Source organism: Craurococcus roseus, from assembly GCF_039523795.1.
Lineage (GTDB): Bacteria > Pseudomonadota > Alphaproteobacteria > Acetobacterales > Acetobacteraceae > Craurococcus > Craurococcus roseus.
The window spans coordinates 54,570-109,584 of the sequence record NZ_BAAAFZ010000002.1 but is presented as its reverse complement, the minus strand read 5'-3'; the positions used below and the strand labels follow the sequence as shown (position 1 = coordinate 109,584).

Annotated in this window: 51 protein-coding genes and 2 tRNA genes (1 of these 53 running past the window's edge); 14 read left to right on the top strand and 39 right to left on the bottom strand. The window is 73.6% G+C overall.

Annotated features, from left to right (window positions below):
* Positions 1–46: 46 nt before the first annotated feature.
* Entirely contained in the window at positions 47–628 is a 582-nt protein-coding gene (locus ABD067_RS00745) for a tyrosine phosphatase family protein (RefSeq protein WP_343893213.1), read from the bottom strand.
* A gap of 141 nt (positions 629–769) precedes the next feature.
* A complete protein-coding gene (locus tag ABD067_RS00740; RefSeq protein WP_343893212.1) occupies positions 770–1,537 on the bottom strand; it encodes a TylF/MycF/NovP-related O-methyltransferase in 768 nt (255 codons plus the stop codon).
* Between the two features lie 1,269 nt (positions 1,538–2,806).
* On the opposite strand from ABD067_RS00740, the gene ABD067_RS00735 reads away from it, so the two are divergent.
* Positions 2,807–3,655, top strand: coding sequence for a hypothetical protein (locus tag ABD067_RS00735; protein ID WP_343893211.1), 849 nt, complete (start codon positions 2,807–2,809; stop codon positions 3,653–3,655).
* Positions 3,656–4,516: 861 nt separating this feature from the next.
* Here the strand turns inward: ABD067_RS00735 and ABD067_RS00730 are convergent.
* From ABD067_RS00730 to hemC, 5 genes are all read right to left on the bottom strand, one after another.
* Positions 4,517–4,591, bottom strand: a tRNA-Thr gene (locus ABD067_RS00730).
* Between the two features lie 68 nt (positions 4,592–4,659).
* On the bottom strand, positions 4,660–5,973 hold the full coding sequence (locus ABD067_RS00725; RefSeq protein WP_343893210.1) for a heme biosynthesis HemY N-terminal domain-containing protein: 1,314 nt from the start codon (positions 5,971–5,973) through the stop codon (positions 4,660–4,662).
* A gap of 7 nt (positions 5,974–5,980) precedes the next feature.
* Positions 5,981–7,312 (bottom strand): hypothetical protein, encoded by a 1,332-nt coding sequence (locus tag ABD067_RS00720; RefSeq protein WP_343893209.1) that lies wholly within the window; start codon positions 7,310–7,312, stop codon positions 5,981–5,983.
* A gap of 19 nt (positions 7,313–7,331) precedes the next feature.
* Complete coding sequence (locus tag ABD067_RS00715; RefSeq protein WP_343893208.1) at positions 7,332–8,072, bottom strand: uroporphyrinogen-III synthase; 741 nt, start codon at positions 8,070–8,072, stop codon at positions 7,332–7,334.
* Complete coding sequence (gene hemC, locus ABD067_RS00710; protein WP_343893207.1) at positions 8,065–9,099, bottom strand: hydroxymethylbilane synthase; 1,035 nt, start codon at positions 9,097–9,099, stop codon at positions 8,065–8,067. The genes ABD067_RS00715 and hemC overlap by 8 nt, the downstream gene beginning before the upstream one ends.
* A 27-nt stretch (positions 9,100–9,126) precedes the next feature.
* On the opposite strand from hemC, the gene tsaD reads away from it, so the two are divergent.
* Positions 9,127–10,206 (top strand): tRNA (adenosine(37)-N6)-threonylcarbamoyltransferase complex transferase subunit TsaD, encoded by a 1,080-nt coding sequence (gene tsaD, locus ABD067_RS00705; RefSeq protein WP_343893206.1) that lies wholly within the window; start codon positions 9,127–9,129, stop codon positions 10,204–10,206.
* Positions 10,207–10,221: 15 nt separating this feature from the next.
* Here the strand turns inward: tsaD and ABD067_RS00700 are convergent, their stop codons facing one another.
* Entirely contained in the window at positions 10,222–11,610 is a 1,389-nt protein-coding gene (locus tag ABD067_RS00700; protein ID WP_343893205.1) for a dihydroorotase, read from the bottom strand.
* Between the two features lie 150 nt (positions 11,611–11,760).
* Here ABD067_RS00700 and ABD067_RS00695 point away from each other — a divergent pair, with 150 nt between their 5' ends.
* The 3 genes from ABD067_RS00695 (at position 11,761) to ABD067_RS00685 (ending at position 15,648) form a co-directional block, all read left to right on the top strand.
* Entirely contained in the window at positions 11,761–13,299 is a 1,539-nt protein-coding gene (locus ABD067_RS00695; protein ID WP_343893204.1) for an MmgE/PrpD family protein, read from the top strand.
* 46 nt (positions 13,300–13,345) lie between these two features.
* On the top strand, positions 13,346–14,491 hold the full coding sequence (locus ABD067_RS00690; RefSeq protein ID WP_343893203.1) for a bifunctional 2-methylcitrate synthase/citrate synthase: 1,146 nt from the start codon (positions 13,346–13,348) through the stop codon (positions 14,489–14,491).
* A 545-nt stretch (positions 14,492–15,036) separates the two neighbouring features.
* The gene (locus ABD067_RS00685) at positions 15,037–15,648 is read left to right on the top strand and encodes a hypothetical protein (RefSeq protein WP_343893202.1); all 612 of its coding nucleotides are present in this window, start codon (positions 15,037–15,039) and stop codon (positions 15,646–15,648) included.
* Between the two features lie 76 nt (positions 15,649–15,724).
* Here the strand turns inward: ABD067_RS00685 and otnC are convergent, their stop codons facing one another.
* The 3 genes from otnC to ABD067_RS00670 are packed head-to-tail and all read right to left on the bottom strand — an operon-like array spanning position 15,725 to position 18,124.
* Positions 15,725–16,369, bottom strand: a complete 645-nt coding sequence (gene otnC, locus ABD067_RS00680; protein ID WP_343893201.1) for a 3-oxo-tetronate 4-phosphate decarboxylase — start codon at positions 16,367–16,369, stop codon at positions 15,725–15,727.
* The gene (gene otnK, locus ABD067_RS00675; RefSeq protein WP_343893200.1) at positions 16,366–17,622 is read right to left on the bottom strand and encodes a 3-oxo-tetronate kinase; all 1,257 of its coding nucleotides are present in this window, start codon (positions 17,620–17,622) and stop codon (positions 16,366–16,368) included. Before otnK ends, otnC begins: the two co-directional genes overlap by 4 nt.
* Before the next feature lies 1 nt (position 17,623).
* Positions 17,624–18,124 carry a cupin domain-containing protein gene (locus ABD067_RS00670; protein ID WP_343893199.1) on the bottom strand — a complete coding sequence of 167 codons (501 nt, stop codon included), beginning with the start codon at positions 18,122–18,124 and terminating at the stop codon, positions 17,624–17,626.
* A gap of 59 nt (positions 18,125–18,183) precedes the next feature.
* On the opposite strand from ABD067_RS00670, the gene ABD067_RS00665 reads away from it, so the two are divergent.
* A complete protein-coding gene (locus ABD067_RS00665) occupies positions 18,184–18,639 on the top strand; it encodes a RidA family protein (RefSeq protein ID WP_343893198.1) in 456 nt (151 codons plus the stop codon).
* Here ABD067_RS00665 and ABD067_RS00660 read toward each other — a convergent pair.
* Genes ABD067_RS00660 through ABD067_RS00650 form a run of 3 tightly spaced genes read right to left on the bottom strand, consistent with a single transcriptional unit; the run spans position 18,623 to position 21,410 of the window.
* Positions 18,623–20,017: an ATP-binding protein gene (locus ABD067_RS00660; RefSeq protein ID WP_343893197.1), complete on the bottom strand. Its 1,395-nt coding sequence runs from the start codon at positions 20,015–20,017 to the stop codon at positions 18,623–18,625. The two genes, ABD067_RS00665 and ABD067_RS00660, sit on opposite strands and share 17 nt — an antisense overlap.
* Positions 20,017–20,769, bottom strand: coding sequence for a response regulator (locus ABD067_RS00655; protein WP_343893196.1), 753 nt, complete (start codon positions 20,767–20,769; stop codon positions 20,017–20,019). The genes ABD067_RS00660 and ABD067_RS00655 overlap by 1 nt, the downstream gene beginning before the upstream one ends.
* 20 nt (positions 20,770–20,789) lie before the next feature.
* The gene (locus ABD067_RS00650) at positions 20,790–21,410 is read right to left on the bottom strand and encodes a MarR family winged helix-turn-helix transcriptional regulator (RefSeq protein ID WP_343893195.1); all 621 of its coding nucleotides are present in this window, start codon (positions 21,408–21,410) and stop codon (positions 20,790–20,792) included.
* Positions 21,411–21,553: 143 nt separating this feature from the next.
* Between ABD067_RS00650 and ABD067_RS00645 the strand changes: the two genes are divergently transcribed.
* Together ABD067_RS00645 and ABD067_RS00640 are read left to right on the top strand one after the other, a co-directional pair.
* Positions 21,554–22,456 (top strand): branched-chain amino acid aminotransferase, encoded by a 903-nt coding sequence (locus ABD067_RS00645; protein WP_343893194.1) that lies wholly within the window; start codon positions 21,554–21,556, stop codon positions 22,454–22,456.
* Positions 22,457–22,559: 103 nt separating this feature from the next.
* On the top strand, positions 22,560–22,757 hold the full coding sequence (locus tag ABD067_RS00640) for a hypothetical protein (RefSeq protein ID WP_343893193.1): 198 nt from the start codon (positions 22,560–22,562) through the stop codon (positions 22,755–22,757).
* A gap of 183 nt (positions 22,758–22,940) precedes the next feature.
* On the opposite strand, the gene ABD067_RS00635 is transcribed toward ABD067_RS00640, so the two are convergent.
* From ABD067_RS00635 to ABD067_RS00590, 10 genes are all read right to left on the bottom strand, one after another.
* Positions 22,941–23,699, bottom strand: a complete 759-nt coding sequence (locus ABD067_RS00635; protein WP_343893192.1) for a sulfite exporter TauE/SafE family protein — start codon at positions 23,697–23,699, stop codon at positions 22,941–22,943.
* A complete protein-coding gene (locus ABD067_RS00630) occupies positions 23,696–25,078 on the bottom strand; it encodes a hypothetical protein (RefSeq protein ID WP_343893191.1) in 1,383 nt (460 codons plus the stop codon). The genes ABD067_RS00635 and ABD067_RS00630 overlap by 4 nt, the downstream gene beginning before the upstream one ends.
* Positions 25,078–25,467, bottom strand: coding sequence for a VOC family protein (locus tag ABD067_RS00625; RefSeq protein ID WP_343893190.1), 390 nt, complete (start codon positions 25,465–25,467; stop codon positions 25,078–25,080). Before ABD067_RS00625 ends, ABD067_RS00630 begins: the two co-directional genes overlap by 1 nt.
* Complete coding sequence (locus tag ABD067_RS00620; RefSeq protein WP_343893189.1) at positions 25,464–25,958, bottom strand: molybdenum cofactor biosynthesis protein MoaE; 495 nt, start codon at positions 25,956–25,958, stop codon at positions 25,464–25,466. The genes ABD067_RS00625 and ABD067_RS00620 overlap by 4 nt, the downstream gene beginning before the upstream one ends.
* Complete coding sequence (moaD, locus tag ABD067_RS00615) at positions 25,955–26,206, bottom strand: molybdopterin converting factor subunit 1 (RefSeq protein WP_343893188.1); 252 nt, start codon at positions 26,204–26,206, stop codon at positions 25,955–25,957. The genes ABD067_RS00620 and moaD overlap by 4 nt, the downstream gene beginning before the upstream one ends.
* 7 nt (positions 26,207–26,213) lie before the next feature.
* Complete coding sequence (locus tag ABD067_RS00610) at positions 26,214–26,924, bottom strand: hypothetical protein (RefSeq protein ID WP_343893187.1); 711 nt, start codon at positions 26,922–26,924, stop codon at positions 26,214–26,216.
* A gap of 66 nt (positions 26,925–26,990) precedes the next feature.
* On the bottom strand, positions 26,991–27,623 hold the full coding sequence (pgsA, locus tag ABD067_RS00605) for a CDP-diacylglycerol--glycerol-3-phosphate 3-phosphatidyltransferase (protein ID WP_343893186.1): 633 nt from the start codon (positions 27,621–27,623) through the stop codon (positions 26,991–26,993).
* A 77-nt stretch (positions 27,624–27,700) separates the two neighbouring features.
* Positions 27,701–29,698: an excinuclease ABC subunit UvrC gene (uvrC, locus tag ABD067_RS00600; protein WP_343893185.1), complete on the bottom strand. Its 1,998-nt coding sequence runs from the start codon at positions 29,696–29,698 to the stop codon at positions 27,701–27,703.
* A 284-nt stretch (positions 29,699–29,982) separates the two neighbouring features.
* Entirely contained in the window at positions 29,983–30,369 is a 387-nt protein-coding gene (gene folB, locus ABD067_RS00595; protein ID WP_343893184.1) for a dihydroneopterin aldolase, read from the bottom strand.
* A gap of 2 nt (positions 30,370–30,371) precedes the next feature.
* On the bottom strand, positions 30,372–31,184 hold the full coding sequence (locus ABD067_RS00590; protein WP_343893183.1) for an SDR family oxidoreductase: 813 nt from the start codon (positions 31,182–31,184) through the stop codon (positions 30,372–30,374).
* Positions 31,185–31,328: 144 nt separating this feature from the next.
* Here ABD067_RS00590 and ABD067_RS00585 point away from each other — a divergent pair, with 144 nt between their 5' ends.
* Positions 31,329–32,186, top strand: coding sequence for an FkbM family methyltransferase (locus ABD067_RS00585; RefSeq protein WP_343893182.1), 858 nt, complete (start codon positions 31,329–31,331; stop codon positions 32,184–32,186).
* Between the two features lie 22 nt (positions 32,187–32,208).
* Here ABD067_RS00585 and ABD067_RS00580 read toward each other — a convergent pair whose 3' ends face one another.
* The 3 genes from ABD067_RS00580 to ABD067_RS00570 all read right to left on the bottom strand — a co-directional run bounded on the left by ABD067_RS00580 (position 32,209) and on the right by ABD067_RS00570 (position 36,698).
* Positions 32,209–33,768 carry a hypothetical protein gene (locus ABD067_RS00580; protein WP_343893181.1) on the bottom strand — a complete coding sequence of 520 codons (1,560 nt, stop codon included), beginning with the start codon at positions 33,766–33,768 and terminating at the stop codon, positions 32,209–32,211.
* Positions 33,769–33,969: 201 nt separating this feature from the next.
* Positions 33,970–36,174 (bottom strand): excinuclease ABC subunit UvrB, encoded by a 2,205-nt coding sequence (uvrB, locus tag ABD067_RS00575; protein ID WP_343893180.1) that lies wholly within the window; start codon positions 36,172–36,174, stop codon positions 33,970–33,972.
* A gap of 89 nt (positions 36,175–36,263) precedes the next feature.
* Positions 36,264–36,698, bottom strand: a complete 435-nt coding sequence (locus ABD067_RS00570) for a hypothetical protein (RefSeq protein WP_343893179.1) — start codon at positions 36,696–36,698, stop codon at positions 36,264–36,266.
* On the opposite strand from ABD067_RS00570, the gene ABD067_RS00565 reads away from it, so the two are divergent.
* Positions 36,697–38,028: a BaiN/RdsA family NAD(P)/FAD-dependent oxidoreductase gene (locus tag ABD067_RS00565; protein WP_343893178.1), complete on the top strand. Its 1,332-nt coding sequence runs from the start codon at positions 36,697–36,699 to the stop codon at positions 38,026–38,028. The genes ABD067_RS00570 and ABD067_RS00565 overlap by 2 nt on opposite strands.
* Before the next feature lie 145 nt (positions 38,029–38,173).
* On the opposite strand, the gene ABD067_RS00560 is transcribed toward ABD067_RS00565, so the two are convergent.
* The 4 genes from ABD067_RS00560 to ABD067_RS00545 form a co-directional block, all read right to left on the bottom strand.
* On the bottom strand, positions 38,174–38,638 hold the full coding sequence (locus ABD067_RS00560; RefSeq protein ID WP_343893177.1) for a hypothetical protein: 465 nt from the start codon (positions 38,636–38,638) through the stop codon (positions 38,174–38,176).
* Positions 38,639–38,940: 302 nt separating this feature from the next.
* Positions 38,941–39,732, bottom strand: a complete 792-nt coding sequence (locus ABD067_RS00555) for an SDR family NAD(P)-dependent oxidoreductase (RefSeq protein ID WP_343893176.1) — start codon at positions 39,730–39,732, stop codon at positions 38,941–38,943.
* A gap of 43 nt (positions 39,733–39,775) precedes the next feature.
* Positions 39,776–40,450: a trimeric intracellular cation channel family protein gene (locus ABD067_RS00550; protein WP_343893175.1), complete on the bottom strand. Its 675-nt coding sequence runs from the start codon at positions 40,448–40,450 to the stop codon at positions 39,776–39,778.
* Between the two features lie 2 nt (positions 40,451–40,452).
* A complete protein-coding gene (locus ABD067_RS00545) occupies positions 40,453–41,706 on the bottom strand; it encodes an MFS transporter (protein ID WP_343893174.1) in 1,254 nt (417 codons plus the stop codon).
* A 388-nt stretch (positions 41,707–42,094) separates the two neighbouring features.
* Here ABD067_RS00545 and ABD067_RS00540 point away from each other — a divergent pair, with 388 nt between their 5' ends.
* Positions 42,095–44,260: a PAS domain-containing sensor histidine kinase gene (locus ABD067_RS00540; RefSeq protein ID WP_343893173.1), complete on the top strand. Its 2,166-nt coding sequence runs from the start codon at positions 42,095–42,097 to the stop codon at positions 44,258–44,260.
* Between the two features lie 34 nt (positions 44,261–44,294).
* Here ABD067_RS00540 and ABD067_RS00535 read toward each other — a convergent pair whose 3' ends face one another.
* The 4 genes from ABD067_RS00535 to ABD067_RS00520 form a co-directional block, all read right to left on the bottom strand.
* Positions 44,295–45,338, bottom strand: a complete 1,044-nt coding sequence (locus ABD067_RS00535; RefSeq protein WP_343893172.1) for an amino acid ABC transporter substrate-binding protein — start codon at positions 45,336–45,338, stop codon at positions 44,295–44,297.
* Between the two features lie 35 nt (positions 45,339–45,373).
* Positions 45,374–46,705, bottom strand: coding sequence for an NAD(P)/FAD-dependent oxidoreductase (locus ABD067_RS00530; RefSeq protein WP_343893171.1), 1,332 nt, complete (start codon positions 46,703–46,705; stop codon positions 45,374–45,376).
* 114 nt (positions 46,706–46,819) lie between these two features.
* On the bottom strand, positions 46,820–47,659 hold the full coding sequence (locus ABD067_RS00525; RefSeq protein ID WP_343893170.1) for a DUF2076 domain-containing protein: 840 nt from the start codon (positions 47,657–47,659) through the stop codon (positions 46,820–46,822).
* Positions 47,660–47,777: 118 nt separating this feature from the next.
* A complete protein-coding gene (locus tag ABD067_RS00520) occupies positions 47,778–48,215 on the bottom strand; it encodes a CoA-binding protein (RefSeq protein ID WP_343893169.1) in 438 nt (145 codons plus the stop codon).
* Between the two features lie 82 nt (positions 48,216–48,297).
* Here ABD067_RS00520 and ABD067_RS00515 point away from each other — a divergent pair.
* Positions 48,298–48,373, top strand: a tRNA-Ile gene (locus ABD067_RS00515).
* A gap of 84 nt (positions 48,374–48,457) precedes the next feature.
* Complete coding sequence (locus ABD067_RS00510) at positions 48,458–48,829, top strand: HNH endonuclease family protein (protein WP_343893168.1); 372 nt, start codon at positions 48,458–48,460, stop codon at positions 48,827–48,829.
* 20 nt (positions 48,830–48,849) lie between these two features.
* Here the strand turns inward: ABD067_RS00510 and ABD067_RS00505 are convergent, their stop codons facing one another.
* The gene (locus tag ABD067_RS00505; RefSeq protein WP_343893167.1) at positions 48,850–50,634 is read right to left on the bottom strand and encodes an acyl-CoA dehydrogenase C-terminal domain-containing protein; all 1,785 of its coding nucleotides are present in this window, start codon (positions 50,632–50,634) and stop codon (positions 48,850–48,852) included.
* An 83-nt stretch (positions 50,635–50,717) separates the two neighbouring features.
* On the opposite strand from ABD067_RS00505, the gene ABD067_RS00500 reads away from it, so the two are divergent.
* Positions 50,718–51,086, top strand: coding sequence for a hypothetical protein (locus ABD067_RS00500; RefSeq protein WP_343893166.1), 369 nt, complete (start codon positions 50,718–50,720; stop codon positions 51,084–51,086).
* A gap of 16 nt (positions 51,087–51,102) precedes the next feature.
* Here ABD067_RS00500 and ABD067_RS00495 read toward each other — a convergent pair whose 3' ends face one another.
* The 3 genes in view from ABD067_RS00495 to ABD067_RS00485 are tightly spaced (at most 55 nt apart) and all read right to left on the bottom strand, a layout consistent with a single transcriptional unit that may run on beyond the window.
* On the bottom strand, positions 51,103–53,469 hold the full coding sequence (locus tag ABD067_RS00495; RefSeq protein WP_343893165.1) for a 3-hydroxyacyl-CoA dehydrogenase/enoyl-CoA hydratase family protein: 2,367 nt from the start codon (positions 53,467–53,469) through the stop codon (positions 51,103–51,105).
* Complete coding sequence (locus tag ABD067_RS00490) at positions 53,466–54,608, bottom strand: thiolase family protein (RefSeq protein WP_343893164.1); 1,143 nt, start codon at positions 54,606–54,608, stop codon at positions 53,466–53,468. Before ABD067_RS00490 ends, ABD067_RS00495 begins: the two co-directional genes overlap by 4 nt.
* Positions 54,609–54,663: 55 nt before the next feature.
* Positions 54,664–55,015, bottom strand: the 3' portion of a protein-coding gene (locus ABD067_RS00485; RefSeq protein WP_343893163.1) for a MerR family transcriptional regulator. The gene runs 71 nt beyond the window's last position; only the last 352 of its 423 coding nucleotides appear in the window; its start codon lies beyond the right edge, outside the window; the stop codon is at positions 54,664–54,666.

Below are 55,015 nucleotides of genomic sequence, written 5' to 3'. Positions count from 1 at the left end.
GGCCGTGTGAAGGGGGCGTTAAACGCGCGCGGGGCGGTCGGCCGCTTCAGCCGCCCAGCGCCGCCTCCACCTCCCGGCCCCGGCCGTGGCGCCGGAACTCGTCGGCGAGGTGCGGCCGCGCTTCGAGCTGCCGCCGGTACACGCCGCGCGCCGCGGCGACCAGCGCGCCGCGCCGCCCGAGCAGCGCGTCGCCCATCTCCAGGATGCGGAGGTTGGGCCAGGCTTGCGGGCGGATGCGCAGCACCTCGGCGAAGACCCGGTCGGGATCGGCACCGGGCGAGCCCTGCGCCAGCATGAGCGCCATGGAGGCGGTGGAGCGCGAAACGCCGGCGTGGCAATGCACCAGGAGGTGCGCCTCGGGCGACGGCTCGGCCATCAGGTCCCGCCCGAAGGTGAGCAGTTCCGCGACATGCTCCTCGCGCGGGGGCAGCGTGCCGGGCATGCCTTCCTCGATCACGTCGTGGAAGCGGAGTTCCAGCTTCGCGTGCTCCCCGAAGGCGCCGAACGCTTCCGGCACGGGCCAGTCCGGGTCGAGGATGGACAGCGTGTGGCTCACGCCCGTTTCGCAGTGCCCGGCCAACTCCTCGATGCCGCAGACGGAGATCCTGAACGGCGCGATCGTCTCCATGTTCGGTGCTCCTCTGGCATCGGCTCCGGCCGCGGCCGGCGGCATGGCGCGGCGTGGGCGGACACGGCGGCCCCATCCCTAGCGGCCCCGCCGCGTCGCGTCGTCTTCCTTCCTTCCTTCCTTCCTTCCTTCCGCGACAGGTCAATCCGAACCGGCGGGCGGGCGGCGGCTCAGCATGAACACGCGCGCTTGGGGGGCGTAAGCCGGGAGGGACTCCGCGTGGATGTCGGGGTTGTCGGCCAGGAACTCCTCGAACGCTTCTTTTTGGCCGATGTTCCTCATCCTGGTTTCCAGCCCCCAGTCGTCGAAGACGACTACGGCGCGGTCGCGGATGTGGGGCTCGCTGAACGCCAGCGCCTCTTTGGACGCCGTGTAGATGTCGCAATCGATCAGGATCAGGCTCGCCTTGCCGATGGAGAGCCGGCTCCGGGTTTCGGGCGTCAGTGTGTCCTTGAACCATCCTTTGACCAGCGTCACCCGCTCGAGGTCGACCTCGCGCGCTGCGAGGTAGCGGCGGGTGGCGTCGAGCGTCGAGCGGAACTCGCCCGGCCTCCAGCCCTGCCCGGAGGCTTCGGCCGGCATGCCCTCGAACGAGTCGAAGCCGATGAGGCGGACATGGGACAGCGCCCTTTCCTGGAGCACGCGATGGACGCAGGCCATCGAGGTGCCCCGGCTGACGCCGAACTCCAAGTAGTCGCCCATCGCCTCCGCCGGTTCGCGGCGCCGGAGCTCCCGCAGCGCGTGCCGCAGGCATCCGGTGAACGCGACCTCCGGGACGAGCGGCTTCCAGGGGAGGACGCCGAGGTCGCGGAGGCGCGACGCGACGTGCGGGATGCGGGACGCGACTTGGCGAGCCGGCGCGCCCAGACCGACAACGTCGAGCGCGCGAACGGCGGCGGTTTTGATCATGGTGTTTCCTTGTTGTGGAATTCTGTCGTGGCTCGGCCTCGGGACACGGCCGGCGGCGGGGCACCCGCTCCGCGAAGCCGGCGGGGCCGCCCGTCGGGGCGCGGCCGCCGCCACCGGCGGCGCGCGCGTGGGCGCGCTCGCTGGACGCGCCCCGCCCGACAGCCCGGACGCGGTGGCGATCGGCGACGGCCACACCCCGGCATGTGGAGGCCGGACGCCCACGGTGCGCGGTCGACCATCCTTCAAGGCAAAGCGCGAAGGCGGTCGCCCGCCGTTCGGCCAAGGCGGCCCGTCCGCGGGCTTCGCAGACGCACGTATGGACGATGGGAAAGCTTCCCCGCAGGACGCGGCGCGAACGCCATCGACGCGGCTGCCCGGTTGAGGGCAGGCTGCGCCATGTGTGGAGCCGACCGTCGTCGGCTCGGTTCAGCGGTGCTTCAAGGCGGCGTCATGCTGCGCTGGGGATAGCGACGGCGCCGGGTCGCGGGAAGGCGGAATCGGCATTCGCGGATGCGCAAGGGCGTGAGGCTTGCTTTGCAACGCGTCGGTTGCCGGTGTCGCGCCGGGGACGGGCCACGTGCACCGCCGCCGCAAGCCTGCCCGCGCGATGCGCGAGCGATGGAAGGTCGAGCGCGTGCTGCGCCCGACAGGCGGCGCGCCGCGCTGACAAAATCGGGAAAGCACATTTCCCGGTTGACGGGGCAAGTGCAGCGCCAAATGATCCACCGCTCAAAACCCGCGGATTGCTTCGGCAGCGATGGGCACCAACACGCCACCTTGATGCATAGCTGCCCCATCGGGGCTGCGGAATCGTCCTGAAGGACCTTCAAGGCCGTCTGGCCGTGCGTCCCGCGGCCTGACCCGATCCGTGTGCGGTGCAGGCGCGTGGCCCGCGCTCCTTCGACGAGTCGATGTGCACCGACGACCGCGTGCTCACGCGCGGCGGTCGTGTCGCCCACATTTCCAATGGACCACCGATGTCATCCGTGTGTGGTGCTCGACAGAGCCGTCGGCGGTTCCGCGAGGCTCGCCTGACGCATCCCTCGGCGCCGGTGGTGCCTCGCCGCACCGCCGGCCGCGCGGCGCCCCTGCGATGCGGCAACCGGCGCGACGGTCTCTGGCGGACGCTCCACCGGGTCCGGCGGTCATCGGAACCGGCGCCTGGGAGGCAGGAACGCATGCCGCGTCCTACTGGGCCTCCGACGCTCCGGCCCGAGCGGTGATGGCCGGCCGCGATCCGCCACGATCGAAATCGGGAGCGAACGCACGATGCTCAAAGAACTCGTAGGGGCCCTCGCCGAACCCGTTCCGATCCGCTTCCTGGTGCTGCGGTTGCTGGACAAGGGCTTCGGCTTCCTCAGCTACAAGGACAAGATCCGCTACGGTTCCGTCGACCGGCCGCACTACGGCTACGGCGTGCACCAAGCGGCCCTGCTGGCGCGCAAGCTCGGCGTGCCGCGGATCTCGGCCATCGAGTTGGGCGTCGCGGGCGGCGAAGGGCTGCTCGCGCTGGAGCGGCACGCCGAACTCGCCCGCAGGGACACCGGCGTCGAGGTCGCCACCTACGGGTTCGACACGGGAGCGGGGCTGCCTCCGCCGGAGGACGTCCGCGACGTGCCCTACCTGTTCCAGGCCGGCGACTACGCGATGGACGTCGATAGGCTGCAGCGGCGGTTGAAGAAGGGCTCCAAGCTTGTCCTCGGGAACGTCGCGCAGACGGTGGAGGGGTTTTGCGAGCGGGAGCGCCCGCCGCCCATCGGCTTCGTCTCGCTCGACCTGGATCTCCGCTCCTCCACCGTCGCGGCGCTCCGCGTCTTCGAGGCGGACCACCGCTTCTTCCTGCCGCGCGTCGTCTGCTATGTCGACGACATGGTCGGCGGCGCCGACGCGGCTTACAACGAGTTCACCGGGGCGCTGCGGGCCATCCACGACTTCAACGAGGAACACGCGCGCATGAAGATCGCGCCCGTGACGGGCTTGCGCCACATCAGCAAGCACCTGCCGCAAGTCTGGCACGAGCAGATCTTCGTCGCGCACCGGTTCGACCACCCCGATTACGGGCGGCCGACAGAGGACCCCGCCAACACGCAACTTCCGCTCCGCGATGACGGGAGTTGAAGGGGGCTATGCCTGTCCGCGGCGCTGCAAGCGCGGGCTGACCCCACGCGAGGGCCGGGGAACTCACTTGGGTTTGGAACGGTCGGAAAGGGCAGGAACCGCCAGTCGGCGTCGGTGATCGCTACGCCGATGCTCTCGATGATTTCATCCCGTGTACGACGAAGCGTCTCGCAGGAAACGCCCTCCCGTCGTCCTTCGAGTTCCAGCTTGCGCCCGGCGGCACGCGACAGGAAGCGCGTTCCGCCGGGAACCGCCGCTTCGATCGTACTCGAAGCCGATGACAGCCGGCACCGCCGCCGATGCCGGGTGCTTTGGTTTGAACGGCGCTGGAGCAATGACATAATGTCCGTCGAAACGGAGAAGGATGGCGCCGTTGTCGAGCAAAGCACGTCGCGCACGGGATCTTCCCGTTGTGTACCGCCTCGGGATCGACGGGCTTGAGGGGGCCGTTGCGACCCGCATCGGCGTGTTACCCGCGGCCTGCAAGGAACCGCAGGGGGGCGCTGAGACCGGGAGCGGTCGAAAATCGAACGACGCCCGGCCGAAGGATTGGCCGGCAAAGGACGCGGCGCGCGCGCGGGCCAAGGCGCAAGGTTTCAAGGCACGGGCGCAGGCCGGAGCCATGTTGAGGCTGTCCAGGGTTATGAAGAACAGGTGAGGCTACGCGGCGGGCCGCACGCCCGCCGAACACCCGTGGATCACGGAACCGGGCTTCGGTCGGCGGTAAAGTGGTCGCCTTGTGTCTCAGGGTGCCGTTGCTGCGGATGCGTTTTCGCGGGGGGCGGACGCGTCGCGCCGGCCACGACGTCCTCCGTCCGTCCCGGTGCTTCGGGTGACCATGAGAAGAACGCGGCCGAAAGCTGGTGCCGACGCCCGGGATTGAACCGGGGACCTACTGATTACGAATCAGTTGCTCTACCGCTGAGCTACGTCGGCGATCCGGCGGGTTCCATACTCCGCGCTTGCATCGGGTGCAACGCCGCAAGCGGCTTCCTGCCCGGCCTTCACGCCGCATCGGCCGCCGCCGCCGTTGCTGCTCCTGTTGGTGCCGCCACGGGCATCGCCGTGCGTGGCGTCGCCGTCCAGGCGATCTGCCCCACCGTGCCGCAGGCGGAGCAGACCGGCCCCCAGGCGGCGTGGTCCGTGCCGCAGTTGGCGCAGCGCCAGCGCGGTTCCGGCGCCGCGTTGGCGGCGTCGCGCAGCCAATGCGCCTGCGCGGCGCGCGCGTCCGGCGTGTCGCCCTTTTCCGCCTCCTCCAACTCGGACAGCAACAGGAAGGCGCGGCGGTCGGCCCGGCCGGACTGCACGAAGGCTTCGAGGACGCCCCGCGCGCGGCCGGTCAGGCCCGCGTCCAACGCGGTGCGGGCCAGGAGGATCTGGCTTTCCGGATGGCCGGGGTTGCGGCGGATCAGAGCCTCCACGGCTTTGACGCGCATCAGCGGGTCCGGCTCGTCCTCCAGGTAAGGGGGGGCGAGATCGGGGTGGGGCGACGCCGCCCAGGCCGCTTCCAGCACGGCGCGGGCGCGGCGCGGGCTGCCGGCGTCGCGCAAGCGCCGGGCGTGGGCCAGCGCCGCCGGGGCGAAGCCGGGATCGGCCTGGAAGGCTTCGCGCTCCAGCTCCGAGGCGCGGTTCGGGTCGGGTTCCTGCTCGGCCGCGGCGAGCGCCAGGCCGGCCCGCGGCGCTTCGGGCGGCGCCAACGCCAGCGCCTCGCGCCAGTCGCGGGTGCGCAGCGCGAGCTGCGCCCGCTCCTCCCGCACCCAGGCGGCGCCGGGCTGCACCGACTCCGCCTCGCGGGCGAGCGCCAGGGCGGCGTCCCAGTCCCCGCGCGCCATCGCCTGCCGCAGGAGGCCGCGCAGTCCGAGGAAGCGCGAGTCCTCGCGCGAGGCGAGGGCGCGGAACGCCTCTTCCGCGGCCTCCTCGCGGCCGGACAGGCGCTCGGCCTCGGCGGTGAGCAGCAGCACCTGCGGCGTGTCGCCGAGCGCGGCGCGCGCCTTGCGCACCTCCAGCCGCGCCGTTTCCGCGGTGCCGGCGCCGAGCGCGACCAGCGCCCGCGTCACCGCGGCGTCGCCTTCGGCCCGGTTTCGCTCGGCGCGGCGCGTGCGCACGCGGCCGGGCAGCCGCCGCATCCACCCGATGAAGGAGAGGATGCCGTGCAACAGCAGGAAGCCGAGCGCCAGGATGAGCAGCGCGATCGGCATGGGCGTGTCGATGCCGTACTCGCCGACACGGACCTCGACGGAGCCGCCGACGGAGGCCAGCCAAAGGGCGAGGGCGACGCCGGCCGCGAGGACGGCGAGGATCAGGATGGCGCGGCGCATCGCGGCGTCAGCCCCCCGTCGCCGCGATCTGTCGGAGCGCGTTGCGCGCCGCGATCAGCCCGCGCGCCTGCTCGGTCCAGGTGTCCATCGCTTGGCGCGCGGCGGGCGGGAGCTTGCCGATGTACTCCAGGCTCCCCTCCAGGTCCCCGGCGTCCAGCGCGCGGCGGGCGCGCTCCAGTTCCGCTTCCGCCGCGTCGCCCCACACCACCTGCTCGCCGCGGCGCACGGTGACGAGGCCGCTCAGGCGCGCGAGGGCGGAGTCCACCACGCCGGGGCGGGTGCCGTCCGGCTGCGGCGACAAGGAGGCCGCCGCGTCCGACGCGGCGCGGGCCGCGCGGGCGGCTTCCTCGAAGGACAGCCGGAGCGAGGCCTCGGTCGGCGGCGCGGTTTGCGCGTAGCGGGCCAGGGCCTGCGGCGGGTCGTCGACTCGCCCCAAGGCTTGGCCGAGCGGCTGCCCGGCCGTCAGCGCGCGCTGCAGCGCGTCCACGGTGGCCAGGCGCGCGGTGCGGCCCTCCAGGGCGTTGAGGCGTTGCAGCGACCGCTCCGCCGCTTCGAGGCGTTGGCCGAGCGTGGATTCGATGGAAGCCAAGCGCTGGCCGATCTGCGCTTCCAGCGCCGCCGCGCGCTGCGCCGCTTGCGTTTCCGAGGCGGCGACGCGCTGCCCGAGTTGCTGCTCCACCGCGGAAACGCGCTGGCTGGCGGCCTCCCCGGCGGCCCGGAGCCGCTCCTCCTGGGTGCGCGCGGCCTCCTGCAAGCGCCGGGTCAGGTCGCCCTCGATGTTCCCGAAGCGCGCCGTGTTCGCCTCCAGGCGCTCCGACAGCCGCTCGACGCGGGCGGCCAGCGCGTCGAAGGCGGCGCGCTCCGGCACCGCGGCCGGGTCGAACACCGGGCGCCCCTCCAGCGCGGTGAGGCGCCGTTCGTTGGCGATGGCGCGCTCGGTCGTCTGGGCGGCGTTGCGCTCGATCGCCGTCGCCCGCTCGGTGACGGCGGCGATCTGGGCTTCGAGCGGCCGGATGTCGGGCGGGCCGGGCCGCTCCTCGACCGCGCGGAGGCGGTTCTCCAGCGGGCCGAGCTGCTCGACCTTGGCCGTCAGCGCGGCCGTCTGCTCCCGCAGGTTGTCCAGCGCGTCGAAGCGCCGCTCGATCTGCCCGATGCGCGCGGCGTCCACGTCCGCCCGCGTCACGCGCGGGGTCGACAGCAGCCAGTACAACGCCGCGAGGAGGACGATGCCGCCGATGGCGAGCACCACCACCCACGGATCGACACGGAATTGGGCCGCCGAGGAGGTGGGCGGCCGCTGGGGCGCGGGGGCGGGAGTCTCGGGGGGCGCGTCGCTCATCGTGTGCCTGCCTGAAGCCTCAGTTCTTGGTGCCCGGCCCGGGGCCGAGGAGCCGCAACAAGGAATCCTGGTCGGGACGCGCCGCCACGCGCAACCCGCGCCACCGCGGCTCGGGCGCCGCGGCCTCCAACACGGCCGCGACCCGCGGGCTGATCGCCAGCGCTTCGGCGCGCGCCAGGGTTCCGGCCAGCCCCGCGGCGCGGAGGAGCGAGATGGCACAGCCGGCGGAGCGCGGCGAGAAGAACAGGGCGGCAACGACCGCTTCCGAGGCCAGCGCCGCCCGCGCCGGCTCCGGCAAGGCCGCCGCCGGCCCGGCCGAATACACCACGCGGAGCAGCACGCGGAAGCCGTGTCCGCGCAGCGCCGCGGCCAGTTCCGCGCCGTATCCCGCGCCCACCGCCAACAGCAACGGCCCCGCCGCCGGATCGAGTCGGGACGCGGCCAGTGCGGCCAGGGCCGCTGCGTCACCGTCCGCTGCCGTCACATTCACGAAGCCGTGCGCGCGGGCTTCGGCCGCTGTCGCCTCGCCCACCGCCAGCACCGGCACCGCGGGCGAGGCGGGCTGGACCGCCCGCGCGGCTGCGCGGCTCGGCAGCAACAGCGCCTGCGCGGGCGGGAGCGGCGCGCGCTCCGCCGAGCGCGGCGCCAGCACCAGCGCCGGCGCCAGCACCGGCTCCCAACCGAGCGCGGCGACCCGGCGCGCGGTTTCCGCAGCGCCGGGTTCCGGCCGCGTCACCAGGACGCCCGCCGCGTCAGGCAAAGATGTCGCCTGGCGAATCGCGCCGCAACTCGCGGCCGAGTTCCGCGCCCAGCCGCGCCGCGTCGCCCGCGGACCCGACGACAGACCGTTTCAGAAGGAAGGAGCCGTCGGCGCGCGCCACGAGGCCGGTGAGGTGCAAGGCCGGCCCTTGCCGGGCGCCGGTCGGCGGCGGCAGCAGCCGCGCGTGGCCGCCGATGGGTGTGCGGCAGGAGCCGTCGAGCGCCGCCAGCAGCGCCCGCTCGGCGGTGGAGACCGCGGCGGCCTCGCGGTCCTCGATGGCGGCGAGCAACTCGCGCAGTTCTGCGTCGTCCTCGCGCACGGTGACGCCCACGATGCCCTGGCCCGCCGACGGCACCATGGCCTCCGGGTCGAGCACCGCCGCCGCCTCGCTTTCCAGCCCGAGGCGGCGCAGCCCGGCCAGCGCCAGCATGCTCGCCGCCACCTCGCCCTCCGCCACCCGCGACAGCCGCGTTTGCACGTTGCCGCGGATCGCGGTGACGGAAAGGTCCGGCCGCGCCGCCAGCAATTGCGCCTGCCGCCGCACCGACGCGGTGCCGACCACCGCCCCCGCCGGCAGCACGCCCCAAGGGTCGGCCGGGTCCTCCACCCGCGCGCCGGGCGGCAGGATCAGCGCGTCCCGCGCGTCCTCCCGCCTCAGGGTGCAGGCGAGCACGATGCCGGCCGGCAATTGCGTTTCCAGGTCCTTGAGGCTGTGGACGGCGAAGTCGACGCGGCGGTCCAGCAGCGCCTCGTGGATCTCCTTGGCGAAGAGGCCCTTGCCGCCGATCTCCGCCAACGGCCGGTCCTGCACGCGGTCGCCGGTGGTGCGGATCGGGTGCTCCTGGAAAGCCCCCGCGTCGCGCAGCACGGGGCAGAAGCGGGTGACGATCGACAGGAAGTGCCGCGTCTGCCAGAGGGCGAGCGGCGACGCCCGGGTGCCCACGCGGAGCGGCAGCGCGCGGCGGTCGTGGACCGGAACGACGGCCGCCGCGGGACGTTCGGGTGTTTGGCTGGTGGTGGCCGGCATGGCGCGGGGGTCATAGGACCGGCGCCGGTGGGAAGAAAGGGCACGGGGCGCGTGGACCGCTCGGACGGCGCGGCGGCGGTGCTGGGTTTGGAGTCGAGCTGCGACGAGACGGCGGCGGCGGTGGTGCGCGCGGGCGACGGCGCCGTGCTCGCCGAAGCGGTGCTCGGCCAGGAAAAGGAACACGCGCCCTTCGGCGGCGTGGTGCCGGAGATCGCCGCCCGCGCGCACCTGGAACACCTGCCCCGCCTCGCCGAGAGGGTGCTGCGCGAAGCGGGCCTCGTCCCGGCCGACCTCGCCGGCGTGGCAGCCACCTCCGGGCCGGGGCTGATCGGCGGCTTGGTCGTCGGCGCTTCCGTCGGCAAAGGCATCGCCCTGGCGAACGGCCTGCCCTTCGTGGCGGTGAACCACCTCGAAGCTCACGCCCTGACCGCGACCCTGCCGGGCATCGCCTCGCCGCCGGTGGCCTTCCCCTACCTGCTGCTGCTGCTCTCGGGCGGGCATTGCCAGTGCGTGGCGGTGGAGGGCGTGGGCCGCTACCGGCGCCTCGGCACCACGCTGGACGACGCGGTGGGCGAGGCCTTCGACAAATCGGCCAAGCTGCTCGGCCTGCCCTGGCCCGGCGGGCCGGCGTTGGAGCGGCTCGCGTCGCGCGGCGAACCGGGACGGGTGCCGCTGCCCCGGCCGCTGCTGGGCCGCCCGGGTTGCGACTTCTCGTGGAGCGGCCTCAAGACCGCGGTGGCGCAGGCCGTGGCGCGGCTGCCCGGAGCCTCCCCGGAGGGCGCCAAGGCCGACATAGCCGCCGCGTTCCAAGCGGCGGTGGCGGAGGTGCTGGCCGACCGGGCGGCGCACGCGCTGGCCATGCTCCCCGCGGCGACCGCGCTGGTGATCGCGGGCGGCGTCGCGGCCAACGCCGCGGTCCGGGGGGCGCTGTCCGGGGTGGCGGCGGAACGCGGCCTGCCGCTGGTGGCGCCGCCGCCGCGCCTCTGCACCGACAATGCGGTGATGGTGGCCTGGGCCGGCGCGCAGCGGCTGCGCCTCGGCCTGTCCGACCCGCTGGGCCACGCGCCGCGGCCGCGCTGGCCGTTGGAGGAGATGGCCGCGGCCTAGCGATCGGCTGCGCCGCTACGCCTCGCCCAAATAGGTTTCCCGGTGCTGCCGCGGCACGAACCGGCCGGTGCCCGGCTTCGCCAGCACCTCGCGCCCGTCCCACACGCGCCGCCCGCGCAGCCAGGTCGCCGCCACCCGCGCCCGCATCGCCCGGCCGTCGTAGGGCGACCACCGGGCGTCCTCCCGGTCGCGGATGTCGCGCGCGTCGAGGCGGAAGTCGCCCCGTTCCAGCACGCAGAGGTCGGCGTCCGCGCCCACGCGGATGGCGCCCTTCTTCGGGTGGAGGCCGTGGAACCGCGCCGGCCGCTCGGCGCAGAAGCGCGCCATCAGCGTCACCGGCAGGCCGCGCTCTTCCAGCAAGGTGAACATCAGCGGCGCGAAGCTCTGCATCCCGGTCAGCCCTGCGCCCGGGGCGAAGATGTCGCCCGTGTACGCCTTGCGCTCCCGCGGCCAGGGCGCGTGGTCGGTGGAGACGTAGGCCACCTCGCCCCGGAGCAGCGCCGCCCAGACCCGCTCCACCTCGTCGGCTGTCCGGAAGGGCGGGTTGCATTTGCCGAAGCCCTCCAGCCGGACGAGGTCCTCTTCCGTCATGCAGAGGTATTGTATGCAGGCCTCGCCGGTCGCCTTGCCGCCCATGCCGCGGAACAGCCGCGCCGCCTCGAACCCCCGCGCGAGGGAGGAGTGCGCGAGGTGGACGTGCGCCCCGGCCTCCAATCCCAGCTCGAAGATCGCCAGGTTGGCCATGCTCTCCGCCAAGGGCGGGCGCGTCCGGCAGTGCATGATCGGGTCCGTCCGCCCCGCCGCCTTGGCGGCTTCGGTCAGCCGCGCCACCAGCTCCTGATCCTCGTTGTGGACAGCGCACATCAGCCCGGTGCGGGCGATCTCCCGGAAAGCTTCGAGCATGGTCGGGTGGTCGATGCGCGGGAAGCGCACCGGGTCGTACTCATATGTAGAGAGCTTGAAGGAGCAGGCCCCCGCCTCCGCCAATCCGGCGATGGCCTCCACCCCGCCCTCTTTCCGGATGGTGCCGTAGAGCGCCACGTCCACGTGGGCGAGGCGCTCCACCCACCCGACCTTCTCGCGGAGGATCGCCGCGTCGGTGACCGGCCGGGGCACGTCGTAGGGCATGTCCACGCAGGTCGTGACGCCGCCCGCCGCGGCCGACATGGTGGCGCCCTCGATGCCCGGCCAGCCGGTGGAGCTGCTGGTGTGCATGTGCCCGTCCACCAGCCCCGGCAGCACCAGCATCCCCGAATGGTCCGCGACGGCGGCGGCCGGCGGGGGCGCGCCCTGGCCGATGGCGGCGACCGCCTCGCCCCGCACGGCGACGTAACCGCCCGGCAGCACCGCGTCCGGCAGCACCAGGTCGCCCAGGATCACGAGGTCAAAGGGTGCCTGCTCCATCGCCCTGCCGCTCCGCTCCGAACGAGGCGGAGCCTATGGGCCCTGAAGGGCGCGGCCAATCCGGGGGCGCCGACCGGCATGGACGAAACCGCGCCGGAGGGACAGAAAGCCCCCGTCGAAGACCGCAGCAGCAGAGGAACGCCGGCCGCGATGCAGAAGCACCCCGTGAAGGTCTACCCGTCCAAGGCGCTCTTGCCCCGGGAAGAGCAACTCGCCTGGAAGATCGCCGGCGTCGCCGCCGATCGGGTGCCGGTCCAGAAGGACGTGGCTGAGATGATCATCAACCGGATCATCGACAACGCCTCGGTGGCCATCGCCGCCGTCAACCGCCGCCCCGTCGTCTCCGCCCGCGCCATGGCGCTCGGCCACCCCCGCAAGGGCGGCGCGACCGTGTTCGGCGTGCCGGCCGCCAAGCGCTTCTCCCCCGAGTGGGCGGCCTGGGCCAACGGGACGGCGGTGCGCGAGCTGGACATGCACGACACCTTCCTCGCCGCCGACTACTCCCACCCCGGCGACAACATCCCGCCGATCCTGGCCGTGGCGCAGACCATGGAGCGGTCGGGGAGGGACCTGCTCCGGGCGCTCGCCACCGGCTACGAGATCCAGATCGACCTGGTCCGCGCCATCTGCCTGCACGAGCACAAGGTGGACCACATCGCCCACCTCTGCCCCTCCGCCGCCGCCGGCATCGGCACGCTGCTCGGGCTGAAGCAGGAGACGATCTTCCAGGCGGTGCAGCAGGCGCTGCACGTCTCCGTCTCCTTCCGCCAGTCCCGCAAGGGCGAGATCTCCTCCTGGAAGGCCTACGCCCCCGCCCACGCCGGCAAGCTGGCGGTGGAGGCCGTGGACCGGGCCATGCGCGGGGAGGGCGCGCCGTCGCCCATCTACGAAGGCGAGGACTCGGTGGTCGCCTGGGTGCTCTCCGGACGCACCCAGGCCGACAGCAAAGGGCGGAACACCGTATACGATCCCGTGTACTACGAGGTGCCGCTGCCCGCGCCCGGCGAGCCCAAGCGCGCCATCATGGACAGCTACACCAAGGAGCACTCGGCCGAGTACCAAAGCCAAGCCCTGATCGACCTAGCCTTCCGGATGCGCGAGCGGGTGCCCGACACGGACGACATCGAGCGGGTCGTGATACACACCTCCCACCACACCCACTACGTCATCGGCACCGGCGCCAACGACCCGCAGAAGATGGACCCGAAGGCCAGCCGGGAGACGCTGGACCACTCCATCATGTACATCTTCGCCGTCGCCCTCCAGGACGGGCGCTGGCACCACGTGGACAGCTACGCGCCCAAGCGCGCCGGCCGGGCGGACACCGTCAGGCTCTGGCACAAGATCGAGACCCGCGAAGACCCGGAGTGGACCCGGCGCTACCACTCGCGCGACCCGGACGAGCTGGCCTTCGGCGCCCGGATCGAGATCTTCCTCAAGGACGGCGCCACCATCACCGACGAGATGGCCGTCGCCAACGCCCACCCGCTCGGCGCCAAGCCGTTCGGCCGCGAGGACTACATCAGGAAATTCCGCGTCCTGACGGACGGACTTCTCTCGGCGCGCGAAGCGAACCGCTTCCTGGAGGTGGCGCAGGACCTGCCGCGCCTCGCCGCCGGAGAGCTGGGCGAGCTGAACGTCGCGCTGCCCAACGGCGCGTTGCTGGAAGGCAAGCCGGGCATCTTCTGACGGCGTCGGGGGCTGGGCGCCCCGCAAAGGAAAAGGGAAAGGGACGATGAGCCAGACGACGACCGACCAGCCCGAGGTCCGCAAGGGCCTCGTCGGCGTATACGCGGACACCTCCGCGGTCTCCAAGGTGATGCCGGAGACCAACAGCCTCACGTACCGCGGCTACGCCGTGCAGGAGCTGTGCGAGGAGTGCTCCTTCGAGGAGGTCGCCTACCTCCTCTGGCACGGCGAGCTGCCGAACCAAGCGCAGCTCGCCGCGTTCAAGGAGGCCGAGGCGAAGGAGCGGCCGATCAGCGAGACCTTGCACAAGGTCATCGCCGCCTTCCCGCGCGACGCCCACCCGATGGACGCCATCCGGACGGCGGTGTCCTTCCTCGGCATGGAGGACCCGGAGGCCGGAGACGTCTCCGACGCGGCGCAGCGGCGCAAGGCCATGCGCCTCTTCGCCAAGATCCCGACCTGCATCGCCGCCGCCCACCGCGCCTCCAAAGGGCAGGAGGTCGTGGCGCCCGACCCGAGGCACTCCTTCGCCGAGAACCTGTTCCACCTGGTCCAGGGCAAGGTGCCGGCGCCGGAGGTGGTGAAGAGCTTCGACGTCAGCCTGATCCTCTATGCCGAGCACACCTTCAACGCCTCCACCTTCACCGCCCGCACCGTCAGCTCGACCGGCGCGGACATCCACGGCGCCATCACCGCCGCCATCGCCGCCCTCAAGGGCCCGCTCCACGGCGGGGCCAACGAGGCGGTGATGCACATGCTGAAGGAGATCGGGGAGCCTTCGAAGGCGGCCGAGTGGCTCAAAGGAAAGTTCGACCACCACGCGCTGGTGATGGGCTTCGGCCACCGCGTCTACAAGCACGGCGACAGCCGCGTCCCCACCATGACCAAGTACGCCGAGAAGATGGCGGAGGTGGTGGGCGACCGCCGGTGGATGGAGACGAGCCGCATCCTCGCCGCCGAGATGCTGAAGGCGAAGAACATTCACCCCAACCTCGATTTCCCGACCGGCCCCGCCTACTACCTCATGGGCTGGGAGATCCCGCTCTTCACGCCGATCTTCGTCGCTTCGCGCATCACCGGCTGGGCCGCGCACGTCTTCGAGCAGGGCGCGGACAACCGGCTGATCCGCCCGCTCTCCGCCTATACCGGACTCGAGCAGCGCCCCGTGCCGCCGATGTCGCAGCGCGGCTGACCGACGACCGCGGCGCCCGCCGCAGCGGNNNNCGTTCGCGCATCCGGCGCGGCACCAGTCGCGTGCCCACGGCGGCGCATCGCGGCGCGCGCGCCGAATTCGCGCGCGCGTTCACGGTTTTTGTTGACACGCACCATGCGTGTGCAGATAGCGTGAGTCGCGCGCACGACTCTAAAACGATTCGCACGATGCGCGGGTCGGACGGAGTGCAAACCATGTGCGCGGCAGGAGAGGACGGTCCATGGACCGCAGACGGGGCGGGACGGCGGCGGCAACCTTCGCCGCGGTTCTCGCGCCGGTGCAGGGCGAAGCGATTGCCCCGCGCCAGGACGCGCGGCTGAGGGACGAGCGACGCGGCGGGCAGCCGCCGGTCGCCCGCCGCCGGCGTCTTTTCTGCAGGACTGGACAGCGGGCGGTCCGGCGACGCGCGACACGGGATCCGCGCGCCGCTTCCGTCGCACGACCGAGCCTGCCCCACCACGGCCCGCCGGCGCACGCCGCCGCCACGGCCGGTTCCTCGAAGCATCCACGGAGATCCTGACACGATGACCGACACCACCGAGACCCCGAAGGCCCAGGCGATGGCCATGTCGACGAGCCGCCGCTCCGCCTCCAAGGGCACGGCGCGCAGCCGCGCCACCGCCGCGAAGAAGGCCACCGCGGCCCGCAAGCCCGCCGCCAAGAAGGCGACCGCCGCCCGCAAGCCGGCGGCGAAGAAGGCGACGGCGGCCCGCAAGCCCGCCGCCAAGAAGGCGACGGCCGCCCGCAAGGCGACCACGGCGCGCAAGCCCGCCGCCCGCAAGGCGACCACCGCCCGCAAGGCGACCACCGCCCGCAAGGCGACCACGGCGCGCAAGCCCGCCGCCCGCAAGGCGACCGCCGCCCGCAAGCCCGCTGCGCGGAAGGCGACCTCCACGGCGCGCAAGGCGCCCGCCGCCCGCAAAGCCACGACGGCCCGCAAGGCCCCGGCCGCGCGCAAGGCGACGACCACCGCCCGCAAGGCCGCGCCGCGCCGGGCCGCCGCCGTCAGCGCCGCCACCTCTTCCCGCTCCGAAGCGGCGAAGAAGGCGGCCGCCACCCGCGCCGCCAAGAAGCGCGCCGCGTCCTCCGCCCCGGCTTCGACATCCGAGAGCGGCAGCGGCTCCGCTTCCGAGTAATCCCTTAGCCGATCCCGGCGTAGAGGGGCGCCGTCCCGGCAGGGGCGGCGCCCTTTTCGCGACCGGCGCCCCGACGCTACCCGAAGGTGGCGAGCAGGTCGTCCACTTGGGCGGCGTCCAGCACCCGCAGGCCCGGCCGCCCACGCAGCATGAGCGCGAGGCGCGCCGCCTCCTCCAGTTCCTCCGCCGCCCACACCGCGTCGTCGAGCGTCTTCCCGCTCACCACCGGCCCGTGGTTGCCGAGCAGCATGGCGCGCGCGCCCTTCGCCGCATCGGCGATGGCCGGCTCCATCGCCGGGTCGCCCGGCCGCGAGTAGGGCAGCACCGGCAGGCGCCGGCCGACGCGCATGACGAAGTAGGGCGTCAGCGGCGGGATCGGCGGCGCCGGGTCGCCCGGCACGGCGAGGCAGGAGATGGCCGTGGCGTGGGTCGAGTGCAGGTGGACCACCGCCCCCGCCTCCGGCCGCGACCCGAGCACGGCGCGGTGCATGAACACCTCCTTGGACGGAGGGTCGCCGGAGACGTGCCGCCAGGAGGCGTCGAGCTTGCTGATCCGCCCCGGGTCGAGCCGGCCGAGGCAGGAGTTGGTCGGCGTCATCAGCACGGCGCCATCGGGCAGGCGGACGCTGATGTTGCCGGCGCTGCCGACGCAGTAGCCGCGGCCGTAGAGCAGGCGGCCGTGGGCGCAGATCGCATCCCGCAGTTCGGATTCGGCGCTCATGCTTCGAAAGCCTTCAGGAAGAAGTCGCGGGCGCCGAAGTTGCCGGACTTCAGCGCCAGGTGCAGGCCGGCCGGCTCGGCGTAGGTCCACGGCACGCCGGGGTCGATCTCCGGCCCGATGCGCAAGGAGCGCACGCCGAGCCGCGCCACCACGGCGCCCGAGGTCTCGCCCCCCGCCGCCACCATGCGCCGCACCCCGCGCGCCACCAGCCCCTCCGCGATCCCCGCCATCGCCTCTTCCACGAGGGCGCCCGCCGCCTCGCGCCCGAGCTTGGCTTGCAGCTCCGCCACGCGGTCGGGCGGCGCGGACGCGGCGATGACGATGGGCTCCGCGCCCAGCCTGTCCGCCGCCCAGTCCAGCGCCTGCCGGACAAGCTCCGCCGCGTCCGGCGTGGCCAGCGCGTCCAGCTCCAAGGTCGGCGCGTGGTCCCGCGCCAGCCCGATCTGGCCGAGCGTCGCGCGCGAGCAGGATCCCGCCAGCACCGCCGCGTGCCCTTCCATCGGCGGCAGCGCCGCGGCGGAGTCGCCGCGCTCCGGCAGCGAGCCGTCGCGCCGGAAGTTGGCCGGCAGTCCCATCGCCACGCCGGAGCCGCCCGTGATCAGCGCCTGCCCCGCGGCGGCCTCGCCGATCGCCAGGAGGTGGGCGTCGGTCAGCGCGTCCACGACCGCGTAGCGCCGCCCGCCCTCCTTCAGCCCGGTCATGGCGCGGCGGATGGCGGCGGCGCCGGCCTCCACCGTGGCGAAGGGCACCAGCCCCACCGCCCCGTCCGTCTGCCGCCCGAGCACGCGCACCAGGTTGGCGTCGCGCATGGGCGTCAGCGGGTGGTTCTCCATGCCGCTTTCGCTGAGCAGGGCGGGACCGACGAAGAGGTGTCCCTGGTACACGGTGCGGCCGTTGGTCGGGAAGGCGGGGTTCGCCAGGGCGAAGCCGCATCCCAGCCGCCGCACCAGCGCGTCCGCCACCGGGCCGATGTTGCCCGCCTCCGTGCTGTCGAAGGTCGAGCAGTACTTGAAGAAGATCTGACGGGCGCCCGCCGCCAGCAACGCTTCGCAGGCGGCGAGGCTCTCCGCCACCGCGACCGCCGGCGGCGCGGTGCGCGACTTCAGCGCCACCACCACCGCGTCCGCCTCAGGCAAGGGGCCTCCGGGCACGCCGATCACCTGCACCGCGGTCATGCCGCCTTTGACCAGGGTGCTGGCGAGGTCGGTCGCGCCGGTGAAGTCGTCGGCGATGCAGCCGAGCAGGAGCGGCATGTCAGGGGTTCTCCAAAATAGGGGTGCCGTTCTTGCGCAGGTAGCGCGCCCGCCCGTCAGGCCCCGGCTCCACCTTCAGGTCGTCCTCCGGGTAGGCGACGGAGTCCCCCGGCGTGCGGTCCCCGATTTCGAGGTACACGGCGTCGCCCTGGCCGCGGTTGACGAGGTGGTGCGCGTCGCCGGTGCCGGCCGGGAAGCCGGCGCACATGCCAGGGGCGAGCGGCGTCTCGCCGGCGTCCGTCACCAGCACCGGATGGCCTTCCAGCACGAAGACGAACTCGTCCTGCAGGGCGTGGGCGTGGCGGAGCGAGGAAGCGGCGCCGGGCGGGAGCCGCGTCAGGTTCACGCCGAAGTTCTCCAGGCCGAACAGGTCGTCGAGCGGGCGCTTCTCCCGCGCGCCGATCTTGGCGACGAGGTCCGCCGGGTATCGGCTCGGGCGGGCGCGCTCCGACGCTTCGGCGGCGCGGACGGCGATCGGGCGGCGGCGTTCGGGCGGGTGCATCGTGCGCTCCTCCGCGGCCGGTCTAGCATCGCTCCGGCACCGAAGGGGAGGGACGCGCCGTGGAGAAGCGGATCATTAAGGCCGGGGTTCCGGAAACGGGCGGGCCGTTCAACCTCTGCGTCCGGCACGGCGACATGCTCTACGTGTCCGGCCTGCCGCCTTTCGAGGAGGACTACTGCGCGCAACTCCGCGCCGCCCGCGCCCGCGGCGAACCGCCGCCGCCTTTCCCGGACCTGCCCTTCGAGCGGCAGGTCCGCATCGTCATGGACCACCTCAAGGCGCTGGTGGAGGCGGCCGGCTCCAACATGGACTGCCTGCTCAAGGTGATCGTCTGGCTGAAGGACCAGCGGCAGCAGGAGGCGTTCGACCGCATCTACCGCGGCTACTTCTCCTCCGCCGAGGCACTGCCGACGCGCACCCGGATGCAGGCCGGCCGCACGCCCATGGACTGCGCGCTGGAGGTGGAGGCGATCGGCTACGTGCCGCAGCCCCCGGCCGCTACACCGGCAGCCTGAGCCGCGCGCGGAGCCCCCCCAGCGGGCTCTGCTCCAGCATGATGTCGCCGCCGTGCGCCCGGACGATGTCGCGCGCGATGGCGAGGCCGAGGCCGGTGCCGCCCGGGGCACCGCTCTGGAAGGGTCGGAACGCGTCCTCGCGCTCCGCTGCCGGGATGCCCGGCCCGTCGTCGTCCACCGTCACCTGCGCCCAGTACGCCCCTTCGCCGTTGCCGCCCGGGCCGCCCGCCATCGCCGCCCGCGGCACCGCGTCGACGGCGACCGTGATCAGCCGCGCGTGCCGCCGGGCGTTGTCCAGCAGGTTGCCGAGGCACCGCCGCACCGCGTCCGGGCGGAGCGGCATCACCAACGGCCCGTCCGGCGCGCGCACCTCCACCACGGCCCCGGCGCGGCGGGCGTTGGCGGCCGCGTCCTGCACCAGTTCCACCAGATCGGCTGGGCGCGCCTGCTCCGTGCCCTCGCCGCGCGCGAAGGCGAGGTAGGCGGCGACCATCCGCTCCATCTCCTCCACGTCCTGGACCAGCGCCGCGACGTCCTCCTCCGTGTCCGGGTGGCGCGGCAGCATGTCCAACCCCAAACGCATCCGGGTGAGCGGGGTGCGGAGGTCGTGGCTGATGCCGGCCAGCATGTCCGTCCGCTGAGAAACGAAGCGGCGGATGCGCTCGCGCATCAGGTTGAAGGCGGCGGCGGCTTGCCGCGCCTCCGTGGCGCCCTCCGGCTTTATCGCCCCGATGTCGCGGCCCAGGCCGAAGGCCTCGGCCGCGTCGGCCAGCCGCCGAACGGCGCGCACCTGGTTCTTCATGAACAGCACCGCCACCGCCGAAAGCAGCAGCGCCGAGCCCACCAGCCAGATCACGAACAGGTACAGCGTCGCCGTGAACAGCCGCTTGCGCGGCGCTTCCACGTGCAGCACGCCATCGGGCAATTGCACCCGGACGATGACGGAGCGCGGGTCCGTCTGCCAGTCGGTGTCGAAGGGCGCTCGGACGCGCTCGGCCAACGCCCGGTCCAGGTCCTCCTCCAGCGGCAGCAGGGGCAGGCTCGCGGGGCGCGGGCCGCCTTGGATGCGTGCCCCCTCCTCGAAAGCGAGATTGAGGTCCAGCCGCCACGACGCCTCGCGGAAGATCCAGCCGCGGTTCTCCGGCGGCTCCCGCCGGAGCAGCTCCGCCACCATGGCGACGTCGCCGGCCACGCCGCCCGCCAGCCGGCGGGAGATCACGTCGAGGTGCCCGCCGTAGAAGAGCAACAGGGCCACCACCTGCAGCACCAGGATCGGCGCTAGGATGATGAGGATGGAGCGGCCGAGCAGTCCGCGCGGCACCACGGAGCGCGCCGCGCGCGAGACCGTCTTGCCGGGGGCGGAAGCCGCGGCGCTCATCAAGACCCCGGCCGCAGCACGTAGCCGCGGTGGCGGACGGTGTGGAGGAAGCGCGGCTCCCGCGGGTCCGGCTCGATCTTGCGCCGGAGCCGCGTCACTTGGACGTCTATGGCGCGCTCGCCCGCTTCCGGCATCCCGAGCGCGGCCGCGATCTCCTCCCGGCTGAGCACGTCGCCTGGGCGCCGCGCCAGCGCCGCCAGCAGCGCTGCCTCGCCGCCGGTGAGCCGCACCGTGCCCTCCGGCCCGCGCAGTTCCGATCGCTCTGCGTCGAACCAGCGGGCGCCGAGCTGCACCGGCGCCTGCGCCAGCAACGCCGCCGGCGCGGGCGGCGCGGCGCGGCGGAGGATGGTGCGGATGCGCAGCGCCAGCTCGCGCGGGTCGAAGGGCTTGGGCAGGTAGTCGTCGGCGCCGTGCTCGAAGCCGGCGACGCGGTCGTCCGGCGCGCCGCGGGCGGTCAGCATCAGGATCGGCACCTCCTGGCCCTCGCGGCGCAGCGCCTCCGCCAGTTCCAGCCCGCTCTCGCCCGGCATCATCACGTCGAGCACCAAGAGGTCGAAGGACATGGCGGCCAGCGCGGCCCGCGCCGCGGCGGCGTCGGCGGCGGCGGACACGCGGAAGCCCTGCTCGGCCAGGAAGCGTTGCAGCAGGGCGCGCAGCCGCGCGTCGTCGTCCACCACCAGGAGGTGGGCGGCGTCGCCCGCCGGCGGCGGGGTGTGCGGCGGCGATGACGGTGGTGGTCGCGATGCCTCCATGCCCGCCTCCGACCCTGCCTTCAGCCGGCCGCGCGGCCGCCGACCGCCGGGCCGCTGGCGGCCTGGCCGGCGGACGACGCCCTTTCCAGCCGGTCCACTTGCGCCCGCGCGTCCGGTCCCATCAGCCCGCGCATCACGCGGCGGAAGCCATCCACCGCGGCCGGCCCGGCTTCGCGGTAGGCGTGCACAACCCGCTCGCGCTGGCGTTCGAACAGCATCCGCTCCAGCGCCACTCCCTTGGGGGTGAGGGACAGCAGGCGCTGCCGCCGGTCGTTGCGCCCCTCCGACGCCTGCACGAGCCCCCCCTCGACCAAGGGCGTCAGCACCCGGCCCAGGGATTGTTTGGTGACGCCGAGGATGCCGAGCAGGTCGCCCACCGAGATGCCGGGGCTCCGCCCGACGAAGTGCAGCACGCGGTGGTGCGCCCGGCCAAGGCCGAGTTCGGCCAGGATGGCGTCGGCGCCGGCGGTGAAGTCGCGGTAGCCGAAGAACAGCAGGTCCTGCGCCAGCCGCAGCTCTTCCTCGCGGAGGAACAGGAGGGAGCGCCCCGCAGCGGCGCCGGACGCCCCCGCCCGCGCGTCGCCCGCCGCCGGTTCGGCGGACGCGGGCCTCGGGTCCATACGGTCCGGCACGGCTGCCATGGTCGGTCCCTGGATCGGTCAGCATCATTGACACATCCGCGGCTCCGCTTCTAGCGTGCGGCGTCCGCGGGCGGCCGAATTAGCCGCGTCTGGTTCCGGACCACAATTTGGACTCGCCACTCTCGACCGGGAGGTCACGCCCCATGGCCCTGGTGCCCTTCGACGACCGCGACGGCTGGATCTGGTGGGACGGCGAGTTCGTCCCCTGGCGGGAAGCCAAGCTGCACGTCCTGAGCCACGGCCTGCACTACGCCTCGGCGGTGTTCGAGGGCGAGCGGTGCTACTCGGGCAACATCTTCAAGCTCCGCGAGCACACGGAGCGCCTCCTCAACTCCGGCCGCATCCTCGGCTTCGAGATCCCTTGGGCCGCCGAGGAGATCGATGCCGCCTGCGTCGAGACGGTGCGGCGCAATGGGTTGACGGACGCCTACGTGCGCCCGATCGCCTGGCGCGGCTCGGAGGAGATCGGCGTCGCGGCGCAGCTCACCTCCGTCCACCTGGCGATCGCCGTGTGGGAGTGGGGCGCCTACTTCGGCGTGGAGCAGCGGATGAAGGGCGTGCGCCTGTGCATGGCGCCCTGGCGTCGGCCTCACCCCTCCACGGCGCCCACCGCCAGCAAGGCGACCGGACTCTACATGATCGGCACCATGTCCAAGCACGCGGCCATGGACGGGGGCTACGACGACGCTTTGATGCTCGATTGGAAAGGCGACGTGGCCGAGTCCACCGGCGCCAACATCTTCTTCAACATGGGCGGCGAGCTGCACACCCCGACGCCGGTGAACTTCCTCGACGGCATCACCCGCCGCACGGTCATGGGGCTGGCCAAGCAGCACCAGATCAAGGTGGTGGAGCGCACGATCGCCGAGGCCGAGATGAAGGACGCGAGCGAGGTGTTCCTGGCCGGCACCGCCGCGGAGGTTACGCCGGTGCGCGAGATCGCCGGCCACTCCTTCACGCCGGGCAAGGTCACCGAGACCCTGATGCGCGACTACGAGGCGCTGGTCCGCCTGTCGCCGGAGGAGGTCGCCAAGCGCGGCGCCTGACGGCATCCCGCCGCGCGCGAGCGCGTGCAACCGCCCGGAGGCGCGGCGCGTTCCGGCGGCGCGGCGCTTTCGAGCTCGCGCCGCAAGCGAGGGCGATCCGGGCATGGCGGCCATTTCCGATCTGGTGGGTGCTGTCATCAACAAGCCCGTGGCTGCGGCCGCCCGCCTCGCCCGCCGTGCGCTGGAACGCATCCCCTCCCCGGACACGGGAGGGAAGGCGGACGAGCGGCCCCGGAAATCCAAGGGCTGGCGCAAGCATGTCCGCAGGGCGAAGGCCCGCCAAAGGGGCGCCCAGGGCTGAGGTCCGTCGGCGCTCGGTCCGCCCCGGGACCGTGGTCCTTCTCAGGAGCGAAGCGCCGTCCACCGGGCGCCGATGCGCTGCGAACAAGCGGCCCTTAGGGCGCGCTTGGCACCGCGACCACGCGGGCTTCGGTGTCGTCATGCGGGGAACTGCACGGCGCGGCGACTGGGGACGGCTCGCCGCTCAGCCCAGGTTCCGCGCCACGAGGTAGGCGCCGAGCGCCAGCAGGCAGCACTGCACCACCTGCCGGAACCGCGTTTCCGGCAAGCGCCGCCGCAGCCCCCGCCCGGTCGCCATGCCGAGGAAAGTCGGCGCCACCACTGCCACGGAGGCGAGGCCGAGCCCCGGCGGCAACAGGCCCTGCCCGGCCAAGGCCACGGCGAGGCAGGCCGTCGCCACCACCGCGCCGAGGCCGAATCCCTGCACGAACACGTCCGGGGGCAGGCGCAGCGCCGCGAGCCAGGGCGCGGCCGGGGTGATGAAGCTGCCGGTGAGCCCGGCCAGCGCGCCGGAGATTCCGCCCATCACCGGCGATAGCCAGAGCTCGCGCCTGGGCGAAGGCACCGGCCAGCGCGGCCCGAGCAGCGCCGACGACGAGGACACCACCAGCAAGGCCCCGAGCAGCGCGCTCAGCACCTCCGCGTCCGCCTTGGAGATGTTGCCCGCGGCCACCAGCGTCCCGGCCGCCGCCGCCAGCAGGAACCAGCGCAGCCGGCGGAGCGCCGCCCGCAAGGCGCCGCCGGCCAACGCCTGCCAGACGTTGGTGGCGACCGTTGGCAGCAGCATCAGCGCCATCGCCTCCGGCAAGGGCCGGCTCAACGCGAGCAGGCCGAGGCCGACCGTGGGCAAGCCGAACCCCGCCACGCCCTTCACCAGCCCGCCGAGCGCGAAGATCGCGGACACCAGCAAGGCGTCCGCAAGGTCGAAGGCCGCTGGGATCACGGCGCGGCGGTCCCGGCGGGCACAGCCGCCGGCCCGACCCCGGCGCTCGGCCGCCGCAGCCGCTGCCACGCCAGCAGCCCGGCCAGCGGCAGCAGCCAAGCGACGCGCGCGCCGTAGCGGTCGTGCGGCCCGCTGAGCGCGCCCAGCACCGCCGCGTTGGCCAGCACGCCCGCGGCGACGCAGGCCAGGAAGCCGAGCAGCCGCACGTCGCCCCCGGCCCACGCCCGCCACACCGCGAAGGGCAGCGCGACGGCCCCGGCCAGCAACGCGAACGGGTGCAGCCACAGGAACGGCGACGCGGCCGCCGGCAACGCGCCGCGGAACTGGAGCGAAGCGGCGAAGCGCGCGCCCTCCACCGCCGGGAACGCCCGCGCGAGCTCCTCCGCGACCGACACCGCGAGGTGGTCCGGCACCAACGTGTCGCCGACCCGCACGGCGAGCAGCTGCCGGAGCGTGTTCCCGGCGGCCGCGCGCAGCACGCCCCAAGGTTCGCGCGCCAGGGTTTCCCGCAGGATGGCGCCCGCCTCCGGGGCGAGGCTGATCGGCCCGCCGGGCCGTGCCCCGTCCAGCCGCGGCGCCCAGGCCGGCCCGTCCGGCGACCACAGGAATTCGTCCGAATCGGTCGGCAACCGCCCCGCCCAACGGCACATGTGCCAGCCTGCGTCCGGGCAGCGCGCTTCTATCGTGCGCGCCGCCGGCCCGTCGGCCACCAACCGCGCCAAGGCGAACACGGCGCCGTAAGGCGACACCGCGGCCCGGCCCTGGAACGCCGCGTTGGTGGCCACCACCAGCAGGGTCGCCGCCGCGAGCGCCGCCGCGCCGTCGCGCAGCCCCCGCCACCGGCGGAACCCGGCGAGCACCAGCAGCAGTGCGCCCAAGAGCGGCAGGTGCGCCAGGTGCGCCGCGGCCGCCAGCACCGCGACCGACACCAGCGCCGCCCGTTCGAGCGGACGCGGTTCGCCCCAGCCCAGCACCGCCACGGCCAGCACCAACGCGGGCGCCAGCGCGTCCGGCATCAGCAGCGCCGCGAACCAGGGCGCGGCGGTGAAGGCGCAGAGCGCCGCCACCAGCAGCAGGTGCGCGCGCGCCCCGCCGCCGCCCGGTCCCGCCAGCATCCGCCCGGCGAGCCACAGCAACCAGGACAGCAGGACCGTTTGCGCCGCCGCCGCGGGCCACAAGGAGGACCGCCAGTGGAAGGCGTGCAGCAGTGGCCCGTAGACGAACGGCTTGTCCCACACCGGCGGAAACGCGGCGGTTTGGTGCAGAAAGGAAGCGGTATCGACGAAGACGAGAGGATAGCCGTTGAGCCAAGCCGGCCAGAGCAGCATCGCCCCGCCTCCCAGGATGGCGGCGACGGCCCGCGCGGTTCGGTGCCCCATCAGGGCTGCGCGAACAGCTCGATGACGTTGCCCTCGGAGTCGGGCACGCGCAGCACCCGCGGCGCGGCGCCGGCCGGGCCGGGCGCGTCGAGCACGGCGACGCGGGCGGTGAGCATCCGCCGGTGCCACCGGTCCAACTCGTCCGGCGGCACGGGGAAGGCGAGCAGCGCGCCCACCTCCGGCGCCGGCCGGGACTCCTCCGACCGCGGGAACAGCGCGTCGCCGCGCGGGCGGAGCACCAGTTCAAGCTGGCCGATGCGGAACCGCGCCTCGTTGCCGCGCTCGGCGGGGAGGCCGAGGATGCGGGCGTAGAAGTCGCGCTGCCGGCCCAGATCCCGGCAGGCCAGTTCCACGCGCGCGATGGGGCCGAGGTCGAGGCCGTGGCTCAAGCGGCGGGCGCCTCCCCGGTCGCGCGGGCCCAGCGCGCGGCGGCCCGGTCGTCGTCCGCCTTGGCCTCCACCCAGCGCTCCCGTCCGTCCGCGAACTCCTCGCGTTTCCAGAAGGGGGCGCCGGTCTTGAGCCAATCGATCAGGAAGGCGCAGCTCTCCAGCGCCGCCCCCCGATGCGCCGACGCGGTGAGCACCAGCACGATGGGCTCGCCGGGCCGCAAGCGCCCGACGCGATGGATCACGGTGCAGCCCGAAAGCGGCCAGCGCGAACAGGCCTCGGCGGCGATCCCGGCGATCGCCCGCTCCGTCATGCCCGGGTAGTGCTCCAGCGCCAGCGCCGCCAAGCCGTCGTCGGCGCGGCACAGCCCGACAAAGGAGGCGACCCCGCCGACATTCTCGCGCCCGGCGGTCAGCGCCGTGCTCTCCGCGGCGAGGTCGAATGGCGCTTCCTGCACCCGGACGCGGGGCGTGGCGGGGACGGCGCCGGTCATCCGCCCGTCACCGGCGGGAAGAACGCCACCTCGTCGCCGGGCGAAAGGCGCCGGTCGGGCGCGGCGAACTCCTGGTTCACCGCCGCCCGGATGGCGCCGGCGTTCTCGAACGCCGCGGCGTGGCCGGCGCTGCGCCCGGACAGCCAGCGCACCAGCCCGGCGACGTCCGCCACCTCCGGCGGGGGGGAAACCCGCTCTTCCGCGACGCCGACCTTCTGCCGCACCCAAGCGAAGTAGAGCACCTGCACGGCGGCGCTACCTCGGCGTCGGGAAGGTCTGCGGCAGGCCGCCGGAGGGGACGACGGTGGTGGTGTTGCCGTCGCGGTGGATCACCCCGCCGCCGCCGCCGGGCGTTGTGAAGCTCTGGATGCGGTCGGTGCCGCCGCCCGTCACGACGGGGCCGCCCGGCGTGAGCACCACTTGGCCGTCCGAACGGCGCGGCGGGGGCGAGTAGGCGCCTGGCGGGACCGGCAGCACCTGCACCCGGTCCGGCTCCGGCTGTTCCAGGAGCGGCGGTGGCGGCGAGGACGCGCCGCGGCGGCGGGGCGGCGGCCCGCGATCCGCCGGCGCCGCATCGGCGCGCGGCTGGACCAACGGGCCGCCGGGGCGCTCGTCGATCGGCAGGTCCCGGGGGCTCCTCCCTTCGCCGGGGCGCCAGGGCGGGACGCCGCGGAGGGCGGCGTCGGGATTGGCCAGGGTCGCGCGCGGCGCTTCCTCCGCCGGCCACACGTTGCCGGGGTCCACCTGGAGGCGCTCGTCGACCGGCAGGCCCTCGGCGCCGCGGATGCGCCGGACGGTGTAGCTGTCCGCCAGCGCGACCGTCCGGGTGTCGCTCCACGGCAGTAGAAAGGGCGCGCCGAACCCGGCGTCGGCTTCGCTGGTGAGGGCCGGGTTGACCCAACTGCAACCGCCTAAGGCCGCCACGGAGACCAGGAGCGCCGTCCCCTGTCCGAGTTTCCGCCGCATGATCAACTCCTGCCGCCCGGTCAGGTCGGGCTTCAACCCTGAGGATGGGCCGTTGCCGCCGCCGCCTCAAGGGCGGAGCGGTTCCGGGTCGCGCTTGGCCGGCGGCGGTGGCTCGCGCGCCGCGGCGTCGTGCTCGGCGGCGTGGCGCAGCCCGGCTGTCAGGTAATCCCAGCCGGTTACGAGGGTGAGCGCGGCCGCCGCCCAGAGCATCGCTTCGCCGATCAGGGACACGGGGAGGAACGAGAGGTGCAGGGCCATCGCCGCCGTGTCGCCGGCCAGCAGGGTGCCGAGCGCGCCCATCTGGAGCCCGGTCTTCCACTTGGCGAGCCTGGTCACAGGCAGGCCGACGCGGATGCCAGCCAAGTACTCTCGGAGGCCGGACACCAGGATCTCGCGCAGCAGCACCACGATGGCGGGGTAGAGCGCGGCGTCCGACAAGCGCCCCATGCCCGCCAGCAGCATAAGCGCCGCGCCGACCAGCAGCTTGTCCGCGATTGGGTCGAGCATCCGGCCGAAGCCGCTCACCGTGCGCCGCTCGCGGGCGATCTTGCCATCGAAATAATCGGTGATCGCGGCGGCCGAGAACACGACGCACGCGAAAACGTCGCCCCACGGGTGCCGCAAGGCGACCAACGCCACCAGCAACGGGATGGCGGCGATGCGCGAAAGGGTCAGGAGATTGGGCAGGTCGGTGGGCATGTCTGGATGGCGATCGGCGCTCCCGGCTCCCTTGGACCCGATTTCGGCCCGCTCCGCACCAACTTTTTGCGCCGCGGTCAGGTCTCCGGCGCCTCTCCGCCCGCCGTCCCCGCTGCGGTGGGGACGATGTCGCGGACGGACTTCGGCGCCGCCGGGCTTGTCAGCGCCGCCGCGCCGCGCAGGGTGTCGTGAGGGCCGGCGTCGGGGTGGAAGTGCCCGTAAACGCGGCGTGCGACGGCGGGGCCGACGCCGGGCGCGTTCTCCAGGTCCTCGAAGGACGCGTTGCGCACGCCGCGCGCGGAGCCGAAATGGTTCAGCAGCCGCCGCTTGAGGGCGGTGCCGACGCCGGGGATGTCGTCCAACTCGCTCCGGGTGAGCGCCTTGGAGCGGCCGGCGCGGTGGGTGGTGATGGCGAACCGGTGCGCCTCGTCGCGCAGCCGCTGCAAGTAATAGAGCACGGGGTCGCGCGGCGGGAGCTGGAACGGCGCCCGGCCGTTCTGGTGGAACCATTCCCGTCCGGCGTCCCGGTCCGGCCCCTTGGCGACGGCGACCAGCGGCACGTCGTGGACGCCGATCTCGGACAGCACCTCCCGCGCCGCGTTGAGTTGGCCGACGCCGCCGTCGATCAGCACCAGGTCGGGCCAGGAGCCGCTCTCGCGCTCGGGGTCCTCTTTCAGCGCGCGGCCGAAACGGCGCTCGAACACCTCGCGCATCATGGCGAAGTCGTCCCCCGGCTTGATGTCGCCGCGGATGGAGAACTTGCGGTAGGCGTTCTTCAGGAAGCCCGACGGCCCGGCCGCCACCATCACGCCGTAGGCGTTGGCGCCTTGGATGTGGCTGTTGTCGTAGACCTCGATCCGCTCCGGCGCCGCCGGCAGGTCGAACAAGCGCGCGACGCCCTGGAGCAGCGCCTCCTGCGCCGTGCCCTCCGCCATGCGGCGTTCCAGCGCCTCGCGGGCGTTGGTCGCCGCGTGCTGCACCGCGGCGCGCTTGTCGCCCCGCTGCGGTCGGTGGATCTGCACGCGCCGCCCGGCCTTGATCGTCAGCGCCTCGGCCAGCAGGCCGCAATCCGGCGGTTCGTGGCTGGTGAGGACGAGGGGGGGCGGCGGCAGATCGTCGTAGAGCTGGGCCAGGAAGGCGCCCAAAACCTGTTCGGGCGTGTCCTGATCCTTGGTGTGGCTCAGGAAGAACGGCCGGTTGCCGTTGTTGCGGCCGCCGCGGAAGAAGAACACCTGCACGCAGGTCTGCCCGGCGAGCTGGTGCAGCGCCACCACGTCGGCGTCGCCGATCCCTTCCATGTTGATGCGGTCTCGGCCCTGCACGTGGGTCAGGCCGCGGATTCGATCGCGCAGCGCGGCGGCGCGCTCGAACTCCAGGCGCTCGGCCGCCTCTTCCATCTCGCGGGCGAGGTTCTTCTGGATGGAGGGCGTCTCGCCCGAAAGGAATTGCTTCGCCTGCCGCACCAGGTCGGCGTAATCCTCCTTGCCGATCCGCTCCACGCATGGGCCGGAGCAGCGGCGGATCTGGTAAAGCAGGCAAGGGCGGTCGCGGCTGTCGAACACCGTGTCCCGGCAGGAGCGCAGCAGGAACACCCGCTGCAAGGCGGTGAGCGTCTGGTTCACCGCCCACGTGGAGGCGAACGGCCCCCAATAGCTCGCGCCTTTGCGCCGCTCGCCCCGGTGCTTGGTGATCTGCGGGTAGGGGTGGTCTTCCGTCAGCACCAGCCAAGGATACGACTTGTCGTCGCGGAGGACGATGTTGTAGCGCGGCCGCAACCGCTTGATGAGGTTCGCCTCCAGCAGCAGCGCCTCGGCTTCGCTGCCGGTGGTGATGACCTCGAACTGCCGCGTTTCGTGGACCATGCGCCGGAGCCGCTCCGGCAGCCGCGAAAGCTGGGTGTAGGCCGCGACGCGCCGCTTCAGCGCCCGCGCCTTGCCGACGTAGAGGGCGTCGCCCTTGGCGTCGAGCATCCGGTACACGCCCGGCGACAAGGGCAGGGTGGCCAGCGCCGTTTCGATGACCTGGAGGCCCTGCATCGGCGGCGGACCGGGGGCATCCATCTCGGCGTCGGTCATGCCGTGCGATTAGGGGTGCGCCGGAATGCACCGCAAGGCGGGGTTCTCCACCGATCCTGTGGAAAACTCTGTGGATGGATGGCGGTGACCGGGGCGGGTGTCGTGCGGCTGTAAGCGCCCTGTCGCCTTGCCCGCAAAAGAGGCAGCGGGGCAAGCGATACGATTTCAAAGCCGTACGGGATCGCGCTAATGTTGGCGGACCATTTTCAAACTTCCTGGCTAGCACCCGAACGCGTGTTCACCGATTTGTGACAACGGTGGACAAGTCGTGTAACGGAACCGCCTCAGTCGCGTACGCGCTCGACGGTGACGCCGACCGCGGCCGCTTCCGGAAAGGCGTCGGGCTTCTCGACCGAGACCCGCGCCCGCACCACCCGCCGGTCCGCCAGGGCCGCCAGGGCGATCTTTTCGGCCAGGGTTTCTACGAGCAGCGTGTGGCCCTCGGCCACTATGGACCGGGCCGCGGCCACCACCGAGCCGTAATCCACCGTCCGCTGCAGGTCGTCCTCGCCCGCCCCGGAAGGCGCGGCCTCGTCGCGCACCGCCAATTCGACCCCCACCACCACGCGCTGCGGCGCCGCCTTTTCATGCGGGTGGACGCCGAGCAGCGCCCTCAACTCCAGCCCGCGCACGAACACGACGCGGAGGCCGGCGGCGGCATCGGGCGTCATGGTCATTCCGGCAGGGCGCCCGACGCGCCCGAGGCGGGGGACCATTGCAGGTGCTGCCCGCCGTCGAGCGCGATCATCTGGCCCGTCATCGCCGGCAGGGCGAGGATGCACAGCACCGCGCGCGCCACCTCCTCCGGGCCGGTGCCGCGGCCGAGCGGGACCGAGGCGCACTGCCGCGCGAACTGCTCGGCGCTCTGCCGCGGGCTCGGCAGGGCGGGGCCGGGGCCGACGCCGTTCACCCGGATGCGCGGGGCCAGCGCCAGGGCGAACTGCTGGGTCAGCGACCACAACCCCGCCTTGGACAAGGTGTAGGACATGAAGTGCGGCGTCGGCGACCACACCCGCTGGTCCAGCATGTTGACGACGACGCCCTCCGCATCGACGGGCAGCGCCCGCGCGAAGGCCTGGGTCAGCGCGAAGGGGGCGCGCAGGTTCGGCTCCATGTGCCGGTCCCAGCTCCCGCGCGTGGCGTCGTCCCATTCGTCGCGCTCGAAGACGCTGGCGTTGTTGACCAGCACGCCGATCGACCGCCCGCCCAGCGCCGCCACGGCGCCCGGCAGCAACGCCGCCACCTCGGCCTCTTGCGACAGGTCGGCGCGCACCACGGCGGCGCGGCGGCCGAGCGCGCGCGCCGCTGCCGCCGTGTCTTCCGCTTCGGCGGCGCTGGAGCCGCAATGCACCGCGACGTCGAAGCCCGCCCCCGCCAGCGCGAGGCAGATGGCGCGCCCGAGGCGCTTCGCGCCGCCGGTGACGAGCGCCGCGCGTGGAATCGAGGCCGGGATGGCGTCCGCGAGCGGCGCGGCGGGCGTCAGCATTGCGGCCCTGTAGGCGGCCGCGCCCCCGGCGGCAAGCGCCGCGCCGGTTCCGGCCCGCGGCCCCTTGCCCTAGGCTTGCGCCGGCGCCGCGAGGCGCGTCGCCGCGCAAAGGCCGCCGCCTGCCCCGTCATGGAGCCTTCCCGATTGGACCTCGTCACCACCGCCCAGCTCCGCGCGCTGGGCAACCGCGTCGCGGCCGAGGGCGCCATGCGCGCCCGCTGCATGGTCGTGCCCGTGGACCCGACCACTGCGCTCTGCCGCGTGCTCGGCCAATACAAGATGTACGTGGACCTGCGCGACACCGGCTTCGTGCCGCACCTCATGTTCGAAGGGTACTGGGAGTACTGGATCACCGAGTTCGTGTGGCGCAACGTCCGGCCCGGGGAGGTGGCGCTCGATCTCGGCGCCAACCACGGCTACTACACCCTGCTGCTGGCCGACCTGGTGGGGCCGCGCGGCAAGGTCCACGCCTTCGAGCCCAACCCCCGCCTGGCCGAACTGCTGGAGCGGAACATCGCGCTGAACGGCTTCTGGCACGTCGCCGAAGCGCGGGCGGAGGCGGTGTGCGACCGGAACGGCGACACGGCGCGGCTGATGGTGCCCCTGCGCGACCCCAAGAACGCGCACCTGGTGAGCCCCGACCTCGACATCCCGCCCGACCTCGACCGGGGGCGCTTCGCCCTGCACGAGGTGCTGATGGTGACGCTGGACGAGGCTGTCCCCGGCCGGGCGGACTTCCTGAAGATCGACGTCGAGGGTGCGGAGGAGGCGGTGTGGCGCGGCATGCAGCGCCTGATCGCGCGCAGCCCGGGCATCAAGATCCTGATGGAGTTCAACCCGCGCCGCTGCGAAGACCCCCGCCGCATGCTGGCCGAAATGGCGGCCCTCTTCCCGCTGCGCGAGGTCAACTTCGACGGGCGCACGGCGCCCTGCTCGCCGGGCGGCCTGCTGGCGCGCGGCGAGGAGACGATGCTGTACCTCTCCAAAGCCAATCCCGCCTGAACCGGGCGCCAGCCGCCGCGCCTCAATCCAAGCGGCGGAAGCGCAGCCCGCCGACCCGGAAGCGCCAACCCGGGGCGAGCGGCCCGCCGGGGCTGCGAACGACGGTTTCCAGCATCCCGGTGTCCCGCGGGTTGCGGAAGGTGATCGGGAAGGCCCAGGGCCAGCTCGCCCCCGCCGGCGCCGGCTCGATGCCGTTCTGCGCCAGCACCGCCGGGGGCATCCCCTTGGTCACGCTGAGCATCAGGCCGGGGGGCGGCTCCTGCGTCCCCGGCGGCGGATCGGCGGAGATCTCCAACTCCACCGACCAGCGGCCCCGCGGGATCGTGACGTAAGGCCCGTAAACCAGCGTGCGCTGCTCGCCGTCCGTGACGAAGGCCATCTCGTCGCCATGGTGCTCGGCGCGGTAGTGGCTGCGGAGCCGGTCGGCACCGACGCCGAACTCGCGTTCGGTGCTGTGGAACAGGCGCGCCCGGTACAGGCCCGCCTCGGCGAGCATGGCGGGTTCGGGCGCCGGCGGCCGGGCCGGGTCCGCGCGCGGCGGCAGCGGGCCGAGCACGGCCTCCACGGCGGAGCGCACCGCGCCGACGTACAGGTCGAGGTGGCGCGCCAGCCAAGCGGCGCGGGTGGCGTCGTCCTGCGCGGGGCGCGCGCCGCCGCCCACCGCGGCCAAGCCCTTGCGGAGGTCGTCCTCCTTCCGCAGGGGCAGCACCCGGAAGGAGGCCCCGAAATCCTCGCCGATCAGCGCCCGGCGGTCGAGGCCGAGCAGCGTCACGTCCAGGCCGAGCGCCCAGGCGGGCAAGGCGCTGTGCACCCGCACGGACAGCAGCCGCTCGTGCGCTGCGAGCGCCGCCACCAGCTCGTCGGCGTCCTCGAAGGCGACGTGCGGGATGCCGAGGTCGGCCAGCATCTCGCAATCCTCCTCGTCGTGCGCGACGAAGAGGGCGTCCGGGCGCGCTTCGCGGAGGCGCTCGTAGAAGCCGTGCACGTCGCCGGCGACGCTGTTCCACATGCCGACCCCGCCGTTCAGCACCGACACCAGGGGGCGCGCGTGCCGCAGCAGCGGCCTGGGCTGGAACAAGGCCGAGAAGAAGCCGGGGCAGGGCAGGGGCAGCGCCGGCACGCCGACGCCGCGCAGCGCCGCGGTGGCGGCCAGGTCGCGGGTGGTGCAGAGGTGGAAGCCGGCGTACCGGGCATAGGTCGCCGCCACGGGCGCCTCCCGCACCGACTGGGCGAAGGCGGCGTCGCGGCCGGCGCGGTCCGCGCCGAAGTCGTCCACGTAGACGGCGCCGGCGCCGAGGTTGAGGCGCACGGGCACGGGCGCGTCCGCCGCCTCAGCGGCGCGGCGGACCGGGGCCACGACGGGCTGCATCTTCGCTATCTGCGGCGTGCCGCAGACGACCAGCACGTCGGTGTCGTCGGGCACGGGATCCTTGGAGGCCAGGTTGACCTCCCGCGCCTCGTGCGGCCCGAGGGCGCACAGCATGATGTTGCGCACGCCCAGATGGATGATGCGGTCGCCGACATTCTGCCGCCGCCCGCTCGATCGGCCCGGCAGCGTCATGTAGGTGACCTTCAGGTCCATAGCCGGTGCCCTCCCATGCCCGGAGCGCGCACGCGGCGCGCGGTCCGGGCGGGAAGGCCAGGACGCGGGACCGGTTCGGCGGCGGGGCGGAGGAGGTGCCACGACTCCGGGACGCGCTCAACCGGCGCCGCAGGAAAAGGCCCGGCCGTTGTGGGCCCGGCGATCCGCGCCCCGCGTTCCTCCGCCCGGGGCGATCGCGCGCTAGCGCTTCCGCCCGCCGCCGCCGGCGCGCCGCCGCTTCTCCGGCTCGTAGCCGCCGCCCCCGGGGCCGAGCGGCTTCGGCTTCCAATCGCCCTTCGGCCTGGCCCCGACCTGCCGGGGCGCCTCCGCCTGCAACGACCGCCCGGCGAGGTTCGGCGCCAGCCCGAGGTCCATCGCCTCCAGCCGCTTGATCTCGTCGCGCAGCCGCGCCGCCTCCTCGAACTCCAGGTCGGCCGCCGCGGCGCGCATCCGCTTCTCCAACTCGGCGATGGAGGCGCGCAGATCCTTGCCGACGAACTCGGCGGCCGAGTCGCCCTCCACCGCCTCCACCGTGACGTAGTCCTGCTCGTAGACGCTCTGGAGCACGTCGGCGATCTGGCGCTTGATGGTCTGCGGCGTGATGCCGTGCTCGGCGTTCCACGCCTGCTGCTTGGCGCGGCGCCGCTCCGTCTCCTCGATGGCGCGGCGCAGGCTGTCCGTCATGCGGTCGGCGTAGAGCAGCACGCGTCCCTCGGCGTTGCGCGCGGCGCGGCCGATGGTCTGCACCAGCGAGGTGAAGGAGCGCAGGAAGCCCTCCTTGTCCGCGTCCAGGATCGCCACCAGCACGCATTCGGGGATGTCGAGCCCCTCGCGCAGCAGGTTGATGCCCACCAGCACGTCGAACGCGCCGCGGCGCAGGTCGCGGATGATCTCGATGCGCTCCAGGGTGTCCACGTCGGAGTGCAGGTAGCGGACCTTGATGCCCGCCTCGGTCATGTACTCCGTCAGGTCCTCGGCCATGCGCTTGGTGAGCGTGGTCACCAGCACACGCCCGCCGCGCTGGATCGCCTCGCGGCACTCGGCCAGCAGGTCGTCCACCTGGCCCTCCACGGGCCGGACCTCCGTGACCGGGTCGATCAGCCCGGTCGGGCGGATCACCTGCTCGGCGAAGGTGCCGCCGGTGCGCTCCAGCTCCCACGGTCCGGGCGTGGCGCTGACGAAGACGGTGTTCGGCCGGTACGCCTCCCACTCCTCGAACTTCAGCGGCCGGTTGTCGGTGCAGGAGGGCAGGCGGAAGCCGTGCTCGTTCAGCACCGTCTTCCGCGCGTAGTCGCCGCGGTACATGCCGCCGATCTGCGGCACGGTGACGTGGCTCTCGTCCACCACCAGCAGCGCGTTCTCCGGCAGGTACTCGAACAGCGTCGGCGGCGGCTCGCCGGGCTTCCGGCCGGTGAGGTAGCGGCTGTAGTTCTCGATGCCCTTGCAGGAGCCGGTGGTCTCCAGCATCTCGATGTCGAATTGCGTGCGCTGCCCGAGCCGCTGCGCCTCCAGCAGCCTGCCTTCCGCCTCCAGCTCCTTGAGCCGCTCCTGCAACTCCGCCTTGATGCTCTTGATCGCCTGCTGGAGCGTCGGCCGCGGCGTGACGTAGTGGCTGTTCGCGTAAACGGAGACGCGCTCCAGCTCCTGCGTGACCTCGCCGGTCAGCGGGTCGAACTCGCGGATGCCGTCCACCTCGTCGCCGAACAGGCTCACGCGCCAAGCCCGGTCCTCCAGGTGCGCCGGCCAGATGTCCACCGTCTCGCCGCGGATGCGGAAGGTGCCGCGCGCGAAGAAGCTGTCGTTGCGCCGGTACTGCTGCTCGACCAGGCCGCGCACCAGCGTGTCGCGCTCGATCCGCCCGCCGCGCTCCAGCCGGACCACCATGCGCGAATAGGTGTCCACCGAGCCGATGCCGTAGATGCACGACACCGACGCCACGATGATGACGTCGCCCCGCTCCAGCAGCGCCTGCGTGGCGGAGTGGCGCATCCGGTCGATTTGCTCGTTGATCTGCGCGTCTTTTTCTATGTAGGTGTCCGTGCGCGGGACGTAGGCCTCCGGCTGGTAGTAGTCGTAGTAGGAAACGAAGTACTCCACCGCGTTCTCCGGGAAGAACGCCTTCATCTCGCCGTAGAGCTGCGCCGCCAGGGTCTTGTTCGGGGCGAGCACGAGCGTCGGGCGCTGCAACGCCTCGATCACCTTGGCCATGGTGAAGGTCTTGCCCGAGCCGGTGACGCCGAGCAGCACTTGGTCCCGCTCCCCGCCTTGCAAGCCGGCCACGAGGTCGCGGATGGCCGTCGGCTGGTCACCGTTCGGTTCGAAGGGGGAAACCACCTGGAGGCTCCGCGCCGGCGGCGGCGACGGCCGCCGGGGCGGGAAGAACTGGACGGGCGTTATCTGGTTCATCGCGCTCCCCCATATGGGAGCCGGAACCCCGCCAGTCGAGTTGGCGGGGTCGGCCCGGCGCCGGTGTGGCGGCCGGGCCGGGCCCGATCCTACCGCCGCCTGCTGCTGCTGAGGAGGCTCGTGATGACGAAGGTGGCCGCGACGGCGATGCCGATCGCCACCAAGGGCCGCGAACGGGTCGCGTCGCGTATCTGGTGGGCGAGGTCGTAGGCCAGTTCCCGGCCTTCGTCCGCGTATTCGCGCGCGTATCCGCCGACGGTGCGGGCCGCTTCCCTGGGCGAAGAGCCCAGGTTGCGCTCCACGACGTCCTCCATCTGCGACCACAGCCGGCGCAGCTCGCCGCGGGCGTCGTCGCCCCGGTCGCGCACGCGGCGCCGGGCGTGGTCGCCGTACTCCTCCGCCGTGTCGCGCGCCCGGTCGGCCGTGTCGCGCACGCGGCGCCCGGCGTCGCGCCCGTAGTCCTCGGCCGTGTCGCGCGCCTCGTAGACGCGGCGCGCGAGCCCCGACAGGAATCCGTCCGCCATGGCATCATCTCCCTCGTTGCAACTCGCGGCCTCAACGGGCGGCACGGCGATCGGTTCGCCGGCGGACTCCGCGGCGGTCGCGGTGGTCGGCGCCGGGCCGGCCGGGCTGATGGCCGCGGAGACGATGGCGCGCGCCGGCCTCGCCGTCACGGTGTTCGATCGCATGCCCTCGCCCGCCCGCAAGCTGCTGATCGCCGGGCGCGGCGGGCTGAACCTCACCCATTCCGAACCGCTGCCGGCCTTCCTGTCCCGCTACGGCGGAGCGGCGGAGCGGTTGCGCCCGGTGGTCGAGTCCTTCCCGCCCGAGGCCCTGGTGGCGTGGTGCGAAGCCCTGGGCCAGCCGACCTTCGTGGGCTCCAGCGGCCGCGTCTTCCCGCGGGCGATGAAGGCGTCGCCGCTCCTGCGCGCTTGGCTGAACCGCTTGGCGGCGCTCGGCGTCGCCCTCCGCCCGCGCCACCGCTGGACGGGCCTGGACGCCGATGGCGCCCTCCGCTTCGACACGCCGGATGGCCCGGCTTCGTTCCGCTCCGCCGCCACGGTGCTGGCGCTCGGCGGCGCGTCCTGGCCGCGGCTCGGCTCGGACGGCGCGTGGCCGGCGCTGCTGCCGGACGCCGCGGTCGCGCCCTTCCGCCCATCCAATTGCGGCTTCCGCTGCGCCTGGTCCGACACCTTCCGCCGCCGCTTCGAAGGCGCGCCGCTGAAGCGCATCGCCCTGGAATTCCGTGGCCGGCGGCAGCGCGGCGAAGCGGTCGTCACCGCGACTGGCATCGAAGGCGGCGCCGTCTACGCCCTGTCCGCGCCCTTGCGCAACGCCATCGAAGCCGAGGGCGCCGCGACGGCGCGGCTCGACCTGCGCCCGGACCTCGCCCCTGATGCGCTGGCCCGCCGCCTGGACGGACCGCGCGGCTCCCTGTCGCTGTCCAACCACCTCCGCCGCGCCGCCGGCCTGCCGCCGGTCGCCGTCGGGCTGGTGCAAGAAGCCCTCCACAATGGCCGCCACGACCAGCCGCTTTCCCGGTTGGTCAAGGCACTGCCCCTCCGACTCACCGCACCCGAGCCGATCGCCGGCGCCATCTCCTCCGCCGGCGGCCTGCGCTGGGGCGAGGTGGACGAGCGGTTCATGCTGCGCTCCCGCCCCGGCGTTTTCGCCGCGGGCGAGATGCTGGATTGGGAAGCCCCGACCGGCGGCTACCTCCTGCAAGCCTGCTTCGCCACCGGCGCGGCCGCGGGGCAGGGGGCGGTGGAATGGCTGCGGGAGGAACAGGGGCGAGCCTGCTTATCGACCGCGCCGCGCCTGGGCAGCCGCCCCGCATCCCAGGGGCTTGGATGAAGCAACGGTTCCCGGCCCGGAGCGGCGTACCCGGGCAGCGGCGGCGCGCTCGACCGGGCCGGCCGGCGCTCGCCCCGGGCGATGACGCCGAGGGGGTGAGCCGCCGCGCCCATCCCGGCTTGGCCGAGGTCAGGCCGGAACGGGTCTAGACCCGGCCGCGCCGCATCGCCGAACTCACCAGCGCCGCGGCGAGCCCCGCCGCCGCCGCGTCCTCCGCCAGCCCCCGCGCCCAGCCCCCATCGGAGAGCGGCTCGCCACCCCGCGCCCCACGGCCCAGCAGGGTGCCCGCGACAGCCCCGGCCATCCCGGCCAAGGCGCCGTCCGTCTCCGACGCACCGCGCCCGGCCAGCGCCGCGCCACCGGCCGCGCCGAGCGCGAGGCGCACCAGGAACGACGGCACGATGCGGCGGTCGGGCGCGAACGGCATCTTGTCGCCGGCCATCTCGGCCAGGGCCGCCGCCGTGAGGAGGCCGCGCGGCCCGGGGCCGGCCGGGATCAGCGCGGTCCGCGTCCGCCCGAGCGAGGCGGCCCAGCTCAGCGCGGCGCCGGCCGTCATGCTGCGCAGCCCGGCCACGAAGCCGATGCCGAACGATGCCCAAAGCCCTTCCATCACGCCTCCCGCCCGCGCCGCGCGGCCGGTTCCCCGCGCATGGCGAGAAGAAAGGCCGGCGGCCACCGCGGTTCCGCCCGCACGACCACCGGAACGGCGCGGCGGCAGCGGTCAGGACCGAACCGCCGCCCGAGGAAGCGGAGCGCGGCGGCGTCCACCGGCGCGGGCGCGGCCCGACGCCTGCCCGCCGGGCGCGCTCGCCCCGGCGCCCGCTTCCCAACCCGGCTCACCCCGTTTCGGACCGGGTCGCCACCTCCAGAACGCAGCGCGGCGAGCGGGCCTCCCGCGGAGCGAACGCCGCCCTACCGCCGCGGCAGCGCCAACGCCAAGGTCTGCGCCAAGGCCGCGCGGGCGAAGGCGGGACCGCTCAGGAGCAAGCCGCTCAACGGCCCGCGCACCAGCGTCCGCATCCGCCCGAGGGCGCCCAGCGCCGCCCGCGCCACGTCCGCGGGGTCCTCGGCGCCCGGCAGATTGCCGCCGCCGAAGCCGGACCGCGCCGCGAAGCGCGTGCGGGTCGCCGTCGGGCACAGCGCCAGCACGTCCACCGGCTCCCCGGCCAGCTCCGCCGCGAGCGCTTCCGTCAAGGACAGGTCGAAGGCCTTGCTGGCGGCGTAGGCGGCCAAGCGCGGCACCGGCACGAAACCCGCGTTGCTGGACACCACGATCAGGCCCGCCCGCCGCCGCGCCGCCTTGGCGCGATCCAGCATCCCGGGCAGCAGCCGCCGCGTCAGCACCACCGGCGCCATGACGTTGACGGCCACCGTCTGGCGCAACGACTCCTCGCTCGCCTGGAGGAAGTCGCCGAAGGGCCCGACGCCGGCGTTGGCGATCAGCAGGTCCACACCGAACGCCTCCGCCCGCGCCGACACCGCGTCGAGCCCCGCGTCCGTCGCCAGATCGGCCGCCACCGTCTCCACCCGGCGCCCGGCCGCGGGGAGTTCCGCCTCCAGCCGGTCCAGCTTCGCCGCGTCGCGCCCGGTGAGCAGCAGGTCCGTCCGCGCGGGTAGGGCGCGGGCGAAGGCCTCGCCGATGCCGCTGGTGGCGCCAGTGACGAGGGCTGTGTGGTGGGGTGCGCCGGTGGTGGTTCGGGTCATGCCCTCCATCTGGCGCGCCCGCCGCGCCGGGCAAGCGCGCGGATCACCGTCCACGGCCGCCGGCGCCGTCGTCGTCCTCCGGATACGCCCGCCCAGGCCGCGCCCGGTAGGGCGGCAGGGACCAGCCTCGCAGCAGCGCCGCCCCCCGGATGCCGAAGGCCACCGCCACCCCGGCCGCCACCGCCGCGCCGCGCCCGGCGCCGCCCGCCACGCGCAGCAACACGAAGGCCGCCGCCCCGGCACCGGCCGCCGTCAGGTAGATCTCCCGGCGGAGGATCAGCGGCACCTCGTCGCAGATCACGTCGCGCACGATGCCGCCGAAGCAGGCCGAAACCACGCCCAGCAGCGCCGCGGCCCAAGGGTCGGCGCCGGAGATCAGCGCCAGTTCCGCGCCGGTGACGGCGAACAGCGCCAGCCCGACCGCGTCCGCCCACAGCAAGGCGCGGAACCGGCTCTCGACCAAGTGCGCCGTGAAGAACACCAGCAGCGCCGCCGCGGCGCACACCGCCAGCGGCTCCGGCGCCCGCAGCCACAGCACCGGCGTCCGCCCGAGCAGCAGGTCCCGCAAGGTGCCGCCGCCGAGGCCGGTCACGGCGGCCACCACCACGAAGCCGACCGCGTCCATCCGCTTCCGCGACGCCACCAGCGCCCCGGAGGCGGCGAACACGGCGATGCCCGCGAGGTCGAGCCAGCGCAGGAATTGGTCGAGCGCGGACAACCCTACTCGGCCGGCGCCACCGCCGGGGCCCGCGCCCGCCGCCCCGCCCGCGCCTCGCCTTCCGCCCCGCCGGCGCAGAGCAAGGAGAGGCCGAGCAACCCGGCCACCACCGGCAGCACCAGATGCGGGTAGCCGAAGTCGATCAGCAGCCCGAGCGGCACCGGCGTGATGGCCGAGCCGAGCGGCAGCCCGGCGGAGACGAAGCCGAACACCTTGCCGACCTCGCCCGGCGGCGAAGCGTCCCGCAGCATCACGTCGCGCGGCGTCCGCGAGGTGCCGAGCGCCAGCCCCGCCAACACCGCGACGGCGGAGAGCAGCGCGTCCGGCAGCGCCACCAGCCCCGGCAGCAGCAGCAGCGCCATGGCCCCGAGCGTCAACAGCACCACCGCGCCGAACAGGCCGCCGTGCCGCATCCGGTCGGCCATCCAACCGCCGACCAGCGTGCCCGCCGTGGCGCCCACCATGTACCCGGTGAGCGCCGAGGACGCGACCAGCACCGGCGTCCCCCAGAGCTTGCCGAGCACCGTCACCAGCCAAGCCTGCACGCCGGACCCGGCCATGGAGGACAGGAGGAAGAAGGCGAAGAACAGCAGCATCGGCCGGCTCAGCAGCAGCGCCCGCCCGGTCGGCCCCGTCTCTTGCTTCCGGGCCTTCGGCTGGTCGTGCAGCACCCGGCTCTGCAACAAGATCGCGCCCACCACCGGCACCCCGAGCAGTCCCACGAGCAACAGCGCCGCGCGCCAGTCCATGAAGTGGAGCATCAGGGCTATGGTCGGCGGCGCCAGGGCGAAGCCGAGGTTGCCGGTGAAGGTGTGCAGCGCGAAGGCGCGGCCCATGAAGCCCTTGTCGATGCTGCCCGCGAGGATGGCGTAGTCCGCCGGGTGGATGACGCTGTTTCCCACCCCCGAAAGGACGGCGAGCACCAGGATCATCCAGAACCCCGGCGCCAGCCCCATCGCTGCGACGGACAGCGCCATCAGAAGCGTGCCGCCGACCAGGAAGGGCCGCGCCCCGTACCGATCCACCCAGAACCCCACCGGCGTCTGCAAGGCTGCCGTGGTACCGCTCATCAACGCCACCACGAGGCCGAGCGCCGCATAGGACACCCCGAATTCGTCGCGCCAGGACAGGAACAACGGCGGCAGGCACAGCATGTAGAAGTGGCTAAGGAAATGCCCGGTGCCGATCAGGGCGCAGATACGGATGTCGCGGCCCCGGCCGTGCGCGGTGGCCGCGGAGGTCTGGTCGGCATGCATCCGGAGAAGCTGCGTCCAGAGAGCCCTTCCGTCAACGCGCGCGACGGGGGTGGGCGCGCCGCGCCGCGGACGGCTCGGGGCAGGCGCCACGGCATCACCGGCCATCGAGACCGACCGGCGGTTCGCTTCAGACGCGAGACGGCCGATCGCTGAGGGCGCATGGCCCGATCACGTCTCGGACAATGGCCTGGGGCTCGGGAAACGTAGCCCCTTGAATGGACAGGTCCGCCAGGGTACCGCCGCCCGCCCCTAGCGCGGGGCAGGCACCGTCCGACACGTGCGGCCGCGGCATAAATGTGCACGGGAACGCTCCGGGCGGGGACGTGTTGAGGTTGAAGACAAAAGGGTCTCTTTCCCTCGTGCGCTCGCGCCCAACACAAACGCCGGGATGATCGGCCGCGTTCCCAGCGCGGCTCGGCAGGACCAGCCAGACGGTCCCGTCCGCCGAGTTGCCGAGCTTGAGGCCGAGGTCGCAGCGCTGCGGCAAGCGCTTGCGCGTGGCGGTGCCGGGTGCGCCGCCGCGCCGCACGCGGCCGGACCCCCGGGCGAGCGGGACGGGCACACGGATGCCACGGCCTTCGCCGGCGTCGGGGAGCCGCACGTCGGCGGGACGGCGGCGGGCGGACCGGACAACGAGGCGCTGCTCCGGGCCAACGCGGACCTCGCGGCCAGCCGGGCGGCGCTGCGCGCCAGCGAAGAGCGGCTTCGCCTCTTGCTCGACAGTGCCACCGACTACGCGATCCTCGCCACGGACCTCAACCGGCGCGTCGTCACCTGGAACGCGGGCGCGGAAAGGCTGCTCGGCTGGTCGGAAATAGAGATCGTCGGCCGCCCGGCCGACACGTTCTTCACGCCCGAGGACCGGGCGGCTGGGGCGCCGGAGCACGAAGCGGCGGGGGCGCTGGCCGAGGGCCGCGCGGCCGACGAGCGCTGGCACGTCAGGAAGGACGGCTCGCGCTTCTGGAGCAGCGGGCTGGTGACGCCGCTGCGAGACCCGGCGGCCGGGCCGGACGCGCCGCCGCTCGGCCTACTCAAGATCATGCGCGACCGCACGGAGCAGCGGCGGGCCGAAGAGGCGCTGCGCGGGCGCGAGCGCCGCCTGCGGCTCTTAAATGACACCGCGGCCGGGCTGCTGGGCGCAACCGACCCGGACGAGGTGCTGCGGCCGGTCTTCCGCGAACTGTCGGAGGAGTTCGGCGTGGACATCTCCTTCAGCTACGTCGTGGGCGAGGACTGCGGGCTCCTACTCGCTTCCAGCTTCGGCGTGCCGGAGGAAGCCCGGCCCGGGTTCGCCCGGCTGGCTCTCGGCGAGGCCGTGTGCGGCGCGGCGGCGCAGGCCCGGCGCGCCGTGCACCTGGCCGACGCAGGGGCGTCCGGCGACCCGGCGGCGGCGGCCCTGCGGGCACTTGGCGTCCGGGCCTACGCGGTCTTTCCGCTCCTCGCAGGCGGCAGCCGGCTCCTCGGGACCATCTCGTTCGGCTCGCGCATCCGCGCCCGCTTCTCCGAGGAGGAGGCGGAGTTCCTCGGCACGATCGCCAACCATGTGGCCGTGGTGCGCGAGCGCCTGCGGGCCGAAGCGGCGCTGCGCGAGAGCGAGGGGCGCCGCCGCGCGGCCCTGGCCGCGGCGCGGCTCGGCACCTGGGAGTGGGATACCGCGACCGGCTTCGCGGTGCTCGACGAGCGCAGCCGCGAAATCCTCGGCCTCGCCACCGATTGGGGCAACCGAGCCGACGAAGTGTTCGAGCGCATCCACCCCGGCGATCGGCAGCGCGTACTCGCCGAATCGCTGGCCGCCGTCGCCGCCCGGCGGCGCCTGGAGACTGAGTACCGCGTCACCTTGCCCGGCGGCGGCGAGCGCGCCGTGGCCAGCCTCGGCGATGCCCTGCCGGGCGCGGGCGACAGGCCCGCGCGGATGGTGGGCGTGTTCGCCGACATCACGGAGCGCAAGCGGGCCGAAGAGCGGCGGACGCTGCTGGCCAACGAGTTGAACCACCGCGTCAAGAACACGCTGGCGGTGGTGCAGTCGCTCGCTTTCCAGACGGCGCGCGGCGCCGCCGACCTGCCCGCCTTCACGGGGGCGTTCCAGGCGCGCCTGGTTGCGCTGGCCCGCGCCCACGATCTGCTCACGCAGAAGGACTGGGAGGGTGCCCCACTCGCGGAGGTGGTGCGCGCAGCGCTGACCCCAACCGCGGACGGGGACGAGGCGCGCCTGGACCTTGGTGCCTGCGTGTCGGATTCGCCGCTACCACCCGCGCAGGCCTTGTCCTTGGCCCTGGCGCTGCACGAACTCGCCACCAACGCCCTCAAGCACGGTGCCCTGTCGGCGCCCGACGGCCACGTGTCCGTCTCCTGCGGCATGAATCCGGACGGCGGCGCGCACCTTTTGGAATGGATCGAGCGGGGCGGGCCGCCGGTCCCGGGACCGCCGACCCGGCGCGGCTTCGGCTTGCGGCTGCTCCAGCACGGGCTGGCGGCGCAGTCCGGGGTGGCCGCGGACCTGCGCTTCGAGCCGGAAGGCCTGCGCTGCGAAATCCGCCTGCCACCCGGCCGCTAGGTGCGCGTGAAACGGGCGAGGCAGCCGCCGTCCCTCACCGCATCTGCGGCGCGAATTGCAGCCCGCCCTGCGTCCACAGCGCGTTCCGCCCGCGCTCGATGCCCATCGGCGTGATGTGCCGCTCCCACAGCTCGCCGTAGTTGCCCACCTGCCGCAGGATCTCGTAGGCCCAGGCGTTGTCGAGGCCCAGCGCCTGCCCGAGGTCGCCCTGCCGCCCGAGCAGCCGCCGCACGTCCGGGTCGGCGCTGTCCGCGTGCTTCGCGAGTTCGGCGCCCTTCACCCCCAGCGCCTCGGCCGTGACCTGCGCGAAATGGACCCAGCGCACCACGTCGAACCAGCGGTCGTCGCCCTTGCGCACCATGCTCCCCGAGGGCCCGGTGGAGATCATCTCGCCGAGGATGACGTACTGCCTCGCCCGCTCCGGCCCGAGCCGCCAGCGGAAGCCCGCGAGCTGCGAGGCGTCGGTGGCGAAGGCGTCGCAGCGCCCGGACAGGAACGCCTCCTGCACTTCCGTCACGCCCCCGATCAGCACCGGCGTGAAGCGGAGTCGGTTGCTGCGGAAGAAGTCGGCCACGTCCAGCTCCGTGCTGGTGCCCGGCCGGACGCACACCCCGGCGCCGTCGAGCCGCTTGGGCGAGGACACGCCCGCGTCCGACCGCACGATGAAGGTGGTGCCGTCCCAGAAGTTGGTGGCGGCGAACAGCAGGCCGAGGTTGGCCTCCCGCGTCAGCGACCAGCCGGTGTTGCGGATCAGCACGTCCACCTCGCCGGATTGGAGCGCGGTGAAGCGGTTCTGCGCCGAGAGGTTGGAAAAGCGCACCTTGCCGGCGTCGCCCAGCACCGCGGCGGCGATGGCGCGGCAATAGTCCGCGTCCATGCCCTGCATGACGCCCCGGCTGTCCGGCAGCGAAAAGCCCGCGATCTCGCCGGACACGCCGCAGTTCAGCGCCCCGCGCGAGCGGACCGCGTCCAGGGTCGCGGAGCCGCTGCCGCCGCGTTGCTGGGCGGTCGCTTGCGACGGCAACAACGAAGCGGCGAGCGCCGCCGCCGCGGCGGCGAGGATCGTCCGGAGGCGCATGGGCGAGGGCTCCCGTTGTGCTGGTTCTCATCTCGTCAGGCCGCCAGCGCGGCGGCGTCCGGCGCTTCCGCGCGGGCGAAGCGCGACAGCCGGAAGGGCGAGGGGTCCACCACCGGCGGCGCTCCGGTGGCGAGTTCGGCCGCTAGCCGCCCGGCCCCCGGCCCAAGGCCGAAGCCGTGCCCGGAGAAGCCGCTCGCCAGCACGAGGCCGGGCAGGGCGGCCACCGGCGAGATGACGGGCACCGCGTCCGGCGTCACGTCGATCAACCCGGCCCAGCTCTCGGCCACGCGCATCCCGGCGAAGCCGGGGAAGGCGCGCGCCAGGTTGGCCCGCGCCTCGTCGAGGATGCCCCCCATCGGCTCCGGGTCGAGCACGCGCACCGCTTCGAAGGGCGTCCGCGCGTCGAGCGGCCAGCGCCGGGGCAGCCGCGCCTCCTCGAGGAAGCGGCGCCCGACGCGCAGGCGGATCTCGTCGCGCTGCTTGCGCAGCGCCGGCAGGAAATCGAACATGAGGCGGAAGCTGTCGGGCACGATCTCCGCGACGCTGCCGCCGCGGTGCGCCACCGTGTACCCGCCGTCCTGCCGCTTGCGGAAGGCGAAGCCGTTCCCGCCGACCGCCTGCTCCGGCAGCCCCTCCAAGGGCTCCGTCCGCAGCACCGAGCCGCGGACCTTGAGCTGCGGGAAATCGACCCCGTGGTTGCCGAGGAACAGCCGCGACCAAGCGCCGGCCGCGAGGACCACCGCGCCGCAGCCGATCCGCCCCCGCTCCGTCACCACGCCGGCGACGCGCCCGGCGACGAGGTCGAGCCCGCGCACTGCGCATCCGGTGAGGACGGCGGCGTCGGCCCGTCGCGCGGCCCGCGCCATGGCCGGAACCGCCATCGAAGGTTCGGCGCGGCCGTCGCCCGGCGTGTGCATCCCGCCGTGCCAGCGCCGCGCGGCGCCGGGCAGCAGGGCCTGCACCTCGTCCGGCGTCAGCAGCTTCGATTCGATCTGGAAGGGCCGCGCGTGCTCCAGCCAAGCCTCATGCGCGGCGGCGTGGCGGGGCGTCTCGTGGAGGTAGACCACGCCGGCGCGGCGGAAGCCCGTGGCCTCGCCCAGCCGCGCGTCCATGCCCTCCCACTGCCGGAGGGCCTCGACGGAAAGAGGTATCTCGGCGGCGTCGCGCCCCATGCGGCGGCACCAGCCCCAGTTGCGGCTGGACTGCTCGCCGGCGATGCGGCCCTTCTCGACCAGCGCGACGGAAACGCCCCGCTCCGCCAAGGTGAGCGCGGCCATGACGCCGATGACGCCGCCGCCGACGACGCAAACATCGACCCGTGCCGGCAACGCCGCGTCGCCCTCGAAGCCGTCCACCCTCGGTGCCATGCCGACCCGCCGCCCTTCGCAGGAAAGCGGCAGGTTAAGCGCGGGAGCAGGCGGCCGTCACGCCGCCCCGCCGCGCGTCGAGCGGCGGGGCGGCGCGTTCAACCCGGCGGGGCGTCAGATCTCTTCGTCGTAGCCGCCGCCGCCGTCGTCGAAGGAGCCGGCGTCGTCGTAGCCGGCGGGAGTCGCGTCCTGGCCGCCCCAACCGCCGCCCTGGTCGCCGCCGCCGGCCCAGTCGGACTTGGCGCCGCCTTCTTCGCCGAAGCCCTGCGAGGCCGCGGCCGCGCCGGGGTCGGTCCACGGCGAAGAGGCCGGCACCGCCTCCTGCCCGAAGCCGCCGTCCGCGGCCGCGCCCGTGTCGCCCGCCGGAGTTGCCGCGTGCGCCGCCCCGCCGCCAGAAAAGGCGTTCATCAGCATGTTGCCGAGCACCATGCCGCCCGCGACGCCCGCCGCCGTCATCATGGCCGTGCCGAGGAAGCCGGAGCCGCTGCGGCCTTGCTGCTGCTGGAGCATCGCCGGATTGTAGCCCGGCGGGTAGACCGGCTGCGGGCGCGGGGGCATCGGCGGGGCTTGGCGCTGCTGCTGGCCGCCGCCGAACATGCCGCCGAAGAGGCCGCCGCTCTTCTGCGGCTGCGCCTGCGCTTGGCGGCGGGCGTTCTCCACCTCCCATTCGAGCTGGCGGATGCGGTTCTGCGCCTCCACCAGCGCGGCTTCTTGGACGAAGGCGGTCTGGGTGATGCGGTACCGCGCCTCCGGGTGCCTGTTGAACAGGTCCGAGATCAGCGCGTCCGCCTCCTTGTCCACCGGCGGGAGGGGAGGCCGGGCCTGCTGCTGGGTGGCCGGCACGGAGCCGCCGCCCCACGGGCCGCCGGTCGCCGCCCCGTTCGGCGGAGGCGGCGCCGCGCCCGCGACGCGCTCCACGAACTGGGTGATGATCTGCCGCTCGTCCTGGTTCATCGGTCCTCGGTCTCCCTGTCCGCCCGTTGGGGATGGCCCGTCGAACTCGCCGCCCGTTCTCCGGGCGATCCGTCTCCCGGGTCCACGCGCGGGCAAGTGGCCCGGCAACCGGGCGCTTTCAAGCAGCGCCGCCGCCGATGCGGGGCGGCAGGCCGAGACGGCGCCATTCGATGACGGGGCATCGGTCCTGCACGAAGCGCAGCCCGGCCGCGCGCGCGCGCTCGCCCGCCGCGTCGTCCACCACGCCGAGTTGGAGCCAAACGGCGCGCGCGCCGAGGCGGATCGCCTCGTCCACCGCCGCGCCGGCCTCCGAGGAGCGGCGGAACACGTCCACCATGTCGAGCGGCGCCGCGTCGTCGAGCCGCGCCGCCACCGTGGCGCCGTGCAGCGCGCGGCCGGCGATGCCGGGGTTGACCGGCGTCACCGCGTACCCGCGCTCGCGCAGGAAGGCCGCCACGCCGAAGCTCGGCCGCGCCGGCTTGTCGGACGCCCCGACCACCGCGATGCGCCGGGTGGAGAGCAGGATGTCGCGTATCTCGTCGTCGGTTGCGGTCATGGTCGGCTTCTTCTCCTTCCGGGGCGCGATGCGCCGCGCTTGCCAGGACGGCGTCGCGCCGGCATTGAAACGCGGCACGGCGGGGCCTGTAGCTCAACGGTCAGAGCGGACCGCTCATAACGGTTTGGTTGCAGGTTCGAATCCTGCCGGGCCCACCACCCCCGTCGCCCCTTCCGACGCGGCGCCGCGCCTCCAGATAGGCTGCGCACCCTCCCGCCACCGCGTACCGGAACCCCGCAGCCTTGCCACGCCGCGCGGCGAAGCCGCAGCCGCCGCCCGAAGACGACGCCGTTGCCGCGCCGGCCTCCGTGTGCGCCCTCTGCGGGCGCCCGATCCCGGAAGGCGCCCGCGCCAGCCGCCACCACCTCACGCCGCGCCTCAAGGGCGGCGCACGGCTGGGCACGGTGCTGCTGCACCAGATCTGCCACAGCGCGATCCACGCGCGTTTCAACGAGGCCGAGTTGGCCCGCCGCCTGTCCGATATCGGGAGCCTGCGCGCCGAGCCGGAGATCGCGCGCTTCCTCGAATGGGTGCGGGACAAGCCCCCGGACTTCCACGCGCCCACGCGGCGCTCGCGCGGCAAGAACGGGCCGCACCGGGGCCGCCGCGCCTGACGGCGGGCGACCCCCGGCCGTCAGAACGCCGCCTCCTCGAACTCCCGCAGCGACTTCCCGCCGGCCATGATCGCCGAGGTCAGCGCCCCGGTCTGCGGCAACAGGCGCTCCATGAAGAAGCGCGCCGTGCCGAGCTTGGCGCGGTAGAAGCCGGTGGGGTCCTCGTCGGCCTTGTCCAGCGCGACCTCGGCCATGCGCGCCCAGACATAGGCGAGGGCGGTCAGGCCGAAGAGGCGGAGGTACTCGGTCGCCGCGGCGCCGGCCTCGAAAGGGTCGCCCATGCCGCGGCGCGCCACCTCGGCGGTGGCCTGCTGCAAGCGGCCGAACGCCTTGGAGAGCGGCAGCACGAACTCCGCCATGCGCTCGTCCTCGCCCTTCTCCTCGATGTAGGCGAGGACCGGGTGGAAGAAGCGGCGGAGCAGGCGGCCGGCGTGGCTCGGCATCTTGCGGCCGACGAGGTCGAGCGCCTGGATGCCGTTGGTGCCCTCGTAGATCTGCGCGATGCGGGCGTCGCGCACGAACTGCTCCATCCCCCACTCGCGGATGTAGCCGTGCCCGCCCAGCACCTGCATGCCCGTCACGGCGGACTCGAAGCCCATGTCGGTGAACATCGCCTTGATGACCGGCGTCATCAACGACACGAAATCGTCCGCCGCCTGCCGCACCGCCGCGTCCGGGTGGCGGAGCGACACGTCGTGCTCCAGGGCGGTCAGCACGCTCAGCGCGCGGCAGCCCTCGATGTTGGCCTTCATGGTCAGCAGCATGCGCCGCACGTCCGGGTGGACGATGATCGGGTCGGCCGCCTTCTCCGGGTGCTTGGCGCCGTTCAGCGCCCGGCCCTGGATGCGGTCCTTCGCGTAGGCGACCGCGTTCTGGTAGCTGACCTCGGCGACGCCGAGCCCCTGGATGCCGACGCCCAGGCGCGCCGCGTTCATCATGGTGAACATGGCGGCGAGGCCGCGGTGCGGCTGGCCCACCAGCCAGCCCTTCGCCTCGTCGAAGCTCATGGCGCAGGTGGCGGAGGCCTTGATGCCCATCTTGTGCTCGATGGAGGTGCAGGCCGCGCCGTTGCGCACGCCCGGCCGCCCGTCCTCGGCGGGCAGGAACTTCGGCACCAGGAACAGGCTGATGCCGCGCGTGCCGGAGGGCGCGTCCGGCAGCTTCGCCAGCACCAGGTGGATGATGTTCTCGGCCAGGTCGTGCTCGCCGGCCGAGATGAAGATCTTGCTGCCGGTGATCCGGAAGGAGCCGTCGTCGGAGGGCACCGCCTTGGTGCGGATCAGGCCGAGGTCGGTGCCGCACTGCGGCTCGGTGAGGCACATGGTGCCGCTCCACTCGCCCGAGGCGAGGCGCGGCAGGTACGTCTCGCGCAGCTCCGGCGAGCCGTGCGCGCGGATGGCCGCGTAGGCGCCGTGCGAAAGGCCCGGGTACATCCCGAAGGAGAGGTTGGCGGAGCAGATCATCTCCTCCACCAGCATGGACAGCGTGTGCGGCAGCCCTTGGCCGCCGTCCTCGGGGTGGCAGGCCAGCGCCGTCCAGCCGCCCTCGCAAAAGGCGCGGTAGGCTTCCGGGAAACCCTTGGGCGTGCGGACCACGCCGTTCTCGATGGTGCAGCCCTCCTCGTCACCGGAACGGTTGAGGGGGAGCAGCACCTCCTCGCAGAGCTTCGCCGCCTCCTCCAGCACCGGGTCGATCAGGTCGGGCGTCACCTCCTCGCAGCCCGGGAGGGCTTGGAGGCGCGCGGGGTCGGCGATCTCGTTCAGGAGGAAGCGCATGTCGCGCAGGGGGGCCTTGTAGGCGGGCATCAATGGCTCCGTCGGGTTGGGTGCGTCCGGCCGGGGGCGCCGGGCGTAACGGGGATGGACAGGACCGGAGGAGGCGGCCCGCCATGCCCAAGGGTTTCGTCGTCGTTGTCTGCTCGCTCGCCGTCATCGCCGCCGCGGCGGCCTTGGCGGACGAGGACTATTCGGCTTGGCCGCTCCTCCGGCGCTCCTTCCCGAGCACCGGGGGCGGCGGCGTGGTCATCGGCGAGTACGACCCCGTCATCGAGGGCGACCGCTGCCGCACCGCCTTCACCGCGACCCTGCCGGACGGGCAGGTGTTCCGGAACGTCGCGGAGTTCCGCGCCGTGCCCGCGCCGGGCGGCACGCTCTGCACGGACGGCCGCTGGCACGCCCAGGACGGCGGCGGCGCCTCCGGCACCACGCCGTTCCGCGTGTTCTTCGGCGCGGACGGCGTGCGGTGCGGGTCTCCTTGACGTCACGGCGGCTGCCTCAGTTCCGGAGCGGGCGGCCGGTTTCGAGCATGTGCTCGACCCGGGCCAGCGTGCCCTCGGTCTTGAGCAGGGCCATGAAGCTCTTCACTTCCAGCTTCCGCACCTGGTCCTCGGTGGTGTCGGCGATGTGGTCGGCGCGCTCGCCGCCGCAGAGCGTCTCGGCCAGGTGCTCGCACACGACCATGTCGTGCGGCGTCGCTTTGCCGAGCCGCGCCGCCTGTTCGACGGCCATCTTGAGCGCCGCCATGCCGGTCGGCCCTGGCAGGCGCAGCGGCTTCGGCTCCGCCGGCTGGTGGCCCTCCACCATGGAAAGCGCCTTCGCCTTGGCGTCCGCCAGCAGCCGGTCGCGGTTCATGGTGATGCCGTCGGTCGGGCGGAGCAGCATCATCTCGCGCGCCTCGGCCGCCGACTTCGCCACCTGCGCCGTCGAGATCATCTCGAAGGCCTTGGCCACGGGAGGCATCGGCCCGCGCGGGGCTTTGGGCGCTTCCGCCCAGCGTTGTAGCATGGCCGCGCAGCCGCCCCAGCCGGGGATCAGGCCGACGCCGACCTCCACCAGGCCGATGTAGGTTTCCGCGTGCGCCTGCACCGCGTCGCAGTGGAGCAGGATCTCGCAGCCGCCGCCCAGCGCCATGCCGGCCGGCGCGCCGACCACGGGGAAGGGGGCGTCGCGCATGGTGCGCATGGCCTTCTGCCCGCCCTCGATCATGCCCTCGATCTCGCCCCAGGCGCCGATGTTGGCGGCGAAGAGGGCGAGGCCGATGTTGGCGCCGACCGAGAAGTTGTCCGCCTCGTTGTGGACCACGAGCGCGCGGAAGGCGCCCTTCTTGCCCATAGCCACGGCCTTGCCGAGGAGGCCGAGGATGTCCGGGTCGAGCGCGTTCATCTTGCTGTGGAATTCCAGGCAGGCGATGCCGTCCCCGATGTCCCACAGGCTGGCCGAACCGTTCTTCGCCAGCGGTTGTGAGCGCAGCTTCACGTCGGAGAGCAGCAGCACGCCGTCGGGCCGCGGGATGTCGCGGTACTCGCCGTCCGTGCCGAGCACCTGCCGGCGCCCGTCCTGCACGCGGTAGAAGGGCCGGTCGCCCGCAGTTTCCAGCAGCGCCGGCACCGGCCGCCCGGCCTCGCGCAGGGCGCCCGCGAGCCAGCCGGGGCCGAGGCGGTCCATCAGCTCGAACGGCCCCCACCTCCAGTTGTAGCCGAGGCGCATGGCGGCATCGACGTCGGCCGGGCTGTCGGCGATCTCCGGCACCAAGGACGCCGCGTAGCCCAGCGTGTCGAGCAACACGGCGCGGGCGTATTGGCCGCCCCGGTCCGGGTGCTCCGCCAGCTTGCGGAGGTCCTTGGAGCCGATCTCCAGGCTGTCGAGCCGCGCCTTCGTGCTGTCGCGGTAGTCGCCGGTCCAGAGGTCCACGGCGCGCTTCAGGCTCTCGCCGCCCGACCCCTTCTCGCGGTTGTAGAAGCCGCCCTTGCCGCCCTTCCGGCCGGTGCGGCCCTCCGCGATCATGCGGGCGATCAGCGCGTGCTCGCGCATCCCGACCACGTACATGTCGGTGGCCGGGAGCGCCGCCTTCATGGAGGCCGCGACGTGCGGCATCAGGTCGATGCCGACGAGGTCCAGCAGGCCGAACACGCCGGTCTTGGGCACGCCGATCGGCTTGCCCATCACCGCGTCCGCCTCCTCCACCGTCAGGCGGAGGTCCACCGCGTGGTTGATGGCCGACTGCATCCACAGCCCGCCGATGCGGTTGGCGATGAAACCCGGCGTGTCCTTGCAATGCACGATGGTCTTGCCGAGCCGGCGGTCGCCGAACGCGGCGATGGCGTCCAGCGCGTCGGCGCGGGTGGCCGGGCCGCGAACCAGCTCCAGCAGGCGCATGTAGCGCGGCGGGTTGAAGAAGTGGGTGATGAGGAAGTCGCGCGCGAACTTCTCGCCCAATCCTTGGGTCAGCGCCGCGAGCGGGATGGTCGAGGTGTTGGAGGACACGATTGAGCCCGGCTTCCGCACGTCCTCCAGCCGCGCGTAGAGGTCGCGCTTGGCGTCCGGCCGCTCGATGATCGCTTCCACGATCCAGTCGCAATCGGCCAGCAGTTGCAGGCCGCCGCCGTCGAGGTCGCCGGTCTGCACCAGCCGCGCCGGGGCCTTGCCCATGAAGGGCGCGGGGTCGGCGCGGAGCATCCGCTCCACCGCCTTGGCGGCGCCGCCGGGCACGATGTCGAGCAGCACCACCGGCACGCCGGCGTTGGCGACGTGCGCCGCGATGCCGGCGCCCATCACGCCGGCGCCGACCACGCCGACCTTGCGGATCGGCCCCTCGCCGGACTTCGCGGGCGAGTAGGGGAGGGGCGCGACGGGCGCGTTCACCGCACGGCCTCCAGCACGGTGGCGATGCCCTGCCCGCCGCCGATGCACTGCGTCGCCAGCGCGTACCGGCCGCCCTCGCGCTTCAGCAGCGCCGCCGCCTTGCCGGTGATGCGCGCCCCCGTGGCGCCGAGCGGGTGGCCCAGCGCGATGGCCCCGCCGTCCAGGTTCACCTTCGCCTCGTCGATGCCGAGTTCGCGCATGCAGGCGAGGGCCTGGGAGGAGAACGCCTCGTTCAGCTCCACCACGTCGAGGTCGCGCGCGGAGATGCCGGCGCGCGACAGCGCCTTCTGCGAGGCCCCGACCGGCCCCATGCCCATCACCTCCGGCCCGCAGCCGGCGACGGCGATGGACTTGACCTTCGCCAGCGGCTCGAGCCCGTGCGCCTTGGCGTATTCGGCGGTGCAGACCAGCACCGCGGCCGCGCCGTCCGTCAGCGGCGAGGAGGTGCCGGCCGTGACCGTGCCGTCCTGCCGGAAGGCGGGTTTGAGGCTCGCAAGGCCCTCGGCGGTGGTTTCCGGGCGGATGCAGCCGTCGCGCTCCACCGTTTTGCCCTTGGGGCCGGCGATCGGGACTATCTCCTCGGCGAGTTTGCCGGCTTCCTGCGCGGCCGTCGCCTTCTGGTGGCTGCGGGCGGCGAACTGCTCCTGGTCGCGCCGAGTCACCTGATGGAGGCGGGCCACGTTCTCCGCCGTCTCGCCCATGCTGATGTAGGCTTGCGGGAACTCCTTGGCCAAGCCGGGGTGCGGCATGGGGTTGAAGCCCATCATCGGCACCCGGCTCATGCTCTCGACGCCGGCGCAGACGAAGGCGTCGCCCGCACCCATGCGTATGGCGCCCGCCGCTTGATGGACCGACTGCATGGACGAGCCGCAGAAGCGGTTCACCGTGACGCCCGCCGTGCCTTCCGCCATGCCGGACAGGAAGGCCACGAGCTTGGCCATGTTCAGCCCCTGCTCGCCTTCGGGGAAGGCGCAGCCGAGCACCAAGTCCTCGACCGTCGCCGGGTCCACGCCAGTCGCCTCGACCAGCGCGCGCACCACCTGCGCGGCCATCTCGTCCGGCCGGACGCCGGCGAGGTCGCCCTTGCCGGCGAAATGGAAGGGGGAGCGGCGGTAGGCCGCGATCACCACGTCTGTCATCGTCTCTTTCCCTGCAATTGCGTCGCCGGGCGCCGGGCCGCGGCGGCGAAGATCCCTAGTCGGCGGCTTCAGCCGGCGAGCGCGGCTCGTCGCGCCCCCGCAGCACCCGTTCGGCCTCCGCTTCCACCTCGCGCAGCTCGCGGAGCGTCTGGTCGAGGTCCTCGCGCTGCCGCTCCAGCTCCCGGATGCGTTCGCGCGCCCGTTCCAGGAACAGGCGGATCTGCGCGCCCTGGCTGCGGTCGGCGTCGTAGAGGTCCAGGAACTCGCGGATGCTGGCGAGCGAGAAGCCGAGCCGCTTGCCGCGCAGCACCAGCAGCAGCCGCGCCCGGTCCCGCCGGTCGAAGACGCGAGTCGTGCCGGCGCGGCGCGGCGCTATCAGCCCCTTCGCCTCGTAGAAGCGGATGGCC

Excerpts from the sequence above, each read along its gene's own strand:
- ABD067_RS00690 (WP_343893203.1), top strand. The coding sequence starts at position 13,346 with ATGAGCCAGACGACGACCGACCAGCCCGAGGTCCGCAAGGGCCTCGTC.
- ABD067_RS00535 (WP_343893172.1), bottom strand. The coding sequence starts at position 45,338 with ATGCGCCTCCGGACGATCCTCGCCGCCGCGGCGGCGGCGCTCGCCGCT.
- ABD067_RS00670 (WP_343893199.1), bottom strand. The coding sequence starts at position 18,124 with ATGCACCCGCCCGAACGCCGCCGCCCGATCGCCGTCCGCGCCGCCGAA.
- uvrB (WP_343893180.1), bottom strand. The coding sequence starts at position 36,174 with ATGAACCAGATAACGCCCGTCCAGTTCTTCCCGCCCCGGCGGCCGTCG.
- ABD067_RS00685 (WP_343893202.1), top strand. The coding sequence starts at position 15,037 with ATGACCGACACCACCGAGACCCCGAAGGCCCAGGCGATGGCCATGTCG.
- ABD067_RS00655 (WP_343893196.1), bottom strand. The coding sequence starts at position 20,769 with ATGGAGGCATCGCGACCACCACCGTCATCGCCGCCGCACACCCCGCCG.
- ABD067_RS00645 (WP_343893194.1), top strand. The coding sequence starts at position 21,554 with ATGGCCCTGGTGCCCTTCGACGACCGCGACGGCTGGATCTGGTGGGAC.
- ABD067_RS00580 (WP_343893181.1), bottom strand. The coding sequence starts at position 33,768 with ATGGACCTGAAGGTCACCTACATGACGCTGCCGGGCCGATCGAGCGGG.
- folB (WP_343893184.1), bottom strand. The coding sequence starts at position 30,369 with ATGACGCCCGATGCCGCCGCCGGCCTCCGCGTCGTGTTCGTGCGCGGG.
- ABD067_RS00630 (WP_343893191.1), bottom strand. The coding sequence starts at position 25,078 with ATGGGGCACCGAACCGCGCGGGCCGTCGCCGCCATCCTGGGAGGCGGG.
- ABD067_RS00540 (WP_343893173.1), top strand. The coding sequence starts at position 42,095 with ATGATCGGCCGCGTTCCCAGCGCGGCTCGGCAGGACCAGCCAGACGGT.
- ABD067_RS00570 (WP_343893179.1), bottom strand. The coding sequence starts at position 36,698 with ATGGCGGACGGATTCCTGTCGGGGCTCGCGCGCCGCGTCTACGAGGCG.
- pgsA (WP_343893186.1), bottom strand. The coding sequence starts at position 27,623 with ATGCCCACCGACCTGCCCAATCTCCTGACCCTTTCGCGCATCGCCGCC.
- ABD067_RS00565 (WP_343893178.1), top strand. The coding sequence starts at position 36,697 with ATGGCATCATCTCCCTCGTTGCAACTCGCGGCCTCAACGGGCGGCACG.
- ABD067_RS00725 (WP_343893210.1), bottom strand. The coding sequence starts at position 5,973 with ATGCGCCGCGCCATCCTGATCCTCGCCGTCCTCGCGGCCGGCGTCGCC.
- ABD067_RS00590 (WP_343893183.1), bottom strand. The coding sequence starts at position 31,184 with ATGCTGACGCCCGCCGCGCCGCTCGCGGACGCCATCCCGGCCTCGATT.
- ABD067_RS00640 (WP_343893193.1), top strand. The coding sequence starts at position 22,560 with ATGGCGGCCATTTCCGATCTGGTGGGTGCTGTCATCAACAAGCCCGTG.
- hemC (WP_343893207.1), bottom strand. The coding sequence starts at position 9,099 with ATGCCGGCCACCACCAGCCAAACACCCGAACGTCCCGCGGCGGCCGTC.
- ABD067_RS00545 (WP_343893174.1), bottom strand. The coding sequence starts at position 41,706 with ATGCATGCCGACCAGACCTCCGCGGCCACCGCGCACGGCCGGGGCCGC.
- ABD067_RS00720 (WP_343893209.1), bottom strand. The coding sequence starts at position 7,312 with ATGAGCGACGCGCCCCCCGAGACTCCCGCCCCCGCGCCCCAGCGGCCG.
- ABD067_RS00525 (WP_343893170.1), bottom strand. The coding sequence starts at position 47,659 with ATGAACCAGGACGAGCGGCAGATCATCACCCAGTTCGTGGAGCGCGTC.
- uvrC (WP_343893185.1), bottom strand. The coding sequence starts at position 29,698 with ATGACCGACGCCGAGATGGATGCCCCCGGTCCGCCGCCGATGCAGGGC.
- ABD067_RS00735 (WP_343893211.1), top strand. The coding sequence starts at position 2,807 with ATGCTCAAAGAACTCGTAGGGGCCCTCGCCGAACCCGTTCCGATCCGC.
- ABD067_RS00560 (WP_343893177.1), bottom strand. The coding sequence starts at position 38,638 with ATGGAAGGGCTTTGGGCATCGTTCGGCATCGGCTTCGTGGCCGGGCTG.
- ABD067_RS00555 (WP_343893176.1), bottom strand. The coding sequence starts at position 39,732 with ATGACCCGAACCACCACCGGCGCACCCCACCACACAGCCCTCGTCACT.
- ABD067_RS00660 (WP_343893197.1), bottom strand. The coding sequence starts at position 20,017 with ATGAGCGCCGCGGCTTCCGCCCCCGGCAAGACGGTCTCGCGCGCGGCG.
- ABD067_RS00745 (WP_343893213.1), bottom strand. The coding sequence starts at position 628 with ATGGAGACGATCGCGCCGTTCAGGATCTCCGTCTGCGGCATCGAGGAG.
- ABD067_RS00650 (WP_343893195.1), bottom strand. The coding sequence starts at position 21,410 with ATGGCAGCCGTGCCGGACCGTATGGACCCGAGGCCCGCGTCCGCCGAA.
- ABD067_RS00695 (WP_343893204.1), top strand. The coding sequence starts at position 11,761 with ATGCAGAAGCACCCCGTGAAGGTCTACCCGTCCAAGGCGCTCTTGCCC.
- ABD067_RS00620 (WP_343893189.1), bottom strand. The coding sequence starts at position 25,958 with ATGACCGGCGCCGTCCCCGCCACGCCCCGCGTCCGGGTGCAGGAAGCG.
- ABD067_RS00530 (WP_343893171.1), bottom strand. The coding sequence starts at position 46,705 with ATGGCACCGAGGGTGGACGGCTTCGAGGGCGACGCGGCGTTGCCGGCA.
- otnK (WP_343893200.1), bottom strand. The coding sequence starts at position 17,622 with ATGCCGCTCCTGCTCGGCTGCATCGCCGACGACTTCACCGGCGCGACC.
- ABD067_RS00520 (WP_343893169.1), bottom strand. The coding sequence starts at position 48,215 with ATGACCGCAACCGACGACGAGATACGCGACATCCTGCTCTCCACCCGG.
- ABD067_RS00740 (WP_343893212.1), bottom strand. The coding sequence starts at position 1,537 with ATGATCAAAACCGCCGCCGTTCGCGCGCTCGACGTTGTCGGTCTGGGC.
- otnC (WP_343893201.1), bottom strand. The coding sequence starts at position 16,369 with ATGAGCGCCGAATCCGAACTGCGGGATGCGATCTGCGCCCACGGCCGC.
- ABD067_RS00700 (WP_343893205.1), bottom strand. The coding sequence starts at position 11,610 with ATGGAGCAGGCACCCTTTGACCTCGTGATCCTGGGCGACCTGGTGCTG.
- ABD067_RS00505 (WP_343893167.1), bottom strand. The coding sequence starts at position 50,634 with ATGCCCGCCTACAAGGCCCCCCTGCGCGACATGCGCTTCCTCCTGAAC.
- ABD067_RS00490 (WP_343893164.1), bottom strand. The coding sequence starts at position 54,608 with ATGACAGACGTGGTGATCGCGGCCTACCGCCGCTCCCCCTTCCATTTC.
- ABD067_RS00500 (WP_343893166.1), top strand. The coding sequence starts at position 50,718 with ATGCCCAAGGGTTTCGTCGTCGTTGTCTGCTCGCTCGCCGTCATCGCC.
- ABD067_RS00610 (WP_343893187.1), bottom strand. The coding sequence starts at position 26,924 with ATGCGGCGGAAACTCGGACAGGGGACGGCGCTCCTGGTCTCCGTGGCG.